We start from the raw sequence: 57,671 nt of genomic DNA on the forward strand, positions 1-57,671 counted from the left end.
CTGCTTTTGGTTCTTCTTCTTTTCTTTCAAGCACTGGTTCTGCTTTTGGTTCTTCTACTTTTCTTTCAAGCACCGGCTCCTCTTTTGGTTCTTCCACTTTCCTTTCAAGCACCGGCTCTGCTTTCTGCTCTTTTTCCACTTTTCTTTCAAGCACTGGCTCAACCTCTTGTTCTTCCTCCCTTTCTTGAAACTTTGGTACGGAAAAGTCGAATACAGGGATATCCGGCTGTTTACTAATAAACAGAGGCGCTACCCGCTCTTCTTCTACATCTGGCGTTCGTTTCGCCTCCACAATAAAAGGTTCGTACAGCTCTCCCTCTTGTTGTTCTTCCTGACGAAATGTCGGTTGGAAATCTGGAAGCGGCGGTGGTGCTGTCGTATATGAAACAGGAGATTCTTCTTCTATTTGTAAAACTGGACTCTCCACAGAATCTTCTCTTTCATCAGCAAACTCTTCAGCCTCAACAGATTCTTCCACTTCGTCTACTTCTTCTTGCCTGATGTCGGCTAACTCCACTTCTACTACTTCATCTTCTATTTCTTCATCCAATTCTTGTCGCTCATCCGTCGCAACTGGACTTTCATCATCATCCCACACTTGATAGTCCTCGAGTTCCGGCTCGACATATGTTTCACGATAAATCCCACTAATGATTAGATCGGCTTGAAGTTTAAGACAATTCCGCTCAGGTAATGTATAATCAAACGTTTGAATCGTCACTTCAATATCATCTAATGAGGTAATACGTGTACTTGGAATTGTAATATCAACAGGAAAACGGTGGATAAACTCACTAATTCCATTTGGATGTCTCTCCACCGTTTGAACAGATCGCGGTAAAAACGTATGAACATCACCGTCTACTGGTTCTCCGCTGTCCTTATATTCACCGCTTAAATCAAGCGTTCCTCTCATATACACATAATGTTCATCTTCTTGAATCGTCACGTTGGGATCCAATGAAATAGAATACAATTCCGCTACTTCCTGTCCCTTCTGAAACCAAACCGATTCTTCTAATGAAAATCGTAAATACGATTGATTCTCTTCGGTCAAATCATTTCCTCCTTTCACTTCTCATACCATTATCAATCTATGAAAGCAGAAGGAAAGTTATGTCAAACGTTATGTAAATCAGTTGCATATGCCAAAAGTCGAGCACAAATCTCAGAAATCGAGCGTATCCGTTCATGACAGAAGAAGAGGCTATCCCAGAAATCATAAAAAATGACGTTTGGGATAGCCTCCTCATTCAGTTGAACAATGATTCTTCTCAGATAATTACTTTTTTGCCGTCCTCAAAATGTGTTAACGGACAACATCTAAAAATTCAGCAAAGAAAATGGCCTTCATCCGAATCATGAAGGACCACTTCCAAAAATTCAGTAAAGGAATAGGGTTGTTCATCGGAATCTCATTGATTCCTTTATTTTAGGAACCGTTTAGACAATCCCCTATACCCGATTATTTCACAATACTCTTATATCCCGTATATGTTGCAAAGAAATAACCACCATATACGATAACAATGATTAATGCTGTAATTAGAGACGGAACAAGTACACTTGTACTTCCTGCTACCATAATGGCTTTGTTCACTACTTGGATACCAAAGATTGAATGTACAATAGCTAAAGCTAATGGCATCATAAAGTAAATAAATACTTGCCCAAAAATTGCTTTATTAATTCCTTTCCTTGTGACACCAATCTTCTTCAAAACCGTATAACGAGCAATATTATCACTCGCCTCTGATAATTGCTGCAACGCAAGCACAGCTGCACTTGAAATCAAGAAGACAATTCCAAGATAAAGTCCGACAAATACAATCATCGTGGAAGAACCGACACTAGAATCAAGAATAATGGTTTTAGTAGTTCCCCATAAAACATCCGATTCATCTAACACTTTATATAAGGTTTCATCATGTTCTTTTTGGTTATCATCGTAATTGATATTAACGACGGAAAGAAATGGCTCCATCCCTTCCACCGCTTCATCAGGCAATACAGCTGTTAGTACCCCTTCTGAATTAAACTCTGTTTTATAAGCAAATGAATGAACCTTTTGATGAGCGATATCATATTCCTTTCCATTCACTTCTAATGTTTTATGATCTTCAGTGAAACGGTCAAAGGCATCCTGAAATACTTCAAAATTAGAGAGTAACACGACTTCTTCATCGTTAAAATCTATGGGTTCAATCCCTTGCATCGCTTCTATTCGTTCAAAATCCGACCTTTTAATAACTGGTAAATTACTATCAGCAAACTTCACGGCATCATCTTCATAAGGGGCTAATAAGTCTTTTACACTTTTATCCGCTTTATAAACCGTAAAGCTATGATGTTCCCCATACTCGTCTAAATCCACCTTTAAATGCTGCATGATATCATGAATATGTTGTACTTTCCCATCTTCATCGGCCTTCGTATATAAGCTAGCATCATACGGTGTCATTTTCTCAATATTCTTCTCCATCGAAGCTTTAAAGCTAAAGCCCGTCGAGAATACCCCGATTGTAAAAAAGAGCATTAAACAAATAATCGTCATTGAAATGAAGGTTGTATTCACTTTACTATTAATTTGACGCAGCACGAACATATTCACATCTTTATAGTACACATTTTTGTTTTTCTGAATCATATTCAGCGCAAATCCAGATAAAGACATAAAAAAGAGAAATGTCCCAAGGGCACCTAAACCAACACACGTCCACACAATATTGCTTTCAAATAGACCATACTTCATAATGACCGCATATGCTACAGCAAGAAGAATGATGGAGAAAACAAATAGGACAATGGAAGTTGATGTTTTCCGAATCTTTAAGCTTTGATTTTTCTTCGCCGCTGTTAATAAGTCAATAAGTTTGTACCTAGAAATAACGACACTATTGAAGATCATCACCATTAAAAAGATAATTCCGAAATACAATATCGTCTTTAACATCGCTTCACTTGAAAAGACAAATGTAAATTGTTCAATATTCGCTTTAAACATCGACACGGTTAAAGCTACTAATCCTTGAGAAACGAGAATACCGAGCAGTAAACCGACAGCAAGCGAGATGATTCCTACAAAAAAGGTTTCTACAACGATAATGCGCGAAATTTTATACTTGCTCATTCCGAGTGTCATATACAAACCAAGCTCTTTTTTTCGTCTCCTAATTAAAAAATTATTCGCATACATAATTAAAAAACCGAGCACAACCGATACGAATACGGAAACACCGGATAATAGCATCGTAAACGCCTTAATCATTTCCGCTTGACTAGCGTTTAATGTCGTCATCACTTCTGAAGCTGATAAAGAGTTAAAACTATAAAAAATACAAACTGCAAATGTTAGCGTTAAAAAGTAAGTAAAGTAATCTTTAAAGCTTCTTTTAACATTGCGAGCTGACAGCTTAAAGTACATTATTCGTATCACCTCCAAGAAGCGTTACAACTTCAATAATCCGATTAAAGAATTCTTTTCTTGTATCCTTTCCGCGAATTAATTCATTAAAAATCTGGCCATCTTTAATAAATAAAATTCGCTTTGCATAGCTTGCTGTAAAAGCATCGTGCGTGACCATCAAAATGGTTGCCTGTAATTCTTCATTCAGCTTCTCAAACGAATCAAGTAATAAGCGCGAAGACTTCGAATCGAGTGCTCCCGTTGGTTCATCAGCTAAAATCAATGTAGGGTCTGTCACAATCGCACGCGCCGCCGCTACCCGCTGCTTTTGTCCGCCCGACATTTGATAGGGAAATTTATTAAGAACTTGGGTAATTTCAAGCTTTTCTGCTACTTCTTTCACTAAAAATGTAATATCAGCTGGTTTTCGACCTTGAATCGTTAGTGCAATTGCAATATTTTCAAACGCTGTTAGCGTATCTAATAAGTTAAAATCCTGAAAAATAAAGCCGAGCTCATCCCGACGAAATTGATCCAGTTTGCCTGTTTTTAACTTCGTAATGTCTTGCTCATTAATTAAGATTTTTCCTGTTGTTACCGAATCTATCGTCGAAATACAGTTTAATAAGGTTGTCTTCCCGCTTCCGGATGGACCCATAATGCCGACAAATTCCCCTCGCTCCACTTCAAAACTAATTTGATCAATGGCCTTTGTCGTATTTCCTTTATTTCCAAAATATTTTTCAATATGATCTACTTTTAATACCGTACTCACCTTTATCCGTCTCCTTTCATGGTTTTAGTGTATCTCACTATGAAGTCACTACATATCGAATTAACTTTCAACAATCTTACTATTTCGTAAGATTCATTTTTTACAGAAAAAAAGAGCCTTTTATCAAGACTCCAGTAAAACAACCTTGCTTTTTGGAAAAATAATTTGGACTTCTGTTCCTTCACCTTTCGTAGATTGAATCGTCAATCCTAAATGCAATTTATCCGCTAACAATTTACAAATATAAAGCCCCATCCCCGTTGAACGGCGATATTGTCGACCATTTTCACCCGTAAAGCCTTTGTCAAATACGCGGCCGATATCTTTCTCATCGATGCCGATTCCATCATCGACAATATGTAAGATCAGACTATGTTCATGTTTTCTTGTGTACAGACTAATTTTATTATCACAATAATTGATACTATTGACGATAATTTGATGAAGGATAAATTCAATCCACTTTTCATCGCTATACACAACATCGTCCATTTCAGTTAATTGCAGTTGAATTTTTTTATGAATAAATGCTTTGGCATTCTTTTTTAACACCTTCGAAATACAAGCTTGCAGCGAAAATTCTTTGACCATATAATCCTTACTTGCACTGCTGCTGCGAGCATAATACAGCGCTTGCTCGACATATCCTTCAATTTTCTCTAATTCTTCCATAATCCCTTTCGTCACTTCATTTTTATGATTCTCAAACATTAACTTACTTGAAGCAATCGGTGTCTTCACTTCATGTACCCACGCCTCGATATAGTCACGATACTCGGCCTGCATATCTTTATATTTCTTGACGTGCTCATGCATTTGTTTATCGGTTGTTTTTATAATGTCATATAAAATTTGCCCTTCAAGAAAGTTTGGTTCTTCAATGATCTCAGGCAGTAAATACTTTTGATCTAACGCTTCAAGGTTTTGAAGCAAGTCATCATAGAAATTTTTTCTTTTTAAAAATTCTAATCCATAAGATAAAAGCAATGGCCCAAACCAGCAAACAAAGACGATTATCATAACGACAGCCTGTACATTAATTAACCAAAGAAAGAACGCAACAAGAACAAATAAAAAGATATTCATCGATAAAAATATCGCTCTTTCCTTTATATATCGTTGTAGTTTCATGCTAGGATATACCCAAGACCGCGTCTCGTTTCAATCGGATTGATCATCCCAATTGATTCAATTTTTTTTCGAAGCCGTGTAACATTAACGGAAAGCGTATTATCATCAATAAATAAATCCGATGACCATAAATACTCCATCATCTCTTCGCGCGATACAATCCTCCCTTTATTCTTCATTAAACAATGCAGGATTTTGATTTCATTTTTCGTCAGCTCTTCTTGTTGATGTTGATATGAAATTGTACCATTCGATAAATCGAGCTTGAGGGATTTATATAGTAGAATAGATGATTGTTGATGTGCATACGTTCTTTTTAGCACATTTTCAATCCGAGCAAGTAAAATTTGCGTATTATACGGCTTTGCAATAAAGTCATCTGCTCCAAGATTTATGCTCATCAGCTCATCCATTTCATTATCTCGACTTGTTACAATAATAATTGGTACTTCTGAATTCTTGCGTATTTCCCGACAAATATAATAGCCATCATAAATTGGCAAATTAATATCTAACAAAATTAAATGTACATCATCCTGCATCGCATATTGCATAATATTTTGAAAGTCATCCGGTGCTTCGACTTCATATCCATAGTTAGAGAGGAACTCTTGTAATTCATTTCGAAGCGTCTCTGCATCTTCCACAATTAATATTTTCATCTTTTGCAAAACCGTCACCCCTAGATTACATAGTTACGGAAATTATAACCTTTTTTGCCGGTGTTAAGTAAAAAAACGCTTGGATGATGCATCCAAACGTTTTTCAAAATTATTTCGCTAATGTTGAAAAAGCATGCTCTGCCGCAGCAATCGTTTTTTCAAGATCTTCATCACTATGTGCTGTTGACAGGAACAATCCTTCAAATTGCGATGGCGGCAAATACACACCTTGATTCGCCATTTCACGGAAATAGCTTGCAAAGAATGTAAGATCTGATGTTTTCGCTGTTTCAAAATTGATGACATCTTCATTCGTAAAGAACACACCAATCATGGAACCTGCACGGTTAAATGTATGCGGAATACCGTATTTCTTCGCCGCTTCCCCAATGCCTTTTTCCAATATATCGCCTTTACGTTTAAATTCTTCATAAACCTCTGGCGTTAACTGGCTTAACGTTTCAAAACCAGCTGTCATGGCAAGCGGATTTCCTGATAATGTACCCGCTTGATAGATGCTGCCGCTCGGAGCGACCTTCTCCATAATTTCACGCTTTCCTCCGAAAGCACCGACAGGAAGACCGCCGCCGATTACTTTACCAAGACATGTTAAGTCTGGTGTAACACCAAAATATCCTTGTGCACAGTTATACCCGACACGGAAGCCTGTCATAACTTCATCAAAAATTAATAGGGCACCATATTGTTCCGTTACTTCACGTAAACCTTCTAGGAAACCAGGCTGTGGTGGAACAACCCCCATATTTCCTGCTACTGGTTCAGCAATAATACAAGCGATATCTTCACCAAATTGCTCAAACGCATATTTGACAGCGGCTAAATCATTGTATGGTACGGTAATCGTATTTTGAGCCGTTCCTACTGGTACACCTGGGCTATCTGGTAAACCAAGCGTCGCAACACCAGATCCTGCTTTGATTAATAGAGAATCACCATGTCCATGGTAACACCCTTCAAATTTTAAGATTTTATTACGCCCTGTATAACCCCGAGCGACACGAAGAGCACTCATCGTTGCTTCCGTACCCGATGACACCATACGAATCATCTCAATGGATGGAACACGTTCAATGACAAGCTTCGCTAATTCGTTTTCAATTAATGTAGCCGTTCCAAAGCTTGTTCCTGACTCCGCCACTTTTTTTAACGCTTCAACAACCCGCTCATTCGAATGGCCAAGAATTAAGGGCCCCCAAGATAGAACATAATCGATATATTCATTGCCATCAATGTCGTACATTTTTGAGCCTTTTCCGCGCTCCATAAAAATTGGATCCATATCAACGGATTTAAAGGCACGTACCGGGCTATTTACGCCCCCTGGCATTAAATGAATAGCTTCAGTAAATGCCTGTTTCGATTTTTCATATGAACGCATAATCAGACCTCTTTTCCTTCTTCATCTAACCAACGAGCCACGTCCTTAGATGCATATGTAATAATTAAATCTGCTCCAGCACGTTTCATGCTTAATAGCGTTTCCATAACAATCGCTTTTTCATCAATCCAGCCATTATTTGCAGCTGCTTTAATCATTGAATATTCTCCGCTTACATTGTACGCTACAACTGGAAGGTTGAAGTTATTCTTCACATCACGCATGATATCTAGATAAGAAAGAGCTGGTTTAACAATTAAAAAGTCAGCGCCTTCTTCGACGTCACTTTCAGCTTCACGGAACGCTTCTAAACGATTCGCTGGATCCATTTGATACGTTTTACGGTCACCAAATTGCGGCGCCCCATTTGCTGCATCACGGAATGGACCGTAAAAAGCAGAAGCATATTTTACCGCATATGACATAATCGGAATATCTTCATAGCCTGCTTCATCTAAACCAGCTCGAATCGCCGCTACAAATCCATCCATCATGTTCGAAGGAGCAATGATATCCGCACCTGCCTCCGCTTGACTAATCGCTGTTTTAGCAAGCAAGTCTAGTGAAGCATCATTTAAAATAGTTCCGCCTTCTACAACTCCACAGTGTCCATGGCTTGTATATTCACAAAGGCATGTATCAGCAATAACAAGGATTTCCGGGAAGTGTTTTTTAATAAGACGCGTTGCTTCTTGCACAAGTCCGTTATGGTGGAACGCTCCTGAGCCATGCTCGTCCTTATCATGCTCGAAAGGAACTCCGAATAGAATAACGGATTTAATACCCAGGCTTGCGACTTCTGTCATCTCTTCCATAAGATTATCGAGGGAAAGTTGATAAATTCCCGGCATAGAACCAATTTCACTTTTCACATTTTCCCCATCAATAATAAAAATCGGGTAAATTAAATCCTCTTTATGTAAATATGTTTCGCGTACTAACGCTCTCATATTAGCACTAGAACGTAATCGGCGATGGCGTCTGAAAAATAAATCTTTCATTTACTCTTTCCTCCTTTAGCTTTTGTATATATAACTAAGTCTTGTATCATTGCTTCTGTTGTATATACATTCGGACAAATATCTACCTCTAACCCATAGTGTAGAGCGGTTTTCTTGGCGATAGGTCCGATACATGCAATGATAAGACTTTCTAAGTATTGGTGCAACTCATATTGTGCCACAATTTGCATAAAATGATGAACGGTTGATGAGCTCGTAAACGTAATGACCTCCACTGCTTCTGTTGTAATCACTTCTACAAGCTTTTGCTTACTCTCTTCAGGCAACACCGTTTCATACACATCGAGTTCATCGCACGCAGCCCCAATCTCTTCAATTGCTCCACTAATAATAGTTCGCGCTAAGTTTCCTTTGGCCACTAAAACACGGGAACGAGGAGAAAGCTGCGGGATAAATTCAGCCACAAACCCTTCAGCCACAAACTCATTCGGGATAAAATCAGCATGATAACCGTAACGCTGCAAGGCTTCTGCTGTTTTTGTACCGATAACCGCAATTTTAGGCAGCGACTGAGACGCGGCATACTTCCCTGCTAATTCAAAAAAGAAACGAACCCCATTTTGACTTGTTAAGACGAGCCAATCATAGTCTGATAAATGGGAAAGAGTCGCTTTAATCGCCTCATGACTGTCAGGCAGACGAAAGTCAAGTAGCGGCACCGTAATCGGAGTGCCGCCATATTGCTCAATCATAGCCTTGAAATGAGCCACCTGTCCTTGTCCTCTAGTGATTAAAATCCGATAATCATGGAGAGGAAGCTTAGTCATTACTGATTAAGCTCCTTTTTGACAGAATCAATCAATTGTTTGCCGCCTTTTTCACTAATAAGCTTGGCTGCATCTTGACCAACTGCTAGCGGGTTCATTCCTGCTACAACTTCCTTATATATTGTTTTTCCATCTGGAGAAGCCACTAATGCGGTTAACTCCACTTCGCCATCCTCTTTTGCTACGGCAAGTCCAGCAATCGGCACTTGACAGCCGCCTTCCATTTCATCTAAAAAGGACCGCTCTGCTTCAACCGCTTTCTTTGTATTCTCACATGTGAATTTCGCTAACTCTGCAAGCAGATCTGTATCATCTGCACGACATTCAATCGATAAAGCACCTTGCCCTACAGCCGGTACACATAACGTATCATCTAAAAACTCTGTCACCACGTCTTGTTTCCAACCCATTCGAGCAAGACCTGCAGCAGCTAAAATAATAGCATCATAATCTTCTGTATTCAATTTCTCTAAGCGTGTATCAATATTGCCGCGAATCCATTTAATTTCAAGATCCGGTCTTTGGGCTAAAATTTGTGCACTTCGACGCAAGCTGCTTGTTCCAACGATAGCACCCGGCTTTAAGTCCGCTAATTTAATATGATTCTTCGAAATGAATGCATCACGATGATCTTCACGCGGAGGAATGCAACCAATTGTTAAGCCCTCTGGAAGAACAGCAGGCATATCCTTCATACTATGTACAGCCATATCAATTTCTTTATCGAGCATCGCTTGTTCAATTTCTTTCACAAACAAGCCTTTACCGCCGACTTTCGAAAGTGTAACATCTAAAATTTTGTCGCCCTTTGTTACAATTTCCTTTACTTCGAATTCATAAGGAACTCCAAGTGCTTTCAATTGATTAATGACCCAATTTGTTTGAGTTAAAGCTAATTTACTACGTCTTGAACCGACAATAATTTTTCTCATTGTTTCCTCCTAGGTATTCCAAAAATGGAATGTTGAAAGACTTCCAAACAGGAAAAAGTTAATTAAAACAATCATAAAAATACCAATATTTAAAAAAGCTAACATTCTTCCATACATCTGTTTTCTAATTTTTATATATAAATATACGCTATAACCAATTAACACAACGAATGAACCAATAATTTTGAAGTCCAACAAAGATAAGTTTGGAACTTTGATATACGCCCATTGAATGCCTAGAATAAGTGAAAACATTAAGAGCGGTACCCCAATAACAGCTAAAATATAGCTCATTTTTTCAAGGTGTGTTAAATCTCCTAGCCGAATTAAACGTTTTCCCCATTTTTTCCGCTTTAATAAATCATATTGAATGAGATAAAGAATCGAAAATACACAAGAAAGCGTAAATGCTCCATACGATAAGAAGGCTAATGTAATATGTATCATCAATAACTCGGATACAAGCTGTTGAGCTAGTACTTCAGACTCGATTTGAACAGGAGCAAATGTATGAATCGCCATGACCATAAACCCAAGTACATTCGTAAAAAACACGATAAAATCCACACGCAGCAATCGATTGATGATAAGCGATAACGTAATCAACACCCAGGCATAGAAATATAGCCCTTCAAAGATGGTCAAGACAGGAAACCTGCCTGTTTTGACTACATATAGACATAAAAAAATTGTTTGAAGTACCCAAACAATTGAAAGCAACCAGAAGGCAACTTTATTTGCCCTCCGGTTATTATGAAGAAAGTCAATAAAATATAAAAGCACGCTGAGCGCATACAATAATACGGTTGCTTCGTGCAATCTTGTCATTAACAATTCCATAGTGCCCTCAATTAACTCTAACAGGAATCGGATTCAAGACCGCTGCTTTTGTTGTTGCTTGTTCTTGCTCGTCAGCAGCCATCAATTGTTCTTCAATCAATTCCTCTAAGCGGAAGATTTTCACAAAATTATTCAATGCTTCTTTCGAATTTGGCTTATCAGCGAGTTCTTTTGCATACAAAATCGGGTCTTTCAACATTTGATTAATAATGCTCTTCGTATGCTTATTCAGCACTTTTCGATCACGTTCACTTAAATGCGGAAGCTTTCTTTCTAAGCTGATCATCGTTTCTGCTTGAATCCCTAATGCTTTTTCTCGTAAAGCAGACATAACTGGGACAACACCAAGCATATTTAACCATTGATTAAATTCAACAATTTCTGCTTCAATCATTAATTCAATTTTTTCAGCCGCTAATTTTCTCTCTGCTAAATTAGCTTGAACAATATCTTCTAAATCATCAATATCATATAAGAACACGTTCTCAAGCTCTGCCAATGCTGGATCTAAATCACGCGGAACCGCAATGTCAACCATGAAAATCGGACGACCTTTACGTACTTTGTTTACAGTTGACATCATTTCTTGTGTCACAACAAAATCCTTCGCTCCTGTTGATGTAATTAAAATGTCCGCTTCTACTAATGCACATTGTAATTCTTCTAGTTTCTTTGGTGTTCCATTAAAACGGTCCGCTAAATTAACGGCTTTTTCAAACGTACGATTAATAACGGTAACACTGTCAGCACCATTGCTGTGCAAGTTTTGAATCGCCAGCTCACCCATTTTTCCTGCACCAAGAATTAATACGTTTTTCCCTTTTAAACTGCCAAAGATTTTCTTAGCTAGTTCCACTGCTGCATAGCTAACAGATACAGCATTTGTATTAATCTCCGTTTCAGCATGTGCTTTTTTCGCTAATGTTAGCGCTTGCTTAAATAAATGGTTGGAAACCGTTCCAATTGTCTGTTGCTCTTGCGCCAGCATATAGCTTGAACGTACTTGTCCTAAAATTTGTGTTTCACCAAGAACCATAGAATTCAAGCCGCATGTTACTTGAAATAAATGTTCAACAGCCCCATCGCCTTCATAAAAAAACAGATATTTAGAGAACTCCTCCTTATCAATTCCGAACCACTCCGAAAGAAATTCCTTCACATAATATCTGCTTGTATGAAGCTGATCACCAATGACATAAATTTCTGTACGATTACAAGTAGAAATAATAACATTCTCTAATATACTTTTTTTATTTTTAAGAGCTTCCATTGCCTGAGCAAGTTCCGCTTCATTAAATGATAACTTTTCGCGAATTTCAACAGGGGCTGTTTTATAGTTAACACCAACCGCTATAATATGCATATGTCGTTTGCACCCCCAAAATTAAATGTATTATGACTTAATCTATTATAACATGTATAAAAAGTCCGAACCTAATGAAATATGAACAGTTCATGAAATAAATAATTATTATAATCTAGAATATCCTGTACAAATGTACCATAACAAAATTAAATCCTAACTTCAAGTAAACAAGTTTGGCAGAGCAACTTTATTATGTATAATGACCCACTTAACCTTATTTTATGACAAGATTGGGTGCCATATCAAATAAACCAAAACTCACCAAAACCTTATAACAAAGCCAAATAAAAAACTCGCCATATAGACGAGTTCCTTTTCTTACATATATTTCTTTAATAGACCCCAAATTTTTTCTTTGCCTTCACCTGTTTCACTGGAAAAGAGCATTAGCTCATCCTCTTTTGCAAGCCCAAGTGTTTCGCGCGTTACTTTCAGATGCTTTTGCCATTTTCCTTTTGGAATCTTATCCGCTTTTGTCGCAATAATGATACATGGTAGTTCATAGTGCTTTAAAAACTCGTACATCGAAACATCATCCTTCGTTGGTGGATGACGTAAATCAACAATCAAAATAGCAGCACGTAATTGTTCACGGGAAGTAAAATATGTTTCAATCATTTTCCCCCATGCTGCTCGCTCCGATTTGGACACTTTAGCATATCCATATCCCGGTACATCAACAAAATGCAGGGCATCGTTAATTAGGTAAAAGTTTAACGTTTGCGTTTTTCCAGGTTTAGAGGATGTACGCGCTAAATTTTTACGATTAATCATTTTATTAATAAAACTAGATTTCCCCACATTTGAACGACCTGCTAATGCAAATTCGGGAATCGGCTCACTTGGATATTGGTCAGGCTTAACCGCACTAATCACAATATCCGCACTTGTTACTTTCATTGAATGTCACCTGCCAACGCATGTTCTAATACCTGATCTACATGCGAAACAAGGACAAACTGCAAATCACTTCGAACACTTTCTGGAATATCATCAATATCTTTTTCATTATCTTGTGGAAGAATAATTTTCGTAATGCCTGCTCGGTGGGCCGCTAATGATTTTTCTTTTAAGCCGCCGATTGGAAGCACTCGTCCACGTAATGTAATTTCCCCTGTCATGCCTACCTCTTTTCTAATCGGGCGATTGGTCAACGCAGAAATAAGCGCTGTCGCCATCGTAATTCCTGCAGATGGTCCATCTTTTGGAACCGCTCCCTCAGGAACATGAATATGAATATCATATTTTTCATTGAAGTCCGGATCAATATGAAGCTCTTCTGATTTGGCACGGACAAAACTGAATGCAGCCTGCGCAGATTCTTTCATCACATCACCTAGTTTTCCAGTTAAGACAAGCTTGCCTTTACCTGGAGATAACGAGACTTCAATTTGCAGCGTATCGCCGCCGACTGCTGTATACGCCAGACCCGTCGCCACACCAATTTGATCTTCCTCTTCCGCTTGCCCATAATGGAAAATGGTTTTCCCTAAAAATTCTTCTACATTTTTCTCGGAAACAATGACCCGCTTCCTCTCACCCGAAACAATAATTTTTGCTGTTTTTCGACAAACGCTTGCCAGTTGACGTTCTAGACTACGCACACCAGCTTCTCTTGTATAATAACGAATAATTTTGATTAAAGCATCTTCTCGAACTTGAAGCTGACTTTTTTGCAAGCCATGGTTTTCTAACTGCCGAATTAACAAATGATCTCTCGCAATATGCAGCTTCTCAATTTCCGTATACCCGGCAATTGTAATAATCTCCATCCGGTCACGAAGCGGACCTGGAATCGTTGACAAATCATTGGCTGTTGCAATAAACATAACATTAGATAGATTATAGGGTTCTTCTATATAATGATCGCTAAAGTTATGATTTTGCTCTGGATCTAACACTTCGAGTAACGCAGCAGATGGATCACCGCGGAAATCATTAGACATCTTATCAATTTCATCTAATAAAAAGACTGGATTAATCGTACCTGCCTTTTTCATTCCTTGAATAATTCGACCCGGCATCGCACCTACATAGGTTCGGCGATGACCGCGAATCTCAGACTCATCGCGAACGCCCCCTAAAGAAATGCGCACAAAATTACGATTTAGCGAAGTCGCAATAGATCTAGCCAAGCTTGTTTTCCCAACCCCAGGAGGGCCTGCTAAACAGAGGATAGGACCTTTTAATGAATTAGTTAACTGTTGAACAGCTAAATATTCTAACACCCGTTCCTTTACTTTTTCCAATCCGTAATGGTCTTTGTTTAAAACCTTTTCGGCCTTCAAAATATTTAAATCGTCTTTTGTACTTTTAGACCAAGGAAGCGCAACTAACCAGTCAATGTAATTACGAATAACCGAGCTTTCCGCAGAACTAGCAGGAACTTTCTCATAACGATCGAGTTCTTTTAAAGCTGTTGTTTTCACCTGCTCAGGCATGCCAGCGGCTTCAATTTTCTCTGTGAGTTTAGCCACTTCACCGCCTTTACCTTCTTTGTCGCCCAGTTCTTTTTGAATAGCTTTCATTTGCTCACGAAGATAATATTCCTTTTGCGTACGTTCCATCGAACGCTTAACTCGTTGGCCGATTTTCTTCTCTAAATGAAGCACTTCTTTTTCGTTGTGAATCATTTCAATTACACGACTTAAACGTTGCTTCACATTGGTCGTTTCAAGAATTTCTTGTTTATCTTTTAATTTTAACGGAAGATGTGATGCAATAATATCAGCAAGCCTTCCTGGTTCTTCGATATCTGCAGTAGAAGAGAATGTTTCACTTGTAATCTTCTTTGACATTTTTATGTATTGTTCAAAGTAATCAAGCAACGTACGCATTAAAGCTTGATGTTCCGCATCCTTCTCTTCATCATCTTCATATATTTTAATCTTGGCACCATAGTGTGTCTCATAATCATAAAATACACTGACTTCTGCTCGATTTAATCCTTCTACCAATACACGGATCGTTCCATTTGGAAGCTTCAGCATTTGCTTTACCTTCGTCAATGTACCTATTGGGTATAAATCCTCTTCACCCGGTTCATCAAGTGTGACGTCTTGCTGCGTTGTTAAAAAAATGAGATGATCTTCCACCATTGCTTTTTCAAGAGCTTGTATTGATTTATCCCGACCGACGTCCAAATGTAGAACCATCGTAGGATAAACAAGCAAGCCTCTAAGCGGCAGGAGGGGGACGATGATTTCTTTATCAGCCATTGCCTGACACCTCCATCAAAATTTCGCATCATCGTTGTATGTTTCTAACCTTTTCACAATTCTATCCTATTTGTGTAAAAGTGTCTATTTCTTGTTTAGTTTACCACTAGATACGCTCTTTTTATTATCCCCAAAATAGGTGAAAAAAGCACGTTTAATTACAAAAATGAAAAACATTATTATACCTATAACAAACCCCGGTACTATAAAACCGGGGCATTCTCTTTATACACTTTCCTTTTTACTTAAGTTCAATGTGGAAAGTAATTGATCAGGTACCACGTCTTTTTTCAGAGATCGTTCGAACACTTCCTGGACTTTAGTAACAGGCACAATCTCAATATCTTTAATTTCTTTTAGAAGCGGCTGCATATTATCAGCTGGAATAATGACCGTTTTCGCTCCGGCTAATTGAGCCGCTTTAATTTTCGGAATCACACCACCAATTGGTCTTACACCACCATGAATGCCTATTTCGCCTGTCATGGCCACCGTATGATCGACAGGAATTTTATAAATGGCTGAATAAATCCCGGTCGCCATAGCAATACCTGCAGATGGTCCATCTACAGGAGTCCCGCCAGGAAAATTCACATGAATATCAAATTGATCAGCCGGAACACCCATTGAGCGTAATACTGTAATGACATTTTCAATCGACCCCTTGGCCATACTCTTACGTCGAATCGATTTTCCATTGCCCCCAATGCTTTCCTCTTCGACAATTCCCGTAATGGTAATGTTTCCTTTTTCACTCATCGCCGGCATTACCGTTACTTCAATTTCAAGCAACGCTCCGCTATTTGCTCCATATACAGCCAGCCCATTGACGAACCCAACTTGCGGCTTCGAATCAATTTTTCGATCCATCCGCTGTGTTAACTGACTGCTATGAGCCATCCAATCAATATCTTCCTCTTTAATATAAGACCGATTTTCATTAATGGAAATACTAGCAAGTGTTTGCACCATATTTACCGCTTCACGACCATTACGAGCATATTCCGCAATCATTTGTAAACCTTTCTCACTGATGGTCACGTTTACTCGGTCGGTTGCTTTTTTAACAACCTCTATAATTTCATCGCGATTGAGTTCGCGAAAAAACACTTCCATGCACCTAGAACGAATAGCGGGAGGAATCTCATTTGGCGTTCGAGTTGTTGCTCCAATCAACCGGAAATCAGCAGGTAAACCATTTTTAAAAATATCATGAATATGAGTAGGAATATTTGTATTATCTTCTTGATAATATGCGCTTTCTAAAAATACTTTCCGATCCTCTAATACTTTTAACAATTTGTTCATTTGAATCGAGTGAAGCTCCCCAATTTCATCAATAAATAACACTCCGCCATGTGCATTTGTCACTGCTCCCTGCTTCGGTTGTGGAATACCAGCCTGGCCCATCGCCCCTGCTCCTTGATAAATCGGGTCATGAACAGAACCAATCAGCGGATCAGCAATACCTCGTTCATCAAAACGAGCTGTTGTTGCATCTAATTCAACAAATACCGCTGACTTTCTAAACGGCGATTTCCCATTTTTTTTCGCTTCTTCTAGTACAAGCCGTGCAGCTGCGGTCTTCCCTACGCCAGGTGGTCCATAAATAATCACATGCTGTGGATTTGGTCCGCATAATGCCGCTCTTAACGATTTAATTCCATCTTCTTGTCCAACAATATCATCAAATGATTGCGGTCTCACCTTTTCTGCTAATGGCTCCGTTAATTGAATCGCTCTCATTGAACGCAATTGATCCATTTCTTTTTTAGAATCACGATCAATCGACACCTTTTGTGTACGCTGTCCTTTTAATAAATTCAAGAAATATAGCCCAATGATTACACCAAAAAACAGTTGAATAAACAATGCCAATCCTGTCCAGCTCATCATTTTCCCTCCTGCGCTCACCATGTTTGTCTTATATGGTAGTATCTCCTATCACAAGTTGAAATCATTCATAGTTTCCTTCATGAAAAATTTGGTTGTCTTACAGGAGGGGGCTATTTTATTAAAAACAAAAGAGACGAGCCTAGACCGAAACACCTGTCTAGCTCATCTCTTTTTAAAGAAACATATTAAGCAGATTGGCCTTGAATTGTTGTACCATCTTTCAGAACCAATTTCGGAGATTCATTTTCCGTAATCGCACCTGCTGTAATAATACATTTAGATACATCATCACGTGAAGGAAGATCGAACATCACATCAAGGATAATCCCTTCGATGATGGAACGTAATCCACGAGCACCTGTTTTACGTTCAATTGCTTTTTTAGCAATTTCATTTAGTGCTTCCGGTTCGAATTCTAATTCAATATCATCAAGTTCTAATAATTTTTGATATTGTTTCACTAATGCATTTTTCGGTTTTGTTAAAATTTCAATAAGTGCCGCCTCATCCAATTGCTCTAACGTCGCAATAACTGGAAGACGACCAATAAACTCTGGAATTAAACCGAAACGAAGTAAGTCTTCAGGAAGAACTTTTGAAAGCAGCTCTTTTTCTGCTACTTCATCTTTTTTCGTCTCTGCACCAAAACCAATTACTTTTTGACCTAGACGACGTTTGATAATCGGTTCGATTCCATCGAAAGCTCCACCACAAATAAACAAAATATTTGTAGTATCAATTTGAATAAATTCTTGATGAGGGTGCTTACGTCCACCTTGTGGAGGAACGCTTGCTACAGTTCCTTCAAGAATTTTTAATAGTGCTTGCTGAACCCCTTCACCTGAAACATCACGTGTAATCGATGGGTTTTCAGATTTACGAGCTACTTTATCGATTTCATCGATGTAGATAATTCCTTTTTCTGCTTTCTCAACATCATAATCTGCTGCTTGGATTAGTTTTAACAAAATATTTTCAACATCTTCCCCAACATAACCAGCCTCTGTTAGAGACGTCGCATCAGCAATAGCAAAAGGAACGTTTAGTAAACGCGCTAAAGTTTGGGCAAGTAATGTTTTCCCACTACCAGTTGGTCCAATAAGCGCGATATTACTTTTTGAAAGCTCTACATCGTCTACTTTACTATTAGAATTAATTCGTTTGTAGTGATTATATACTGCAACTGCTAAAGACTTCTTCGCTTGTTCTTGTCCGATTACATATTCATCAAGAATATTGCAAATCTCTTTTGGTTTTGGAATATCGCGGAATTCTACTTCTTCTTCAGTACCTAGCTCCTCTTCCACGATTTCTGTACAAAGTTCAATACATTCATCACAAATATATACACCTGGACCGGCTACCAGCTTACGAACTTGTTCTTGAGTTTTCCCACAAAAAGAACATTTTAATTGTCCCTTTTCATCATTAAATTTAAACATGAACGTTCACCCCTCTTGAATACTATTCCTACTCTATTCATCTTAAAGGCATGTTTCTTTCTTTATAAGAAACGCCTAAATAAGCACTTTCATTCATTGCAATTAAATAGTATGAATTGCATTGTAACACGTTCTTGAAAGTTTGGTAACAAAAATGCTTACACGATAGTAGGTTGTCCGATACACAAAGCACTGATCTTTTTACTATGTATGTTACTTTCTTTAGTATGCCCTAACTTACCAATTTTAAAAAAAAGGATTTACTGTATAAATATGTATATGTGTTATTAGAATTAATCTACACTGAATTCTAAAAAAAAGCAATCAAGAAGTGTTCTATAAATGATAAAAAAATCAAGATATGTATAAAACAAGGCACGAAATGCTCGCGCCTTGTTTCTTTAAGAAAACTATATTTTTTTAAAGCTGCTATTATTTAGCTTCAACTGTTTTGCTGTTTTCAACTAAGAAATCAATAGCTTTTTTAATTTGTAGATCGCCTTTAATTGCATCTAAGTTTCCAAGAGCTTTTTTGATTGCGTCTACTTCCATATTGTACATTGCAGCCATTTTAGCTAATTCAGCTTCTACGTCTTCTTCTGTAGCTTCAAGTTTCTCAGCTTCAGCAATTGCTTCAAGCACTAAGCTTGTGCGGACTTGACCTTCTGCTTCTTCTTTCATTTGGCCTTTTAACGCCTCTTCGTCTTGACCAGAGAATTGGAAGTACAATTCTAAGTTCAATCCTTGTTGTTGTAAGCGTCCAGCAAAATCTTGCATCATGCGATCTACTTCGTTAGAAACCATTACTTCAGGAAGATCGATTTGAGCACCTTCAACAGCTTGACCAATTACAGCATTTTGGATGAAGTGTTCTTCTTCATGCTTTTTGTCATGCTCTAATTTAGCTTTTGTTTTTTCTCTAAGTTCTGCAATAGTTTCTACTTCATCATCAACATCTTTCGCGAATTCATCGTCTAATTCAGGAAGTTGTTTCGCTTTGATTTCGTGAACTTTTACTTTGAATACAGCTGGTTTACCAGCAAGCTCTGCAGCGTGGTACTCTTCTGGGAACGTTACTTCAACGTCTTTCTCAGCACCTGCTTCAAGACCGATTAGTTGATCTTCGAATCCTGGGATGAAAGAGTTAGAACCAAGCTCTAAAGAATAGTTTTCACCTTTTCCACCTTCAAATGCTTCACCGTCAACGAATCCTTCGAAGTCAATTACAACTGTATCACCTGAAACTGCTGCGCCTTCTTCTTTCACAACTAGCTCAGCTTGACGCTCTTGTTGCTTTTTCAATTCAGCTTCTACATCTTCATCTGTAACTGTTGTATCAAACTTTTCTACTTCAAGTCCTTTATAGTTACCTAATTTTACTTCAGGTTTTACTGTTACAGTCGCTGTGAAAATAAGGTTTTCACCTTTTTCCATTTTTTCGATGTCGATTTCTGGACGATCTACAGGTGAAATTCCTGCTTCTTCGACAGCTTTTGCATAAGCTTCTGGAAGAATCTCGTCAAGAGCATCTTGGTATAAAGATTCTACACCGAATTTCTTTTCAAATAATGGACGAGGCATTTTCCCTTTACGGAAGCCAGGTACGTTTACTTGCTTTACTACTTTTTTGAACGCTTTGTCTAAACCAGCGTTTACTGTTGCTGCGTCTACTTCAACCGTTAAAACTCCAACGTTTCCTTCTTGCTTTTCCCATTTAACAGACATGTGTTTCCCTCCAAAAATCTATATACGTCAAGAATAAGCATGGATGAATCTGCTTTGCAATTCTTAACAAGTCATCCCTCAAATATACCCAAATTATTTGGATATTCTCGTTTTTTTGTACGAGCGTATAGTACAACCACTACATTATACCACAGCTTCCTCTTCTTTCAACAGCAATAGGTTAAATAATGGGATAAGAAATTGCTTCAATTTCTTTTAAGTAGTCTAAACACTCTTTTACAGCTTGTTCTTCTGTTTCATAAATAAGAGCAGATCGCTCACAAAAGTCTTCTCCTGTCATATACTGTTCTGCTAAAGCATGGTAGGCTGCTGCAATGGCCGCACCATCCCATTCAAGTTCAAATGGATATAACAAAAAGCTGTGCCTTTCTAGCAAACTATGTACCATTTCCAGCAAGCTCGGATTTCTTTGTGCCAATTTTTGTTCTGCTAAATCCCATACTTTTTTAAAAAAAGGATACTCTTTCAAATTCGGTAAATGAGCTGGAATCAAAGAAGAGACTTGTGAAAACTTCCTTACTTCCACGGCTTGTATATAGTCTTGCTCTTTTAATATATTCAACAGCATTGTTTTAAAAAAAGGATGATTCTCTTCCTCTTGCAGAAATTGTTGAATATCATCGATAAACGGACGCACATTCATCTGTGAAAGCATATTAATTGTATTAAGCAATTGTTGTTCATTTTTCCCATTAAACAAAGGCTCTTGTTGAAGCTTTTGCTTTAATTGACTTTCATGCTGCTCCGCTTCTATATCTCTTTCTTCTAATGCCCGTTTACTAAAGGAAAGCATCTGCTCAAACTGTTCCATTTTATCAAATGGGATTTGATGTTCTTGAAACAATAGCTCAATCATCTCCACGATTTCCTCATGCTCCCCTAATTGCACAAGCACCATCAAGTACATATTCGTAATTTGAAAATAGTCACCAATCCCTCGGTGCAATAATTCCTTACATAATTGTTTAGCTTCTTTATAATCTTGGAGCTCGATTAACGAAACGAGCAACCCTACATTTCCTTCAGCGTGTTCCTGATCTAATTCCCTCGCTTGACTAAATAATCCGGCTGCCTGCTTATACTGTTTATTTTCTAGCGCCTCCGTCCCCTTCGTAACTAAGCGATGATGTAAATTAGGAAACAGGACCACATTATTTCCATCTTTTCTCTCATTCATTAACCATTCCGCCTCACCGTTCATTTTTGAAAATCAGTGTAGCATGGAATGAAATGATTTTCAAAAAAAAATCCCGTATGGCTCAAAGAAACCGAGACCATACAGGATAAAATTTTCGCTCACTGTCTCTTCTAAATTAAATAGAAGAGATTGGCATTTTTTGTTGCTCATAGCTTTTAATTTGTTCTTCGTATTGCTCAGTAATGGAAATCTCATCCCACCCATTAACAAGCATTTCCTTCCAGTATGGATGGAATTCAAATTCAGCTTCAAATCCTGATTGATCATAAACCTTTTGATTTGGAAGATCGATAGTTAGCTCATAGCCAGATTCTACACCTTTTTTCATTAATTCAGCCACTTGCTCTTCTGTTAAAACAATCGGAACAATCCCATTCTTCATGCAATTGTTTCTAAAAATATCAGCAAAGGAAGGAGCAATTACAATATTAAAACCATAATCAAGTAAAGCCCATGGTGCATGCTCACGAGAAGAGCCGCAACCGAAGTTTTCACCTGCAATTAAAATAGACGCACCTTTATTTTGCTCTTGATTTAGTTCAAAATCTGGACGATCATTTCCTTCTTCATCAAAACGCCAGTTGAAAAATAAAAATTGACCAAATCCGCTACGCTCAATTCGTTTTAAAAATTGTTTTGGAATAATTTGATCCGTATCTACATTTTTACGGTCCATAACCGCTGTTTTTCCTGTAAAAACCTTAATCGGTTCCATCTTCGGCACCTCCATTTATATATTAATGTTTAATGAGCTCCTACAGTTGGAGCTTCCCATGTTCTAATATCAACAAACTTTCCAGTAATAGCCGCTGCTACAGCCATCGCAGGGCTAACTAAGTGCGTACGTGCGCCTGCTCCTTGACGACCTTCAAAATTTCGGTTAGAAGTAGAAGCACAATGCTCTCCAGCTGGTACTCCGTCTGGATTCATACCCAAACACATACTACAGCCAGAATCACGCCATTCAAAGCCAGCTGCTTTGAAAATCTGATCTAATCCTTCTTCCTCAGCCTGTTTTTTCACATTTTGTGAACCAGGTACAACCATAGCCCGAACACCTTGATGAACTTTTTGACCTTCAAGCATGGACGCCGCTTGGCGTAAATCCTCAATACGAGAGTTTGTGCATGAGCCGATAAACACATGCTGTACTTCGATATCTGTAATTGCTTGACCTTCTTTAAGTCCCATATATTGAAGTGCATTTTTCAACTCTACAGGATCAAACGTTCCATCTGATTCACGCGGAATCATTGCATCTACACCGCTTGCCATTCCAGGGTTTGTCCCCCAGCTAACCATCGGTGGAATAGCGCTGCCATCTAACACAATTTCGCGGTCATATACAGCATCTTCATCACTAGCTAATGACTTCCAATCTTCTACCGCACGTTCAAACTCTTCACCTTTTGGTGCGTATTTTCTTCCTTTAATATAAGAGAACGTCGTTTCATCAGGAGCTACTAGCCCAGCTCTTGCTCCACCTTCAATCGACATATTACATACCGTCATTCTTTCTTCCATCGACATATTCTCGAATACTTCGCCACAATACTCAATAATATAGCCTGTTCCAAAATCTACACCAAATTTAGAAATAATGTATAAAATAACATCCTTTGCATTAACACCTTTACCTAACTTACCATTGACTTCAAGCTTTAATGTCTTTGGCTTCGTTTGCCATAATGTTTGTGTCGCTAATACATGCTCCACTTCACTCGTTCCAATTCCAAATGCAATCGAACCGAACGCACCATGAGTAGACGTATGGCTATCACCACATACAATGGTCATACCAGGTTGTGTAAGACCTAATTCTGGTCCAATAACGTGAACAATCCCTTGTTCAGGGCTGTCCAAATCCGCTAGACGAATCCCAAACTCTTTACAATTTTGTTCAAGAGCAGACAATTGCTTTTGAGCAATTTCATCTTGAATGAAATAACGATTAATTGTTGGAACATTGTGATCCATCGTCGCAAATGTACGATCCGGTCTTCTTACTTTACGTCCCTTTAATCTAAGCCCTTCAAAAGCTTGCGGCGATGTTACTTCATGAATAAATTGTAGGTCGATATATAATAAATCTGGTTTATTCTCCTCAGCTGCTACAATGTGACGCTCCCATATTTTTTCAATAATGGACTTTCCCATCTTGTTCCACCTCAATCATTTTAGATTTTTTAAGAAAAGCGCAAGCGTTGGAAAGCTAGAAGATGAAGTCGATTTTTAACTTAATCGACTAAATAAACTGCCACTCGACAGACTATACGCTTACACTGAACATCGAAACATCTCGAAATCTTTATACTTATTAATCTTTTATAAAAAACACGACCTACTGAGAAGGCCGTGTCTAAAAACAGCTGTTATACACGTGCTCCTGTAACGTTAGAAGTCGCCTCTTGAGCTAACAAAACTGTTTTAATTTCAGCAACCATTTCACTCGTCGATAACTTCGTTGATTGCTCATCTGCAATATCACCTGTTCTAAAGCCTTTTTCAAGCACTGCTTCAACCGCTTGTTCTACCGCGTTTGCTTCAGCTTCTAGGCCAAATGATAAGCGTAACAGCGATGCGGCAGATAAGATTGTCGCAATCGGGTTCGCTAAATTCTGCCCTGCAATATCAGGAGCTGAACCGTGAATTGGTTCATATAGATTCGGTCCATTCGTTGAAATAGAAGCTGATGGAAGCATTCCTAGTGATCCAGTAAGAACAGATGCTTCATCACTTAAAATGTCGCCGAATAAGTTTTCTGTTACAACAACATCAAATTGTTTTGGGTTACGAATAAGTTGCATCGCTGCATTGTCCACAAGCATATGCTCTAACGTTACATCTGGATATTCTTTCGCAATCTCCTCAGCTGTTTCACGCCACATTCTGCTTGATTCTAATACATTTGCCTTATCAACCGATGTTACTTTCTTTGTTCTGTTGCTAGCCAATTCAAAAGCAAGTTTAATAATGCGGTGCATTTCTTCTTTTGTATAGAAAAGTGTATCGACTACAGCGTCTTTACCTTCTCTTGTCACTCGTTCACTTGGTTTCCCAAAGTATAGGCCGCCCGTTAATTCACGAACGATAACAAAATCAGCACCCTCAATTAATTCTTTTTTAAGAGGAGAAGCTTCCGATAAACTCGAATAGTAACTGATTGGTCGAAGATTCGCATATAGATTAAGCTCTTTACGAATTTTTAATAGACCGCGTTCTGGGCGGATATCGACAGGATGGTTATCCCATTTCGGTCCACCAACTGCTCCTAATAATACAGCGTCACTTTTTCGACAAATATCCACTGTTTCATCTGGCAGAGGTGATCCCGTATTATCTATCGCTCCGCCACCAATTTCACCGTATTGAAATTCGAATTCGTGTCCAAATTTTTGAGCAACAGCTTCGAGTATTTCTACAGCTCCTTTTGTTACTTCTTTTCCAATGCCATCGCCTGGCAGCACAGCTATATTCCCTTTCATCGAAAACTCCCCTTCCTAAAAACCCATTGAAATATTTCTTCCATTGAATAGGCAAGCACCCGTACATAATGAAGGGCGCTTGCGCTTTGCTCATCTATTAATTCGTTACTTTTTCTTCTAGTTCTTTCATTATAATTACACGATTTACAGCATTTAAATATGCTTTAGCAGACGCTTCTAATACGTCCTGATCTAAACCGCGTCCACTTGTTTCAACACCTTGGTAGTTCATCTTCACATATACTTGTGCTAACGCATCCATACCACCGCCGACGGATTGAATTCGATAATCTTCTAACTCAATTTCGCCGCCTAGGCATCTTTCAAGTGTATTATAAAGCGCTTCAACACTACCTGCTCCCGTTGCAGCTTCTTGGACTGTTTCTCCCTCACCTTTTTTCAAGGTAACTGTAGCTGTTGGAATTTGATTTGTGCCGTGTGAGATTTGCATAGATACTAAATCATAAGCAATACTATCTGTTGCCTTTTCCTCTAAAACAAGAGCAACTAAGTCTTCATCTGTCATCTGTTTCTTCTTATCCGCTAGCTCTTTGAATTGAACGAATAGACGATTCATTTCTTCTTCACTTACTTGGAAGTTCAACTCTTGTAATCGTTCTTTAAAAGCATGTCGACCAGAGTGTTTACCTAAAACAAGCGAGTTCGAGGACACACCAACAAGTTCTGGAGAAATGATTTCATACGTTGTTTTTTCCTTCAAGACGCCATCTTGGTGAATACCAGATTCATGTGCATAAGCGTTTGCACCGATGACTGCCTTATTAGGAGGAACCGTCATCGCTGTTAAACGGCTCACTAAATCACTCGTTCTTTTAATTTCATTAAGCGTTAAACGTGTTTGTGCTTGATAATAGTCTTGGCGAATACGAAGCGCGACAGCTACTTCTTCAAGAGCTGCGTTACCAGCACGTTCACCAATTCCATTAATCGTACCTTCAACTTGCGTTGCACCGCCTTCAATTGCTGCTAGAGAGTTGGCTGTTGCCATTCCTAAATCATCATGGCAGTGAGAAGATAGACTTACTTTATCAATAGAAGGAACGTTTTCACATAAATAACGGAAAATGTTACCATATTCAATTGGTGTTGCATATCCTACTGTATCCGGAATATTGATAACTTTTGCCCCCGCTTGGATTACCGCTTCAACGATTTCAGCTAAATAATCCAACTCTGTGCGGCTCGCATCTTCAGCTGACCATTGTACAATCGGGAAACGTTCTGAAGCGTATTTAACCATTGCTACAGCGCGCTCAACGACTTGTTCTTTTGTCATTTTCAACTTGTACTCACGATGGATTGGTGAAGTCGCGATGAATGTATGCAAACGAGGTTGTGCCCCATCCTTTAAAGCATCCCAAGCAGCATCAATATCACCTTTAACCGCACGCGCCAGCCCTGTAACAGAGCTGTTTTTAATGCGGCGCGCGATTTCTTGAACAGAGTTAAAGTCACCTTTGGAAGCGGCTGGAAAGCCCGCCTCCATAATGTCTACACCTAAACGTTCCAGTTGATAAGCGATCTCGATTTTTTCCGAAAAATTTAAATTGACACCCGCAGATTGTTCACCATCACGTAATGTTGTGTCAAAAATATTAATTTTTCGCAACAGCTACCACTTCTTTCTCCTGTTGTTGTGGTTTAACGAATGGCATCATTTTACGTAGTTCACGACCTACTACTTCGATTGGGTGTTCGTTCTCTTGACGGTTGATTGCATTGAACACTGGACGGTTAGCTTGGTTTTCTAAGATCCAACCTTTTGCAAATTCACCATCTTGGATATCTTTTAATACAGCTTTCATTGCTTGTTTAGAAGCTTCTGTTACAACGCGTGGTCCAGAAACGAAGTCTCCCCATTGTGCTGTATCAGAGATTGAGTAGCGCATGTTTTCCATTCCGCCTTCATACATAAGGTCGATGATTAATTTTAATTCATGTAAACATTCGAAGTAAGCAACTTCTGGTTGGTATCCAGCTTCTGTTAATGTTTCGAAACCAGCTTTTACAAGAGAAGTTAAGCCACCGCAAAGAACTGCTTGCTCTCCGAATAAATCTGTTTCTGTTTCTTCTTTAAATGTTGTTTCAAGACCACCTGCACGTAAAGAACCGATGCCGCGAGCATAAGCAAGTGCTAATTCTTTAGCTGTACCTGTTACGTCTTGGTAGATTGCGAATAGAGCTGGAACACCTGCGCCTTCAGTGTATGTACGGCGTACAAGATGTCCTGGACCTTTTGGTGCTACTAATAATACGTCTACGTCAGCTGGTGGAACGATTTGGCTGAAGTGAACATTGAATCCGTGTGCGAACATTAGAGCTTTACCAGCAGTTAGAGCAGGTTCGATTTCTTCTTTGTATACTTTTGGTTGAGTTTCATCTGGAAGTAAGTTCATGATTACGTCTGCTTGCTCAGCTGCTTCTTTAACTGAAAATACTTGGAAACCATCTTCTTTTGCTTTTTCAGCAGATTTTCCTGGACGGATTCCGATAATTACGTCTACACCGCTCTCGCGAAGGTTTTGTGCATGTGCGTGTCCTTGTGAACCGTAACCAACGATCGCTACTTTTTTACCATTGAAGAAATTTTCGTTTGCCTCTGCGTTATAATATACTTTTGCCATAATTAATACATCTCCCTTTTCTTTTCTAAAGTTAGTTTTTTAGTTTTTAGTTAATTCATTTATTAAATTAAACAATCGTTTGGGCCTTGCTGCTTTTACTATTGGCTAACTGCATTCCGCGTGGGAAAGCAGCCGTTCCTGTTCGAGCTAACTCTTTAATGCCATATGGTTTAATCAGTTCAATAAAAGCTTCAATCTTATCAGATTCACCTGTAATTTGAACTGTTAAGCTATCTTTACTGACATCAATAACAGAAGCACGGAAAGGTTCAATAACAGCATATATTTCAGCTCGCGTTTGACTTGTCACTTGAACTTTAATCAGTGCCAATTCGCGCGCAACGATTGCTTGATTACTAATATCATTTACTTTTAATACATCAATTTGTTTATGAAGCTGTTTAGTTATTTGTTCGATAACTGTTTCATCATCTACTTGAACAACGACGGTGATTCTTGAAATCCCTTCTTGCTCAGAAGAACCAACCGTAATGCTTTCAATGTTGTAATTTCTTTTTGTAAACAGGTTCGTAATCCGATTAAGAACTCCTGGCCTATTGTTTACAGTAAGAGTAAGAATTCCTTTCATGATTACACTCCTTCCATTTCATGGAGAGCTTTTCCTGCTGCTACCATCGGATACACATTTTCTTCTGGTTTGACACGGAAATCGATTAATACAGGACCATCGATTGCCAATGCTTCCTCAATGCGCGCGCTTGCTTCTTCTTCCGTGCTTACTGAAAAGCCAGGAATACCGTAAGCATCCGCTAATTTCACAAAATCAGGCTGTGATTTGAATACACTTTGTGAATAACGCTTCTCGTAGAAAAGTTCTTGCCATTGTCTAACCATTCCTAAAACTCCATTATTAAGAATGATGATTTTGACTGGTAAGTTTCTTTCTGCGATTACGCCTAGTTCTTGGCTGCACATTTGGAAACCACCATCACCTGAAATGGAAAGCACGGTAGCTTCAGGGTTCGCAAGCTGTGCACCAAGTGCTGAAGGTAAACCAAAGCCCATTGTGCCAAGTCCGCCGGAAGTAACCCATGAATTCGGTTTATTAAAGCGATAGTATTGCGCTGCCCACATTTGATGTTGACCGACATCCGTTGTAACGATGGCCTCTCCATTTGTTTTTTCATGAAGAAGTTCAATCACTCGTTGTGGCATTAAATATTCATCAGACGATGTATAGCGCAATGGAAATTCTTTATTCCACTTAGCAAGTTGATTCATCCACTCAGTAATTCCAGGTTTTTTACCATTCTGAGCAATTAACTCTGCCAATGCTTCTTTTGCATCACCAACAACCGGGATTTTCGTTGGAACGTTTTTCCCAATTTCAGCTGGGTCAATATCGATATGAGCAACGGTTGCATTAGGTGCAAAGTCTGAAAGTCTACCTGTTAAGCGGTCGTCAAATCGAGCGCCGATATTGACGAGTAAATCACATTCTGATAAAGCCATGTTGGCTGCATAACAACCATGCATGCCGGCAAGCCCAACGTATTGTGCATGATCCGCCGGGAATCCGCCAAGTCCAAGTAAAGTATGAACAACTGGAAGACCTTGTTGCTCTGCATATTCTAATAGTTGATCAGCTGCCTTCGAATGAAGAACACCCGCACCCGCAAGAATGACCGGCTTTTTAGCACCACTCACAGCCTCAACTAATTTGCGAATTTGCAAATAGTTCGGTTTCGTTGTTGGCTGATAACCTGGAAGATCCATCTCAGGTTCTAAGTGTGAAATCGCTTCTCCAATTGCCATATCTTTCGGAATATCAATTAATACAGGACCCGGACGGCCAGTTGATGCGATATAAAAAGCTTCTTTAATAATCCGTGGAAAATCTTTAGGATCTCTCACTTGATAATTATGTTTGGTAATCGGAGTCGTAATTCCAAGAATATCTGCCTCTTGGAACGCATCGGAACCAATCAATCCAGTAGCCACTTGCCCAGTAAAAACAACTAACGGTAAAGAATCAATCATAGCATCCGCTAAACCTGTTACAATATTCGTTGCACCAGGCCCTGATGTTACGATTACTACTCCCGGTTTGCCTGTAATTCTTGCATACCCTTCCGCTGCATGAATTGCGCCTTGCTCATGCCTTGTTAAAACATGGAACAAACCTGAATTATATAGTTTATCGTAAATTGGTAATGCAGCACCGCCAGGATAGCCGAAAATAACATCTACATTTTCCCTTTTCAATGCTTCTGTTAAAAATTCAGCACCAGTGTACTTTACTTGCTCACTCTTCCTGCCAGCTGCTACAGTCTTCTGCGTCATACGAATAGTCCCCTCCATTTTCCTTTTAAATATTTTAATATTTCAGCCATTTCTGAATATAAAAAAGCCTCTTCCATCCCAATTCGCTTGCATATAGCAAACCAAAGGGGTGAAAGAGGCTATTTGGCCTATCCACGGTACCACCCTTTTTCGTACAAAACTTTCTGTACGCACTTTCTTTTTTTGATAACGGGTGCTGGTTTTGCACCCGTTCAGTTCTACTAGTTGACCGTTCAAACTGAAACTCCAAGGTGAGTTCATCTCTCGGGACAATACCGGCTCTCAGCAAGTACCGGCTCTCTGTGACTGCCTAACGAAGGACTACTTATCCTCTTCAATGTTTTACACATAATTTATGTTTTCAAAGTTTTTTAAAATTTGTTGTGTTGTATTTGTCGTAATAATACGCTGAATTTAAGAAGGAGTCAACAGGTTTTTTAAGAATTGTTTGATAATTCTAATTCATCACTTTTTTGTATACGCTTACATCCGCGTTATTATCTTATTTTCCTACAAAAATTTTATTTTATAAAAAAAAATTAATAAAAAAATGCGATTCTTAGTACATAAACAATTTATTCCATATTATTTTCCAACTAGTTCCTAAATAACTAATTTATCATTTTAATGGAATAAAATTACCAAAACTTCAAAACAACATATGCCTTTGTTCAAAGAGCTCCTCAAAAAAACTGAGAGCGAAACAGATTGAACTGTTTCGCTCTCAGTTTTTTCATTACTTAGCAATTATATCTTGATATTCTTTATTTTTTTCAAACTCTCTTACAACAAAGGAACACTCTGGCACAATCTTAAGATTTTCCTGACGAGCAAATTCAACAACTTTTTCAACGAGTTGGTTACCAATTTTTTGTCCGCGCAGCTTCTCGGAAACGTATGTATGATCAACTGTAATTTGCTTATCTCCGGAATGCACATACGTAATTTCCGCTAATTTCTCACCATCTGTTTCAATAAAAAAGCGATTTTCCCCATGCTCAATATTTGCCATGTTCTTCCCTCCTATTTTTCTAAAACATGGAAATATCATACATTATTTAAACCAATAATTCAAATAACAGAATCCGTTTTCAACGTTCAGCTAGCAGAATTAAATTTTTTTTGCGATAAACACCTAAAATAATCCCCATCATAAACGAGTTGACAATCATATAAGCTGTTCCATAACTAACGAAAGGGTAATATCCTTCTGATAACGAATATTGTTCAGGATGAAGAAATCCTTTCAGCCTTGCTAACTGATACTCTTTCATCCAAAGTATCGACGTGACTATCACTCCTATGACTCCTGTCATATAAGCGGCACTAGCCAGAGCAACCTTTTTCGCTCTAAATGACTGTTCCAAACCATAACTGAATAAATCACACTAATCACAAAACTGGCTGTATTAAGAAACAAAACGGGAGAAACAACGTAAAGAATACTAACATGATAAATATTAACCTTCTTATTAGATAATAATCCCGCCCACCCTAGTAAAAACAAAGGCAATGTAATTATCATATCTGACATTGCAACCCCCGGTATATGTAAATATGTTCTTCCATTTACTACAATACCAAACCATTGTGTGTATAAAATGAATGCACAGCCTAATCCGAAAAATAGCCAGCCGTACTTTTTCCATTTTGTATAATCAAACACCAACGTACTGACAACGATACCTATCCCCGCCACCACGCTTGCTAACTTTTGAAAAAGCGATAAATGTGTTTCCTCCGTCATTAACACGAAAAAAGGGAATCTAAAAAATCATTTTATAAATGATTTTTTAGATTCCCCTTTTATTCAAAATAAAAAAGCTGATATACCGGAGCATATCAGCTTTTTTCATGACTAGCTAGCGTCCCAGGAGAGATTCGAACTCCCGACCGACGGCTTAGAAGGCCGTTGCTCTATCCTGCTGAGCTACTGGGACATAATAAATTTCCTTTAAGACATTTATTATTATATTTCCATCTCTATAAAAAGTCAACCGTTTTTTAAAAAATACTTTTAAGAAGTAATCTATAACTTTTAACTCAAAGTAATAAATGAATTTCAATGTTGGATTAGTGCAAAAATTACAGAGAATGAGTATGTATCAATCTTAGAAATATAAAAGGAGAGGCATTTTTTGTCCCTCCATATTTTACTCACTATTAATGATACTGAAACCAAGGAAACCATTTATTATTTATATCCTTAACTATATACAATTCCCCAAGTGATGCACTTTGAGCTGGGAGTAGCTTCGGAAACCTTAGCCTTACAAACCAAGACTGATCTGCTACTTCTTTTCCACAAAAGTTCATAGCCATTTTGTAATAATTCTTCTCAAATCCTGTAAGACTTGGCATAGGCTTAATAATCTCAATTCTCCACCCTTTATAATCAGGACTGAAGCCATAAACCTTCGGGATAATTTTATTTAAGGCATTTATAAGCTCATCTTTATCCTTTTCACTTGTAGAAATCAGGATTTTAGAATTAGGACATTCTGAACCATCTAGTTTTGCCCCTATGGAGACTGTAGGAAATATAAAAAAGAGTAACATTAAGGGCATTAAGATTTTTCTCATGTTCTCACCTCAAGTATATTCTTACCTAAGTCATACTTACATACGAGAAAACTTTTCTGCCTCTATATGGTCACTCATTCTCCTTCGTTAAAAATAACTTAGAGGTAATAGATAATTGCAGACATATTGTAGGGATAAAAAAGAGATGCTCCCACAGTATTCTAATCTGTGTTAGCATCCTTTGCCTATCAAAACCCCTGTCATACCAAGGTTTAAACTGTTATGTAATGGCGTCCCAGGAGAGATTCGAACTCCCGACCGACGGCTTAGAAGGCCGTTGCTCTATCCTGCTGAGCTACTGGGACATATAGGATAGACAGGAAGAAATACCCGCCTATTCATTATATCTAATTTTAGCTGATTTGATAAGTATTATTTAATTCTTCAACTACTTTTCCTGTAATATCATAAAAAGTCACGTTCACTTGCTGATTTATAATATCGAGGATCGCATACGTCTTCTCCTTGCGGCCGCGCGGTTGACGAATGCTTCCAGGATTAACATACAGCCTGCCATCAATTAATTCAGAGCCAGCTGCATGCGAATGACCAAAGCAAATAATCTTCGCATCAGTTTCCTCGCTTCTATAGGAAATACTAAGAAGCGTCATTTTCACATTATATAAATGTCCATGTGTAATCAAAAACTTTTGATCTGCTATTTCTTCGACAATATCATTGGGATACGTCATATCACGGTCACAATTACCACGCACCGCTGTCCATTCCATCATAAGCGGGTCTTCCTTCATAAGTTCAGAATCGCCACAGTGAATCATCGATACTACTTCATGTTTATGTCGTTCTGCGATTATACTGATTTCATCTGTTAAGCCATGACTGTCACTCATAACGAGCACTTTCATTTTTACTTTCCTTCTTCCTTTAAAAATGCATCTAACTTGTCTTCAAGTGCTTTTAAAGCATTAGCACGATGGCTAATTTTATTTTTTTCTTCTTTTGTCAGTTCAGCTGTTGTTTTTCCTAACTCCTCTACAAGAAAAATTGGATCATAACCAAAACCGTTGTCACCTACAGGTTGTTCTGTAATAATTCCTTCAATTGTTCCTGATACCGTAATCGTTTCTTGATTTGGGGAAGCAACCGCTAGAGCACAATAAAATCTCGCTGTTCTCTTTTCTTTTGGTACACCTGCCAATTCACGCAGCACTTTGTTGGTGTTCGCTTCATCATTTTTTTCTTCTCCTGCATAACGTGCAGAATAAACACCTGGGCGTCCATCTAATGCATCAACGATTAATCCAGAATCATCAGCGACAACGACTTGATTATATTCCTTAGCAATGGCCTCTGCTTTTAAAATAGCATTTTCCTCAAAGGTTGTCCCTGTTTCTTCTACATCAGGTGAATGAGGTACATCAAGAAGCGTTTTTACTTTATATCCTTTTGCTTGAAATAAACTTTCGAACTCTTTCGCTTTTCCTTCATTTTTCGTAGCAATAATAACAGTCTTCACAAGAGGCATCTCCTTTTATTTAAGCTCTCTGTTAAATAGCTTTCATTTTAGGCTCATTTCCCCCTTCAGCAAGGCTGAAAGGCGTGTAAACTCCATTTTCACACGAATAAGGTGAAAATCGTATGACAAAGCCTGATTTAACTATATACTATGTATACTCCTAGTCTAACATAAGTGGCTCGATTCGATAAAAAAATAAAGAGGCAGCGTATCGCTAACCTCCATTTTCAACATTAGAAGCTTCCTGTATTCACTTGATCCGGACGAACGACTGGCTCTGATAACTTTTTCCCTTCTTCATTGACTACATCCGCTTTTCCATTCACTTGTATTTCTACACTTTCGATGCCTTTTTGTTCAGTTAAAGATAAAACAAGTGCATTTAGCAACGATTGTGACACTTTCTTTTCCTTCTCTTTAAAGCTATTTAAAATAGACTCATTAAAATTCAACGTCACTTTGCCATCCTCAAGGACCGGCTTATCAACTAAAGCAATATCTGGAACAAATTCAGTCTGAAGCTTAGACGACATCCCAGGTCCCTTCGCTAATTCAGTAATAGCAGCCGTAATATTATCTTCCGTATTTTCACTTACTCGACGTGTAACCGGGACATAATAATAATTGCCTGGTTCTCCCCCTACATAATAAACGGTTAATGCTTTTGTATTCATAATATCAACAACATCACTTGTATCTAGATTAATCCCTGACGTACGTGATAATTCTTCATGAATCGGTGTGCCTCCTACGGGCATTTCCGTTAATTTCTCACCGTTTAAGCGCAACTGCACTTTCTCAATGGATTCGAATTGAGTCAGTGTCCAAGTAATAGCTTGTAAAATCTTTAATTCATCTTCTTTTTGGTAATTTTTAAACTCCTTTGAGAAATCGGCAATTGCGACACCATCTTTAATATCTACATCTACCTGTGTATCCGCAGGTAGAACGGCTCGGAAACCATTTGGCAGCATATCTGTTACAGGGCCTTTCTCGACTAAATATTCCAAAGCTTGTTTTGCAGCTCCTTCAGACTTTGGAAGTTCAATCGTTTGCGGGACAACATAACCATCTTTATCAATTAAATAAAGCTCCCTCTTAATTGTATTCTCAACTGCTTGCTTTTCTCCTTCTACGTTCTGACCATCACCATTCGTTTCCTCAAGAGCCGGCTGCTCATCTACTAAGGAAACATCTGTAGGAGGATCAATTTGTTTTTTCTCTTCCCCACCAAATAAGCCGCAGCCAGCAAGCCAAACAGAAGAGGCTAAAAGCGTTGTCACTACTGTTATTTTTCTTATTTTGGACATAAAATCACTCCTAGGACAGTTTGTACTACTATTTATACGAGCCCTCTGAGATTTTAGACCTTTTATTAAAAGAAGCGGAGGTAAATTATATAGTCCATAATATAGGAATCTTATAGAAAAACTAAAAAAAAAGACCTCCGAATGGAAGTCTTATAATGAATCAATCTTAATGGTCTCAACCGTTTCAATATCGCGATTAAGCCATTTTGAAGCAATTTCACTAAAGATATCTTTAGATCCTGTCGTAAAAAAGCGATGGACAGGACGCTCTTTACTTCGATTCATTAATCGATAGTAATCCAAGATTACACTTGCTTCACGGGCCGTTTCATCTCCTGAAGAAATTACCTGCACACGACCTCCCATATAGCGGGAAATAACTGGACCAAGCAGTGGATAATGCGTACAACCAAGAATTAATGTATCAATTTTTGTTTTCTTCAAAGGCTTTAATGTTTCTGCGACAACCCTGCCGACAATCTCGCCCTCAAACTCACCGCTTTCAACGATTGGAACAAATTTCGGACAAGCTAAACTTGTCACTTTTACATGATCATTAATAGAAGCAAGCGCTTCATCATACGCATGACTTTTTACCGTTCCAATTGTACCGATTACACCAATATGTAACGTATCGGATACTTTGATTGCTGCTCTTGCTCCAGGATGAATAACCCCTAGCACAGGAATTGCCAGTTCCGCTCGAATATCCTCTAAAGCAGCAGCTGTCGCTGTATTACACGCAATAATTAGCATTTTAATATCATGTTTTAATAGAAAACGGGTCATTTGCCACGTGAATTTTTTTACATCTTCTTTTGATCTTGGTCCATAAGGGCATCTAGCCGTATCTCCTAAATAGATAACCTGTTCGTTGGGAAGCTGTCGCATAATTTCTTTTACAACCGTCAACCCACCGACTCCTGAATCTATAATTCCAATTGATTTCAAAAAACTCGCCTCATTCTTCCTTCATTTCATGGTGCAATTTTGTTAAAGCAGCTTTCAAAGAAGCGATGTCTATATCACTAAAGAAAGTAGCATGTCAGTCAAATAACAAATTACTTCATAACTCTAGCTTCTTATCCGCTCCCTGAATATCATACTCCCATTTTGGAGGAAAGTGAATGAGATTTCAACTGTTAGCTAGAAAAACACGACTTATCTCCCCTCTTTATAAAAATCAATATCTTTTTATACTCCAACTTTTTAACTCTTAAAATATAAGACGTGTGAAACCAAGGTTTCACACGTAACGATCCTAGAATCAGCAGCGTCCTAATATTATATAGTTACAGGACAAAAACAGAGCAGCAACATAGGTGTTGAACAATGAATTGTTAACATTTCCTTTGATGCTGCTCACCATGGGAGAGAGGTTTCTATATGAATATTTACATAGAATGCAGTCAAAACATTAAAGCTTAAGTTCTCCCATACGAAGGAGTTCTATAACCGCTTGTGAACGCCCCTTAACTCCAAGCTTTTGCATCGCATTAGAAATATGATTTCGAACTGTTTTCTCGCTTATAAACAATTCACCTGCGATTTCTTTTGTTGTTTTGTCCTGTACTAGTAACTCAAATACTTCTTTTTCTCTTTTGGTGAGTAGTGGCTTATGAGTGAATTCGTTCTCCTTCAATTAATGTAACCCTCCTTGCCTTCACCAGCATAAAACCCGGAGTGGGTGTCTATTTAGTCACGATATAGTATGTAGATAAAGGCGAGGGAGTGACTCTTTTGCTTATATAATTTAAATTTTCTTTTCTTACTCTACTTCTTGAAATTGTCCTAATACCGCTTTCACTTCTTCACTCCAGGGAAGGGATCTCCCAGTAGCTTTCGAAATTTGAACAAGTGCTCCCCTGCCCGTATAGCAAACTGAGCCGTCTTCCTTTGTAATCATATAATGAAGATCCACAGATGAAGTACCAATTTTTGCTACCTTAACATGCACATATAAGTGCTCATCAAAAAACACCTGTTGAAGATAATCACATTGCAAATCAGCTACAACAATGATAGCATCATTGTTTGCCTCTAGCCATCTTTGCATTAAGCCTAAATGCTTAAAGTATTCCATTCTTGCTTCCTCAAAATACGTGAATGTAACCGTATTATTTAAATGACCGAACATATCTGTTTCCGAAAAACGAACCTTCACCTCTTGCTTAAAGAAAAAACTAGCTTGCCACTGTTCAAAATTTTCAATATATGAAATTCTACTCAAAATGCTGCCTCCTCTTATTCAATGAATGGTTATTCATTCATTCTAAAGTAAAATGTATATGATTGAAAGAATTTTACATAATATACCTAGGTTTTATGAAGTAGTCTCACACACCTTTCCACTATAAAGCTAGAATAAAAATACGCAAAAAAAAGAACCTGCATCATAAGATACAGGTTCTTTTCATACAATTGATTAAACTTGATCGCTTCCGAAGAAGTTACGGAATGATTGGATTGCAGTATCACGGTTAAGAGCTGCAATTGAAGTTGTTAATGGAATACCTTTTGGACAAGACTGTACGCAGTTTTGTGAGTTACCGCAGTTAGCAAGTCCTCCATCTGTCATAATTGCATTCAAACGTTCTGCTCTGTTCATCGCACCAGTTGGATGAGCGTTGAATAAACGAACTTGTGATAATGGTTGTGGTCCAATAAAGTTTGAGCCGTCATTCACATTTGGACATGCTTCTAGACATACACCACAAGTCATACATTTAGCTAATTCGTAAGCCCATTGACGTTTACGCTCTGGCATACGAGGACCTGGTCCAAGATTGTACGTTCCATCGATTGGAATCCAAGCTTTTACCTTTTTCAAGTTATCGAACATACGGCTACGATCAACTTGAAGGTCACGAACAACTGGGAATGTACGCATTGGAGCAAGACGAACAGGTTGCTCTAATTGATCAACAAGTGCTGTACATGATTGTCTTGGTTTTCCATTGATAACCATTGAACATGCCCCACACACTTCTTCCAAACAGTTCATATCCCAAGCAATTGGAGTTGTTTTCTTACCACTTTTTGTTACAGGATTACGACGAATTTCCATTAATGCTGAAATTACGTTCATATTAGGACGATATGGTAATTCAAATTCCTCATCATAAGGAGCTGAATCTGGTGTATCTTGACGAGTAATGATAAAACGTACTGTTTTAGTTTCAGACATTTGGTGTTCTCTCCCTTCTTAATGTTTAGTTGTATAATCGCGTTTACGAGGTGGAACTAGCGACACATCGATATCTTCATAATGGAATGCTGGTGCTTGATCTAAGCCTTTAAACGTAGCCATTGTTGTTTTCATGAAGTTCTCATCATCACGATCTGGGAACTCTGGCTTGTAGTGCGCTCCACGGCTTTCGTTACGGTTTAAGGCACCGATTGTCATAACACGAGCTAGTTGCAGCATGTTTTGTAATTGTCTAGTAAATGCTGCACCTTGGTTGCTCCATTTAGCAGTATCGTTGATGTTAATCTTTTTATAACGTTCCATCAACTCAAGAATTTTGTTATCTGTTTCTTTCAATTTAGCATTGTAACGAACAACCGTCATATTATTAGTCATCCATTCTCCAAGCTCTTTATGAAGAATGTAAGAGTTTTCTGTACCATCTAATGACATAATGTTGTTCCATTTTTCTTGCTCTTGTTTTACATAACCGTCAAATAATGAAGAAGGAAGTGCATCCGTTGTTTTCTCTAATCCTTCAATATATTTAACTGCATTTGGTCCTGCTACAGATCCACCGTAGATAGCAGATAGAAGAGAGTTAGCTCCTAGACGGTTCGCACCATGTTGAGAGTAATCACACTCACCTGCAGCAAATAGACCTTTGATATTTGTCATTTGGTCATAATCTACCCATAGTCCACCCATTGAATAGTGAACCGCAGGGAAAATTTTCATTGGAAGTTTACGTGGATCTTCACCCATGAATTTCTCGTAAATTTCAATGATACCACCAAGTTTAATATCAAGTTCTTTTGGATCCTTATGTGAAAGATCAAGGTAAACCATGTTTTCCCCATTGATACCTAGCTTATCGTTTACACATACGTCGAAGATTTCACGAGTCGCGATATCACGAGGTACTAAGTTTCCGTATGCTGGGTATCTTTCTTCTAAGAAATACCAAGGTTTTCCGTCTTTATATGTCCATACTCGTCCACCTTCACCACGAGCAGACTCACTCATTAGGCGAAGTTTGTCATCACCAGGAATCGCTGTTGGGTGAATTTGAATGAACTCACCGTTCGCATAGTTAACACCTTGTTGGTATACGATAGATGCTGCTGAACCTGTGTTGATCATTGAGTTTGTAGATTTACCAAAGATAATTCCTGGTCCACCGCTCGCCATAATCACAGCGTCAGCAGGGAATGCTTTGATTTCCATAGAAGCTAAGTTTTGAGCAACAACTCCACGTGCTGTTTGTTGTTCATCAATTACAGCTCCAAGGAATTCCCAGCCTTCATACTTCGTTACAAGGCCTTCTACTTCATAACGACGTACTTGCTCGTCCATCGCATAAAGTAATTGTTGACCAGTTGTTGCACCAGCAAATGCTGTACGGCTATGTTGTGTTCCACCAAAACGACGGAAGTCAAGTAAACCTTCTGGTGTACGGTTAAACATAACGCCCATACGGTCAAACATATTGATAATTCCTGGTGCTGCTTCACACATCGCTTTTACTGGTGGTTGGTTCGCTAAGAAGTCCCCACCGTATACTGTATCATCAAAGTGGATCCACGGAGAATCCCCTTCACCTTTTGTATTAACTGCTCCATTAATACCGCCTTGGGCACATACAGAGTGAGAGCGTTTTACAGGAACTAGTGAGAATAACTCAACCTGTTTCCCCATCTCTGCCGCTTTAATCGTAGCCATTAAACCTGCTAGTCCGCCACCGACGATAGCTATTTTACCTTTACCCAAACTTGTCACTCCCTTATTTCCATTATCAAAAATCTTATAATGTTCTTTGCTTAATTCATTCGCTTATCATACAAAAGCGAAAATCGCGCTAACACCAATGTAAGAAAGCACAACGAATACTACTAATGTAACATAAGTCATGATTTTTTGTGATTTAGGTGTAATTGTTAATCCCCAGCTAACTGCAAATGACCATAATCCATTAGCAAAGTGGAAAATCGCTGAAATAATACCCACAATGTAAAATGCAATCATAATTGGATTTGAGAAGATTTCAGCCATCATGTCAAAGTTAACTTCTGACCCTAAAGCCTTTTGAACTCTAGTTTCCCAAATGTGCCAAACAAGGAAAATTAAAGTGATAATTCCAGTTAAACGTTGTAACATGAACATCCAGTTACGGAAGAATCCAAATCTTCCTAAATTGTTTTTAGCTGTAAACGCAATATAGATCCCATAAACAGCATGGAAAATCAATGGTAGATAAATAACAACCCACTCTACCGCTATCAAGATTGGAACGTATTCAATTGCATGAACTGCATTATTGAAAGTTTCCTCTCCTTTTGTTGCCATAAAGTTCACTGATAGATGGAAGATGAGGAATAACCCGATTGGAATTACCCCAAGAAGTGAATGAAGCCTACGATTTCCAAACTCACGATTTTTTGCCACTAAGTGCCCCCCCTTAATTTGTGAAAAATCATGCTCAGATAAATTGGTGGCTACCTTTTATCCTCGCACCAATGCAAGCATAGAATGATTTCTATACTTTTTTACAATTATGTGACACCACTATTTTACTCCTCACTTTTATAGGCGTCAAGAAAACGGATACAAGATTTCTTTTTTTCACGATAGAAATTCGTGATAATCCAGCAAGATGAATTCTAAATTATCTAAATTTTTACAAAAAATATTATTATAGGCATCTATATCACAGAATAATATGTTAATATTTTCCAATTGTTCCCGAAAATATTTTAAAAAATAGTACAGCATCAAAATGAAAATTGTTTATAATAGATTTACAGAAAGAGGCGATTCACAATGAAAAAAAATCTCGCAGAAACTTTAGAAGACTCTGCAATAAACGAACTTCAAATTCCTACTTTTGGCTATGAACTCATTCGAGAAATTGTCTTAGATAATATCCTCGGACAAGACTCCTACCAAATCCTTTATTGGACTGGAAAACAGTTAGCTAGAAAGTTCCCTTTGAGTAGTATGGGTGAAGTGGTTGCATTTTTTCAAAGTGCTGGCTGGGGTGATTTAATCATCGAAAAAGAAACAAAAAATGAAATGGAACTCACCTTAACCGGAGAAATTATCAATCGCCGCCTAGAGCTCTATTCGAACTGCCATTTCCAACTAGAAACTGGATTCCTCGCTGAGCAGAGCGCCCTTCAAAAAAAATGCAGCAGTGAAGCAGTTGCTGAAATTAAAAAACGCGCAAAAAGAGTGATTTTCACGGTTCAATGGGATCCAAAAGACCCACTTTAATCGTACTGTAAAACAGACTTACAATAAAGTAAGTCTGTTTTACACCTCTTAATTAAGCTAACGCTTTGGAATGAGCACCTAGGTTGAAGGCAACATGCAGAGCTTCTACCGCTTTAACCATTTCCTGTTCATTAATAACAGTCGACACTTTAATTTCTGATGTGCTAACCATTTTCACCTGGATTCCCGTGTTCGCCATCACTTCAAACATTTCAGCTGCAACTCCCGGGTTTGAGACCATACCTGAACCAACGATTGATACTTTCGCTAAGCCATCTTCTGTTTCGATTCTTTCAAACTCAAGGTTCGGCTTATTACTTTCCAATACTTGAAGAGCTTCTTGAAGAACTTCACTTTTAATTGAAAACGAAAGATTTGTTGTTTCTTCAGATGTCATTGTTTGAATAATGATATCTACGTTAATATGATGCTTTGCGAGCGTTGTAAAAATGGTTGATAAAGTGCTAAGTGTACGCGGTAAACCGAATACCGTCACACGTGTAATTTTATCTTCAAAGGCAATACCTCTTACAATTAAATTTTCTTCCATTGTTGCGTCCTCCTCAATAATCGTCCCTGATTCTTTCTCCATACTAGAACGTACTTCTAGTGGAATGTGATAATTTTTAGCAAACTCAACTGCACGTGGGTGAAGTACGCCAGCTCCTAAATTTGCAAGCTCTAACATTTCATCATATGAAATCGATAAGAGCTTTCTTGCCTCTTTAATATAGCGTGGGTCCGTCGTAAATACGCCCGTTACGTCTGTATAAATGTCACAGCGTTGTGCTTTCAGTGCTGCAGCTAATGCAACAGCTGTTGTATCTGAACCTCCGCGCCCTAGTGTCGTAATGTTCCCTTCCTCATCTATCCCTTGGAATCCAGCAACGACAACCACTTTCCCTGCTTGTAATTCCGCTTCCATACGCTTCGTATCAATTTGTAAAATGCGTGCATTGCCATGGACTGCTTCCGTTTGGATTCCTGCTTGCCATCCTGTAAATGAAATCGTTTGCTGACCTTGCTCAAGTAAGGCCATTGTTAATAAAGAAATCGTAACCTGCTCACCTGTTGACAGCAGCATATCCATTTCACGCTTACTTGGATTATCTGTAATTTCCTTTGCCATTGTTACCAATTCATCCGTTGTTTTGCCCATCGCTGACACAACGACAACAACATCGTTCCCTCGCTCTACTTCTTCCATGACCCGTCTTGCCACATTTTTAATTTTCGTGACACTTCCAACGGATGTACCACCAAACTTCTGTACAATAATTGGCATATTCATTCATCCCTCTCTGCTGTTTATACTAAACTAAACTGAATTTGATATGTACAAGCACAAAAAAAGCAACGAGATATATCTCATTGCTTTGTCCGCGAAAAACACTATAAATACGGCAAATACAGTGAGATAGCTCTCCAGGAAATTCTTCCTGACAGTCTGCCATTTATTCAATGTCAAACCAGAAAAACAAAGTATGAGTTTTGTTTTCCTTCGGCGATTTCCCCTTTCAAAACCTTTCATAGAAGCTCATACTTCTCCAGGTTTCTACTCTTGAATCTCGCACCTCTATCAGCACTTTTTAATTGTCATGTTCAAAATCCTTCTTGAGTATAGCATAGAGGAGAAAGTGAATCAAGTTCATTTCTGAAATTTTTGGAAGATGGCCTCTGCTACTTTTTCGGGCATACCTGCTTGAACGAGCTCTTCAATAGAGGCTTCTTTTATTTTTTTTAGCGAACCGAATAATTTAAGCAATTGCTTACGCCTCTTCTCACCAACTCCTGGGATATCGTCAAGCTGTGAATGAATCGCATTTTTCCCGCGAAGTTGCCGATGGAAGGTGATCGCAAATCGATGCACTTCATCTTGAATTCGTTGTAATAAATAAAACTCCTGACTCTGTCGATCAAGTGGAATAATTTCAAGCGGATTCCCTATCATCAATTCAGATGTACGATGCTTCTCATCCTTTACTAGACCAGCTAACGGTATATCTAGGCCTAATTCATTCTCCAAAATATCCCTAACCGCTTCAACATGCCCTTTTCCTCCGTCAATAATGATTAAATCCGGTAATGGCAAGCCTTCTTTTAACACACGTGAATATCTTCTGCGTACAACTTCCCGCATCGATTCATAATCATCCGGCCCTTGCACCGTTTTAATTTTATATTTGCGGTATTCTTTTTTTACTGGTTTCCCATCTATAAATACAACTAGTGCGGATACAGGATTTGTTCCTTGAATATTGGAGTTATCAAACGCTTCAATACGATGAGGTGTATAAATTCCTAACTGCTTCCCTAAATTCTCGACAGCCTTTATAGATCGTTCCTCATCTCGTTCAAGAAGAGAGAATTTTTCATGTAGTGCTAATTTAGCATTTTTATTCGCTAAATCAAGCATGTCCTTTTTCTGACCACGTTTTGGTTGAATAATTTTCACATCGAGAAGACGTTCGGCTAGATCTGCCTCAACCGTCTCTGGAATCAAAATTTCCTTCGGCTTTAAGTGATGATCCATTTCATAAAAACGGCCTAAAAAGGTAAGCAGTTCTTCCTCTGGTTCATTATAGGCTGGAAAAAGCGAAACATCGCGTTCAATTAATTTCCCCTGACGTACGAAAAACACCTGCACACACATCCAACCCTTATCATAGGCAAATCCAAAAATATCGCGATCTGTAAAATCATTCGTCATCATCTTTTGCTTTTCCATCGTAACATCAATATGAGCAATTTGGTCACGTAACTCCTTTGCTCGCTCAAAATCTAATTCTTCAGCAGCGGCATGCATGCTCTCTGTTAACGCCTTCTTTATTTCAACATGTCCGCCATTTAAGAAACGATTGATTTCATCTACAATTTCCGTATATTGCGCTTGCTCTACCTCCTTCACACAAGGAGCAAGACACTGACCTAAATGATAATAAAGACACACTCGATTCGGCAACGTATCACATTTACGAAGCGGATAGATTCGATCAAGCAGCTTCTTTGTTTCAGTAGCAGCAGTCACATTGGGATACGGACCAAAGTATTTCCCTTTGTCTTTTTTCACTTTCCTTGTAATAAGAAGGCGAGGATGCTTTTCTGCTGTAAGCTTAATAAATGGATACGTTTTATCATCCTTCAACATAATATTATATTTTGGATCGTATTGTTTGATTAAGTTCAACTCTAAAATAAGAGCTTCAATGTTAGAGGATGTGACAATGTATTCAAAGTCTTCAATTTCATTTACAAGTCGTAACGTTTTCCCATCATGTGAGCCTGTAAAATAAGAACGCACACGATTTTTAAGCACTTTTGCTTTCCCGACATAAATAACTGTCCCTTGACGGTCCTTCATTAAATAACAGCCAGGTTGATCTGGAAGAAGGGCTAATTTATTCTTGATTTGCTGATTCATGAACTCCCCCGCCTTATCATTTCTTCTTATTATTACTATACAGGAAATACTCCTATCTAAAAAATAAACATCTACATTATAAGAGACTTAAAACAAAACTTATTACCTGTAATAGCGAAAGTTAGTGTCTTTTCCTAATAGTTTAGTCCTTGAAAACGATTAAACTTTCTTAAAGCAAAAAAAAATCTCCAAGTCTCAGACTCGAAGATTTTTTTGCAATCATTAAGCGTGTTTAGCAAGAAGTTCAGCTAAAGCTTCTTTTGGTTGGAAACCAACTACTTTATCGACAGCCTCACCGTCTTTAAGAACGATCAATGTTGGAATACTCATAACACCAAATTTACCAGCTGTTTCTTGGTTTTCATCAACATCCACTTTAACGATTTTCGCTTTACCAGCGATTTCACTATCAAGCTCTTCAAGAACAGGAGCAATCATTTTACAAGGTCCGCACCACGGAGCCCAAAAATCAACTAGAACAACACCTTCGTTTGTTTCAGCTGCAAAAGTTTGATCAGTTGCATTTACAATAGCCATTTATAAAATCCTCCTCATATTTACTCAAATAATCAAAAATAGTATACCATTGATGATTACGTTCGTGCTATTAATTTGCTTCATCGCTAATTTTCCCAAAACTATCTATATATATGTACACAAAAAGGTATTCATCAGACGAGCCGATGAATACCTTATGTATTTCTATAACTTAAGCGTTTACTTTTAACTTCTTAAATTCTTCTGTTAAAAGTGGAACAACTTCAAATAGGTCACCAACAATACCATAGTCAGCAACATTAAAGATGTTTGCTTCTGGGTCTTTGTTAATAGCCACAATTACTTTTGAGTTAGACATTCCCGCTAAATGTTGGATAGCTCCGGAAATACCACATGCGATATATAAATCCGGTGTAACAACCTTCCCAGTTTGTCCAATTTGTAAAGAATAGTCACAGTAATCCGCGTCACAAGCACCACGAGAAGCCCCAACTGCTGCACCAAGAACTTCCGCAAGTTCTTTTAATGGTTCAAAGCCTTCAGCACTCTTCACACCACGACCACCAGAAATGATAACTTTTGCTTCTGAAAGATCTACACCTTCACTTGCTTTGCGAACAACATCTTTAATAATTGTACGTAAATCTGTAATATTCGCAGACAGTGTAACAACATCTCCTGAACGAGACTCATCTTTTTGTAATGGTTCAATGTTATTTGGACGAATCGTTGCAAAAACTAGACCGCCTGTAACAATTTTCTTCTCAAATGCTTTACCTGAATAAATCGGGCGAGTAAACACAGTGTTTCCGCCTGCTACTTCAAGAGACGTAACATCTGAGATTAAGCCTGCTTCTAATTTCCCAGCTACTTTTGGTGCTAAATCTTTTCCTAATGAAGTATGTCCGATAATTAAACCGTCTGGATTTTCTGATTCAATCACAGCAAGCAAAGCCTGTGAGAAGCCATCAGAAGTATATTGAGCCAGTTTAGCATCTTCTACAACGACCACTCGGTCTGCACCATACTGAATTAACTCCACTCCTAAAGCTTGAACGCTATCTCCAATTAACACACCAACTACTTCTCCGCCATCTGCAGCAACTTTTGCAGCACCGATTGCTTCAAATGATACATTTCTTAGTGAACCATCTCGAACTTCTCCTAATACAAGAAACTTGCTAGCCATTATAAAAACCTCCTGCGCTCTTTTTTATCTATTTACTCGTCTATTTACTTCGAAATTTCTAATAATTAGATGACTTTCGCTTCACTGCGTAATAATTGAACAAGTTCACCAACTTGTGCAGAAATGTCACCACTTAGTACTTTTCCTGCTTCTTTTGTAGGTGGTAAAAAGATTTCAATTGTTTTTGTTTTCGCTTCCACATCATCTTCTTCTAAATCTAAATCATCCAATTCTAATTCTTCAAGCGGCTTTTTCTTCGCTTTCATGATCCCTGGTAAAGAAGGATAACGTGGCTCATTTAGGCCTTGTTGTGCTGTTACTAACAATGGAAGAGTCGTTTCAATTGTTTCTGAATCCCCTTCTACATCACGTGTAACACTTACTGTTGTACCTGCAATATTTAAGTCTGTAATCGTTGTTACATAAGGAATATTAAGAAGTTCTGCAACACGTGGTCCCACTTGACCAGAACCGCCATCGATTGCTACATTTCCTGCTATAATAAGATCTACTTCTTTATCTTTTAAGTATTCAGCCAATACTTTTGATGTTGTAAATTGATCTCCATTTTCTACGTCATCTTCAATATTAATTAATACCGCTTTATCAGCACCCATTGCTAAAGCCGTACGCAGTTGTTTTTCAGCTTCTTCGTTTCCAACAGAAACAACTGTTACTTCGCCGCCTTGAGCGTCTCGTATTTGAATCGCTTCTTCCACAGCATACTCATCATAAGGGTTAATAATAAATTCAGCGCCCTCTTCATTGATTTTGCCGTTAGAAAGCGTAATTTTTTCTTCTGTATCAAATGTTCTTTTCAGTAATACATAAATGTTCACGATAATCCCTCCTGAGTGTTTTAAATTCCTAAGATTCTGAAAAGTCAAAATCCATATATATTAAGTATTCTTCAAAATCCAACAAATTCCTTTAAATTTTTTGAAAAAAATGTATTTTTACGTTTTTTTACTTATTTACCTATAAAAATAGGTTCTCTTTTTTCAATGAATGCACTAATTCCTTCTTTTGCATCGTCTGACTCAAAAATTTTCCCGAATTGTGCTGCTTCATTTGCCACACCTTTGTAATAAGAGTCATCCTTTAAATAGTTTAATTGTTCAATAATAGCTTTTAGAGCAAGAGGGCTTTTCTTTGCTATTTTAAAAGCTAGTTCTTTCGCTTTTGAAAGTAATTCTTCATCGGAGTAAGCTCGGTTCGCTAGACCATATTGGACAGCTTCCACTCCTGTAATCGGTTCACTTGTAAATAGCATTTCCGCAGCTTTGGCTGTACCTACATAACGTGGAAGTCGTTGTGTACCTGCAAAACCTGGGATTAAACCTAATTGCAGCTCTGGTAAACCAAGCTTTGCTCCTTCTGTTACTAAGCGAATATGACAAGACATTGCTAATTCAAGACCACCGCCTAATGCAGCTCCGTGAACAGCAGCGATGACCGGTATTGGAAATTTTTCGATTTTTTCCAATACCGCTTGTCCATTCGCAGCTAAGGCAGAGAAAGCAGAACCATCTTCAATTTGAGTAAATTCCTTAATATCCGCTCCTGCTGAAAAGAATCTTCCTTCACCGTGAAGCAAGATAACTCTCACTTCTTCATTCTGACTAAGTTCATCTAAGACTTCGGATATCTCCTTAATCATTCCCGAAGAAAGTGCATTTGCAGGTGCTCTATTAATCGTAATAAAAGCAACATGGTCCTCAACTGCAAGCTTTAAGTACTCCATTTCTTCTCCCCCATCTTGGTTGCTGAATTCTCAAGTCATCAATAAGCACTTGATATGTATTCACTCTTCTTTTCCATTCGGAAAACAAGCTTCATTATCGAGTTTAGTTGAGAGCGACGATATCGCCACTCTTATCTAAACATCGTTAATTACTAGAACTACAACCATTTGTTAATAATCGATGAACTTCTGGGACAAGGTCTGTAAGTGAATATTTTTGATCATTTATCACCCAAGTTGTTGCCACTTCATCCATTGTGCCAAAAATCATATTTTTCATGAGCTTGACATTAAGCGTAGACCTGAATTCACCGGTTTCTTTTCCTTCAATAACAATTCGATCGACAAGGTCTAAGTAGCCTTTTAACACATCATTAATCCGATGACGCAATTCTTTATTAGATTGTCTTAATTCTAATTGAGTCACAATCGCTAAGTTCGGGTCTTCTGAAAGGATTTGAAAATGTTTTTGAATCAAGACAAACAATTTATCTACTGCGCTGGATTTTCCTTTAATACCTTCTTGAATCTGTTCAACGAAGTAACCCATTTTTTCCCGGAATAATGAAATCAAAATATCTTCTTTATTCTTAAAATAAAGATAGATTGTCCCATCTGCTACTCCCGCCTGCTTAGCAATCTTTGATACTTGAGCTTGATGGTAACCATTTTGAGCAATAACAATAACGGCTGCATCAATAATTTGCATATACTTTGGCCTACTACTTTTCACTAGTTGTCTCCTTTCAGAAACATGAATGAATAATCATTCATGTTTCTATAATAAAGTGGTATTTTATTACTGTCAATAACATTTTTACAAGATAAAACCATTTATAGGATAACTTGTACAATCCAATCGTAGTTACGGAGCCAGAAATTATCGCTCCGCATAATACGATTATGCTTTCTTTTCATCTTCAGCCCATTTCTTTTTCTCTTCTTCTATGAGCACTCGACGTAAAATCTTCCCAATCGTTGTTTTGGGCAGCTCTTCTCTAAACTCATATAAGCGTGGAACTTTATAGGCGGCTAAATGCTTTCTAGCAAACTCATTAAGCTCCTGTTCTGTGACTGTACGACCAGATTTCAAAACGACATAAGCTTTGACCGTTTCACCACGATATGGATCAGGAATTCCAACGACGATTACTTCCTGCACCGCTTCGTGTTCATATAGAACCTCTTCGATCTCTCTCGGATAAATATTAAAACCACCTGCGATAATGGTATCTTTTTTACGTTCCACAACGTAGAAAAAGCCTTGTTCGTCCATATAGCCTAAATCTCCTGTTAAAAGCCAGCCGTTTTTAAATGTATTTTCCGTATCCTCCGGGCGATTCCAATACCCTTTCATCACTTGGGGACCTTTAATACCAATCTCCCCTATTTCATTCGGCTCTAATGGTTCACCTGTTTCTAACGATAAAATCGCGGCTTCCGTATCCGGCCACGGGACTCCAACACTTCCCTTTACACGCGGTTCATCCCAAATAAAGTTAGCATGCGTGACGGGAGACGTTTCAGAAAGCCCATACCCTTCTACTAATTTTCCGCCTGTGACCCGTTCAAATTGTTCCTGTACTTCTACAGGTAAAGGAGCGGAACCACTTAGGCAGGCTTTAATAGAAGAAAGGTCATACTTCTTCAAATCGGGGTAATTCAAAATCCCAATATAAATAGTCGGTGCTCCGGGAAATATTGTCGGTTTGTGCTTATGAATCGTTTTTAACACCGTTTCTACATCGAACTTCGGTAAAAGAATCATCATATTGCCCTCCAAAACGGACAGCAGCAATACAGTTGTCATGCCATATACATGAAAAAACGGCAAAATACCAAGCACCTTTTCTTTGCCTGGTCTGCTTTTATATAACCACGCCTGACACATTCTCGTATTTGCGATTAAGTTTTTATGAGTCAGCATAACTCCCTTTGGAAATCCTGTTGTACCCCCTGTATATTGTAATAGGGCTACATCACAATCGACATCGCATGAGCTGGACATTTCTTCCGGCACATCTCGCTTCATCACTTCTTTAAATAAATGATGATTGCCAGCATGCTCTACTTTTACGACCGTACCGTATTGTTTCTTTTGAATAGAAGGATATATAAGATTTTTTGGGAAAGGTAGGTAGTCTTTGATAGCGGTTACAATAATATGTTGGATATTCGTTTTCGGAACAGTTTTCGCAACACGAGGAAATAAAATATCCAACGTGACAATTATTTTCGCTCCTGCATCTTTCATTTGATACTCTAACTCTCGTTCCGTATATGTGGGATTAGTCTGTACAACAACGCCTTCAGCCATCAAAATACCGAAATACGAAATAACAGACTGTGGACAGTTGGGCAATAAAATAGCAACACGATCACCTTTTTCAAGGCCTAATTCTTTCAAATAAGCAGCAAACTTTAAAGAAGATTCATACACTTCCTTAAATGTAAGCTCTCTACCCATAAAATGAATAGATGCTTTATAAGGATGTTTTACAGCAGATTCTTTTAAATACGCCTGCACGGGCTTATCATCATAAATCAACGTCGTCGGTATCCCCTCTGGATACATCTGTTGCCAAGGCTTATTGCTCATTCAACCCCTCCCTTAATCTATATTTACTAATCATTACCATTATAATATGATTAACATTTTCTTACAATTAACATTCAAAACAATTTTTAAATCATGCTATTCATCTTTGACCCATTGCAGGAAAAGCCATAAGAAAAGAGAGGGCACTATCATATGCACCTCTCTTTTCTTTATCCGTATTCCTTTACACTTTCATAAATAAATAAACAACACCTAATAAAATAAAAAGTCCACAGCAAACTAATAATATTTTCGCTAGTTTCTCCACAGCTTTCTTCCTTTCCCAAGAGGCATCAGGAAATTCCAGAGCCGATGACAAAAGATAAACCAATTGAAATCATCATCGATAGAAAGCCAACCGCCCGATTATCTTTTTGGATTTCTTCATCTATTTTAAACGCTGGTGTCATAAACTCAAAAATAAAATAACCAATTATAAGAAAAACAAAACCATAGACTCCCCAACCAATCATCGTCAATAAAGAATCATTTTGTAAAATGGATTGGCGAAACACGTTGGAAATTCCCAAAATTTTCCCTCCTGTAGCCATAGCAACAGATAGGTTTCCACGCTTAATTTCTTCCCAATTTTTATACTTTGTTACAAGCTCAAAAACGGTTAAAAAGACAATGATGCATAAAATTACGACACTATAGCGAGCAGCAATGTACACATATTCATTTCCCCAAATCTCATCCATATCCCACTACTCCTACATGGTAACTGACCAAGTTTTTAAGTCTGTTTCCGTTTATTTAAATTCTACAATCGTAACACCATTGCCGCCTTCGCCTGCTTCTCCAAAGCGAATCCGTTTAACCGAGCGATGATTTTTCAAATATTCTTGAACGCCTTGTCTTAGAGCTCCTGTACCTTTTCCATGGATGATGGACACTCTTGGATAGCTCGCTAAAAGTGCATCATCAATATATTTTTCAACCCTTGAAAGTGCGTTTTCATAGCGCTCTCCACGAAGATCCAGCTCAAGACTAACATGATAGTCTTTCCCCTTAATTGTCGTAAGCGGCTTCGTTTGTTTTTCTTTTTGAGCTGACTTAATAAATTCAAGATCTGCTTCTTTTACTTTCATCTTCATAATACCCATTTGTACATGCCATTCATCAGACGATGCTTTTTCAATTAAATAGCCTTTTTGCCCGAAGCTTGTCACTTTCACTTCATCACCAGGCTGCCATACCCGTTTTTGCGATGATACTGCCATTTTCGGTGATTTTTTCAGCTCAGGTGCAGCCTCTTCTAATCGTTTCTTTGCATCGATTAATTCATGCTCCTTGACATCTGCTTGCTTCTCTAAACGAAGCTTGCGTAAATCTCTAATAATCTTTTCTGCTTCTTTTTTTGCATTTTCAACAATAGCAGCCGCTTCCGTTGATGCTTTCTCCATCAGCTTATCACGTTCATTGTAATATTCCGCAATTTGTTGTTGCAAGTCTCGATGCAGTTTTTCCGATTGCTTTAAATAATCCGCCGCTTCTTTCTCTTCTTCCTCTGCCTGACGGCGACTTGCTTCTAGTGAGGCAATCATCGTTTCAACTTGATTCGTCTCCTCACCAATATGGTTTCGTGCCTGATTAATGACTTTCTCGTTTAAGCCAAGACGTTTTGAAATTTCAAATGCATTACTTCGACCAGGTACACCAATCAGTAGCTTATACGTTGGTCTTAATGACTCCACATCAAATTCAACGCTCGCATTAATGACACCCTCACGGTCATAACCGTAGGCCTTTAATTCTGGATAATGAGTCGTCGCAATAACTCGGGCCCCCCGCTTATACACTTCATCTAAAATAGAAATCGCTAGAGCCGCTCCTTCTTGCGGGTCAGTTCCTGCTCCAAGCTCATCAAATAAAACCAAACTTTCATGATCCACATGCTCCAAAATTTCAACAATATTGACCATATGAGAAGAAAATGTACTTAAGCTTTGCTCAATGGACTGTTCATCGCCAATATCAGCATATACTGCTGAAAAAACAGCTACTTCTGAACCATCAAGAGCTGGAATCTGTAATCCAGCTTGTGCCATCAACGTACAAAGTCCAATTGTTTTTAGCGTAACGGTCTTCCCGCCTGTATTCGGACCAGTAATCACGATTGTTGTAAACTCTTCTCCTAAGAAAATATCGTTTGCCACCACAACATCAGCCGGAATAAGCGGGTGCTTCGCTTTAAATAGTTTCACTCGGCCTTCTTGATTCAGCTGTGGTTTAGAACCATTAATCTTTTTCGCGTAACGAGCTTTTGCAAAGACAAAATCGAGCTGAGCCAGTACCGCTACATTATGTAATAATTCAGACGTATACTCACCGACCTTCACAGACAGCTCCGTTAAAATACGTTCAATTTCTAACTGCTCTTTCACCCTTGTTTCTTGCAAAGCATTATTCAGCTGTACAATTGCCTGTGGTTCAATAAATAATGTTTGACCTGAAGAAGATTGATCATGAATAATGCCACCGTAATGACTGCGATATTCTTGTTTAACTGGAATAACGAAACGATCATTTCGAATCGTCACAATGGCATCCGATAACATCTTAGAAGCATTGGAAGAACGAATCATACTTTCTAACTTTTCCCGTACGCGACTTTCATTTGTTCGCAGCTGATTCCGAAGCGTACGCAATTGCTCACTAGCTGAATCAAGCACCTCGCCATGCTCACTAATGGCATACGTAATCGCCTGTTGTAAATCAATCAACGGGTGAAGCGATTCAATATATTCCGTTAACAGCACCGTCTCAATTTCTTGTTCGGCCATCTCTTCAAAAAAGCGGTTTAATACGCGCCCTGCTCGAATCGTACTTGCAATCTCCATCAGTTCAATCGGCGATAACATTCCGCCAATTTGTGCCCGTTTTGCATGAGGACGAATATCGAAAATTCCTCCTAAAGGAACATTTCCTTTCAACCGGAGCACTTTCGCACTTTCATCCGTTTCTTCTTGCCATCTAACAACTTCATCAAAATCAGTAGATGGAGCTAATTGTACTGCCTTGTCTTTCCCAATTGACGATGTACAGTGAGAAACTAATTGTTCTTTAATTTTTGTAAATTCTAATGTGTTCAATGCTTTTTGATGCATGGAGATAAAAAAGCCTCCTTGTCAGGTTAGTTATTTCTATTTAAAAATGTAAGTAATTCATCCACACTCTTAGCATTTAAGACAGATGATTTTTTCAGCCAGCCTTTTTTCGCCGCAGAGACACCAATTTCCATATGTTCAAGCATGTCGATATTATGCGCATCCGTATTAATGATAATCGGTACACCCGCTTCTTGGGCTTTTCGTAAATAGGGTGCTGCTAAATCAAGGCGATGCGGGTTTGCATTTAACTCTAATGCAGTATTCGTTTCACGTGCCAATTCAATAAGCATTTCAATATCTACATCATAGCCTGCTCGTTTGCCAATAATTCTTCCTGTCGGGTGAGCAATAATATCCACATGCGGATTATGAAGTGCTGTTTTCAAACGCTCCATAATGACTTCACGCGGTTGTGAGAAGCTTGAGTGAATCGAAGCAATAACAAAGTCCATCTCCGCTAAAAGTTCATCATCGAAATCGAGCGTTCCATCTGGTAAAATATCCATTTCAATGCCTGATAAAATGGTCATATCGTCATACTGTTCATTTAATTCATGAATAATTTTCTTTTGCTCACGCAAACGCTCAGCCGTTAAACCATTAGCTACCTTTAAATACTGCGAATGGTCAGTAATCGCCATATATCGATAGCCTTTAGCACGGCAAGCTTCAATCATTTCTTCAATTGAATACGCACCATCACTCCATGTCGTATGCATATGAAGATCACCTTGAATATCAGCAAGTGAAATCAACGGCTCATGTCCGTCATATTGATCTACTTCCGTTCCATCCTCTCGTAATTCTGGAGGAATAAACGGCAGACCGAAATGCTGATAAAATTGTTCCTCTGTTTCAAATGTAAGTACGTCACCTGTTTCTATATTCTCTACACCATATTCACTAATTTTCTCTCCACGATCTTTCGCAAGCTGACGCATACGTACATTATGATCCTTTGAACCAGTAAAATGATGCAGCGTTGTAATAAATTCAACATCTTTTACAATACGAAAATCAACAGATACATCGTATTCACCATCCAATACAACCGACACTTTCGTATCGCCCGCGGCAATAACCTGCTTAATACGCGGCAATACTAAAAGCTGTTCTTTCACAATTTCCGGCTCATCACTAGATACAATAAAATCTAAATCCTTAATCGTTTCACGCATACGGCGAATACTTCCTGCCCGTGATGAACGAATAACCGCTTTCATATTTGCTAACGCTCGTTCAATTTCCTCGGCAATAGGCAGCATAAATGATAATGGCAATCGTTCCGGTCGTGCCCCCGCTTCATCAATCGCCGCAAGAATTTTTTCTTCTGTTTTTTTGCCAAAACCCGTTAGTGCACTTACTTTCCCTTCTTCACAGGCCAACTTCAAATCGTTAATATCACGGATATGAAGCTCTTTATGTAGCTTAGCAATTTTTTTCCCGCCAAGACCTTGAAGCTTTAAGAGAGGAATTAACCCTTTTGGCACCTCCTCTTGTAACTCTTCTAAAACTGTCGATTTGCCTTCTTGGATAAATTCATCAATAACAGCCGCTGTTCCCTTACCAATCCCGCTAAGCGCTGTAAAATCATCAATCGCTGACAAGCTGCGATCATCTGCTTCAAGTGCTGCTGCTGCTTTACGGAACGCTGACACCTTGAATGGGTTATCCCCTTTTAACTCCATATATATCGCAATTGTTTCCAATAATTTAATAAGATCTTTTTTATTAATAGACATTTTTTCACCTGCCAAAAATTAATGAAGTTTTCTTTAAAGATACCGTTTCTTTCTATAAAGCACAAGCATTCTTAATACGCTAAAAAGGGCCTCTTCCCCCACAAAAGATAGCAATCTATCATTTCGTTAAGGAAAGGCAGACCCTTAAGAAGGTACATTATAAAACCAGAGCTTCTCTACTTGATTAGATAAAAACGGTGTATCTCTCACAATGGCTTCTGCTAGGAATGAGCCATTTAACGGTTCTTGAACCGCATCCATTGGCACAAGAGCTACAATATATAATATAATAAACAAGATTAAATACACTTCCATAAATCCTAATATACCGCCACCCCAGCGATTCAGTTGTTTTAAAATAGGCAAGTGTGCAATAAAATCAAGCATCGCCCCAATCATATGCCATACAATTTTCGTAATAAAGAAAATAATAGCAAAAGCAATTGCATTATAATAAGCAGTATCTAAACCGACTGTATCAAAAAACATCTGTAATGTGCTTGAATCGCCCATCGTCGGGAATGGAACCCATAAATTCAGTTTTGGAGCCAGTTCATCATAATATACATAGGCCACAATAAACGCGACAATAAAGCCGGTCAAGTGGATGATTTGTAATATAAAGCCACGCCTTAAACCAATTAACAATCCGATGAGAAGGATAGCTAAGATTGCCAAATCAAACATAAACTCAGTCCTTTTCTTTCTGTAATTCCAGTTGAAGCTGGTGCAATTGTTCTTGGATTTTGAGGTAATCATGTATCGTATTGACCGCCGTCAGCACTGCTAGTTTACTCGTATCCAGGCTCGGATTTTTCACACTAATTTCTCTCATTTTCTCGTCAACCATCGAAGCTACTTGGCGAATATGACTTGCGCTTTCGGCACCGACGATTGTATATGGTTGACCATATATATCTACTGTAACTCTATTTCGTGTATCGTCTGACAAAATGATGCCTCCAATCTAAACAATCCTGTACTCCCTATCATATCATGATATTTTTCGTCATGAAAGAGAGAGCCTTGTCAATTTATGGCTAATTTTGTAAAAATAAAATAAAAGGAGACGATTTTGATGTCCCAGGTTGTCCTACTCGTTCATGCATCACAAATATCCAAAATGAAAGAGCATTATAAAGATTCTCTTGTCCATACATTACCGCCAGGCAGCTTATTTAGCGCACGTCCGGCCCATTGTGCCATCACCGCCTATAAATCAGGAAAAGTGTTATTCCAAGGAGCAAATGCCGAAAAAGAAGCGGTGAAATGGAAAGAAAACGCTCAAACAGCCCCAGCAG

General features: G+C 38.4%; 52 protein-coding genes, 2 tRNA genes, 1 riboswitch and 1 other annotated feature (1 of these 56 running past the window's edge). Of the genes, 2 read left to right on the forward strand and 52 right to left on the reverse strand.

The window, feature by feature from the left end; all coding sequences use genetic code 11:
- From D1953_RS08480 to D1953_RS08675, 39 genes are all read right to left on the reverse strand, one after another.
- A partial coding sequence (locus D1953_RS08480; protein WP_119116749.1) for a hypothetical protein occupies window positions 1–1,057 on the reverse strand: 1,057 nt, incomplete at its 3' end.
- Between the two features lie 408 nt (window positions 1,058–1,465).
- Complete coding sequence (locus D1953_RS08485) at window positions 1,466–3,424, reverse strand: FtsX-like permease family protein (RefSeq protein WP_119116750.1); 1,959 nt, start codon at window positions 3,422–3,424, stop codon at window positions 1,466–1,468.
- Window positions 3,414–4,181: an ABC transporter ATP-binding protein gene (locus tag D1953_RS08490; protein WP_119116751.1), complete on the reverse strand. Its 768-nt coding sequence runs from the start codon at window positions 4,179–4,181 to the stop codon at window positions 3,414–3,416. The genes D1953_RS08485 and D1953_RS08490 overlap by 11 nt, the downstream gene beginning before the upstream one ends.
- A gap of 123 nt (window positions 4,182–4,304) precedes the next feature.
- Window positions 4,305–5,312, reverse strand: coding sequence for a sensor histidine kinase (locus tag D1953_RS08495; protein WP_119116752.1), 1,008 nt, complete (start codon window positions 5,310–5,312; stop codon window positions 4,305–4,307).
- On the reverse strand, window positions 5,309–5,974 hold the full coding sequence (locus D1953_RS08500) for a response regulator transcription factor (RefSeq protein WP_119116964.1): 666 nt from the start codon (window positions 5,972–5,974) through the stop codon (window positions 5,309–5,311). Before D1953_RS08500 ends, D1953_RS08495 begins: the two co-directional genes overlap by 4 nt.
- A 109-nt stretch (window positions 5,975–6,083) precedes the next feature.
- On the reverse strand, window positions 6,084–7,373 hold the full coding sequence (gene hemL / locus D1953_RS08505; RefSeq protein ID WP_119116753.1) for a glutamate-1-semialdehyde 2,1-aminomutase: 1,290 nt from the start codon (window positions 7,371–7,373) through the stop codon (window positions 6,084–6,086).
- A 2-nt stretch (window positions 7,374–7,375) separates the two neighbouring features.
- Complete coding sequence (hemB, locus tag D1953_RS08510; protein ID WP_119116754.1) at window positions 7,376–8,374, reverse strand: porphobilinogen synthase; 999 nt, start codon at window positions 8,372–8,374, stop codon at window positions 7,376–7,378.
- The gene (locus tag D1953_RS08515; RefSeq protein ID WP_119116755.1) at window positions 8,371–9,162 is read right to left on the reverse strand and encodes a uroporphyrinogen-III synthase; all 792 of its coding nucleotides are present in this window, start codon (window positions 9,160–9,162) and stop codon (window positions 8,371–8,373) included. Before D1953_RS08515 ends, hemB begins: the two co-directional genes overlap by 4 nt.
- Window positions 9,162–10,094 (reverse strand): hydroxymethylbilane synthase, encoded by a 933-nt coding sequence (hemC, locus tag D1953_RS08520; protein ID WP_119116756.1) that lies wholly within the window; start codon window positions 10,092–10,094, stop codon window positions 9,162–9,164. Before hemC ends, D1953_RS08515 begins: the two co-directional genes overlap by 1 nt.
- Before the next feature lie 9 nt (window positions 10,095–10,103).
- Window positions 10,104–10,934, reverse strand: coding sequence for a cytochrome C assembly family protein (locus D1953_RS08525; protein ID WP_119116757.1), 831 nt, complete (start codon window positions 10,932–10,934; stop codon window positions 10,104–10,106).
- 7 nt (window positions 10,935–10,941) lie between these two features.
- Complete coding sequence (gene hemA, locus D1953_RS08530) at window positions 10,942–12,297, reverse strand: glutamyl-tRNA reductase (RefSeq protein ID WP_119116758.1); 1,356 nt, start codon at window positions 12,295–12,297, stop codon at window positions 10,942–10,944.
- Window positions 12,298–12,618: 321 nt separating this feature from the next.
- Entirely contained in the window at window positions 12,619–13,200 is a 582-nt protein-coding gene (yihA, locus tag D1953_RS08535) for a ribosome biogenesis GTP-binding protein YihA/YsxC (protein WP_119116759.1), read from the reverse strand.
- Window positions 13,197–15,518 carry an endopeptidase La gene (lon, locus tag D1953_RS08540; protein ID WP_119116760.1) on the reverse strand — a complete coding sequence of 774 codons (2,322 nt, stop codon included), beginning with the start codon at window positions 15,516–15,518 and terminating at the stop codon, window positions 13,197–13,199. Before lon ends, yihA begins: the two co-directional genes overlap by 4 nt.
- 225 nt (window positions 15,519–15,743) lie before the next feature.
- The gene (gene lonB / locus D1953_RS08545) at window positions 15,744–17,411 is read right to left on the reverse strand and encodes an ATP-dependent protease LonB (RefSeq protein WP_119116761.1); all 1,668 of its coding nucleotides are present in this window, start codon (window positions 17,409–17,411) and stop codon (window positions 15,744–15,746) included.
- 188 nt (window positions 17,412–17,599) lie between these two features.
- A complete protein-coding gene (gene clpX, locus D1953_RS08550) occupies window positions 17,600–18,856 on the reverse strand; it encodes an ATP-dependent protease ATP-binding subunit ClpX (protein ID WP_119116762.1) in 1,257 nt (418 codons plus the stop codon).
- Between the two features lie 432 nt (window positions 18,857–19,288).
- A complete protein-coding gene (tig, locus tag D1953_RS08555; RefSeq protein WP_119116763.1) occupies window positions 19,289–20,581 on the reverse strand; it encodes a trigger factor in 1,293 nt (430 codons plus the stop codon).
- A gap of 181 nt (window positions 20,582–20,762) precedes the next feature.
- Window positions 20,763–21,779: a tetratricopeptide repeat protein gene (locus D1953_RS08560; RefSeq protein ID WP_182480551.1), complete on the reverse strand. Its 1,017-nt coding sequence runs from the start codon at window positions 21,777–21,779 to the stop codon at window positions 20,763–20,765.
- 136 nt (window positions 21,780–21,915) lie between these two features.
- On the reverse strand, window positions 21,916–22,515 hold the full coding sequence (gene leuD, locus D1953_RS08565) for a 3-isopropylmalate dehydratase small subunit (RefSeq protein ID WP_119116765.1): 600 nt from the start codon (window positions 22,513–22,515) through the stop codon (window positions 21,916–21,918).
- 29 nt (window positions 22,516–22,544) lie between these two features.
- On the reverse strand, window positions 22,545–23,957 hold the full coding sequence (gene leuC / locus D1953_RS08570) for a 3-isopropylmalate dehydratase large subunit (protein ID WP_119116766.1): 1,413 nt from the start codon (window positions 23,955–23,957) through the stop codon (window positions 22,545–22,547).
- Window positions 23,958–24,172: 215 nt separating this feature from the next.
- Window positions 24,173–25,285 carry a 3-isopropylmalate dehydrogenase gene (gene leuB, locus D1953_RS08575; RefSeq protein ID WP_119116767.1) on the reverse strand — a complete coding sequence of 371 codons (1,113 nt, stop codon included), beginning with the start codon at window positions 25,283–25,285 and terminating at the stop codon, window positions 24,173–24,175.
- A 97-nt stretch (window positions 25,286–25,382) separates the two neighbouring features.
- Complete coding sequence (locus tag D1953_RS08580) at window positions 25,383–26,915, reverse strand: 2-isopropylmalate synthase (RefSeq protein WP_119116768.1); 1,533 nt, start codon at window positions 26,913–26,915, stop codon at window positions 25,383–25,385.
- Window positions 26,902–27,930, reverse strand: coding sequence for a ketol-acid reductoisomerase (ilvC, locus tag D1953_RS08585; protein WP_119116769.1), 1,029 nt, complete (start codon window positions 27,928–27,930; stop codon window positions 26,902–26,904). The genes D1953_RS08580 and ilvC overlap by 14 nt, the downstream gene beginning before the upstream one ends.
- 67 nt (window positions 27,931–27,997) lie before the next feature.
- Window positions 27,998–28,519, reverse strand: a complete 522-nt coding sequence (gene ilvN, locus D1953_RS08590; protein WP_119116770.1) for an acetolactate synthase small subunit — start codon at window positions 28,517–28,519, stop codon at window positions 27,998–28,000.
- Between the two features lie 2 nt (window positions 28,520–28,521).
- Window positions 28,522–30,234, reverse strand: a complete 1,713-nt coding sequence (ilvB, locus tag D1953_RS08595) for an acetolactate synthase large subunit (protein WP_119116771.1) — start codon at window positions 30,232–30,234, stop codon at window positions 28,522–28,524.
- Window positions 30,235–30,336: 102 nt separating this feature from the next.
- Window positions 30,337–30,581: a binding site (T-box leader), on the reverse strand.
- Between the two features lie 389 nt (window positions 30,582–30,970).
- Window positions 30,971–31,246, reverse strand: coding sequence for a GNAT family N-acetyltransferase (locus D1953_RS08605; protein ID WP_119116773.1), 276 nt, complete (start codon window positions 31,244–31,246; stop codon window positions 30,971–30,973).
- Window positions 31,247–31,325: 79 nt separating this feature from the next.
- Window positions 31,326–31,532, reverse strand: a complete 207-nt coding sequence (locus D1953_RS08610; protein ID WP_142920443.1) for a hypothetical protein — start codon at window positions 31,530–31,532, stop codon at window positions 31,326–31,328.
- 14 nt (window positions 31,533–31,546) lie between these two features.
- Window positions 31,547–31,981: a hypothetical protein gene (locus tag D1953_RS08615; protein ID WP_142920444.1), complete on the reverse strand. Its 435-nt coding sequence runs from the start codon at window positions 31,979–31,981 to the stop codon at window positions 31,547–31,549.
- A 119-nt stretch (window positions 31,982–32,100) separates the two neighbouring features.
- Window positions 32,101–32,174 (reverse strand) — tRNA-Arg (locus D1953_RS08620).
- 223 nt (window positions 32,175–32,397) lie between these two features.
- The gene (locus tag D1953_RS08625) at window positions 32,398–32,817 is read right to left on the reverse strand and encodes a hypothetical protein (protein ID WP_119116776.1); all 420 of its coding nucleotides are present in this window, start codon (window positions 32,815–32,817) and stop codon (window positions 32,398–32,400) included.
- A 228-nt stretch (window positions 32,818–33,045) separates the two neighbouring features.
- Window positions 33,046–33,122: transfer RNA gene (locus D1953_RS08630), tRNA-Arg, on the reverse strand.
- Between the two features lie 48 nt (window positions 33,123–33,170).
- The gene (locus D1953_RS08635) at window positions 33,171–33,683 is read right to left on the reverse strand and encodes a metallophosphoesterase family protein (protein ID WP_119116777.1); all 513 of its coding nucleotides are present in this window, start codon (window positions 33,681–33,683) and stop codon (window positions 33,171–33,173) included.
- 2 nt (window positions 33,684–33,685) lie between these two features.
- A complete protein-coding gene (locus tag D1953_RS08640) occupies window positions 33,686–34,294 on the reverse strand; it encodes an XTP/dITP diphosphatase (protein ID WP_119116778.1) in 609 nt (202 codons plus the stop codon).
- A gap of 233 nt (window positions 34,295–34,527) precedes the next feature.
- Complete coding sequence (locus D1953_RS08645; RefSeq protein WP_119116779.1) at window positions 34,528–35,604, reverse strand: GerMN domain-containing protein; 1,077 nt, start codon at window positions 35,602–35,604, stop codon at window positions 34,528–34,530.
- Window positions 35,605–35,754: 150 nt separating this feature from the next.
- Window positions 35,755–36,555 (reverse strand): glutamate racemase, encoded by an 801-nt coding sequence (gene racE / locus D1953_RS08650; protein ID WP_119116780.1) that lies wholly within the window; start codon window positions 36,553–36,555, stop codon window positions 35,755–35,757.
- Between the two features lie 466 nt (window positions 36,556–37,021).
- Window positions 37,022–37,246: a helix-turn-helix domain-containing protein gene (locus tag D1953_RS08655; protein ID WP_028392149.1), complete on the reverse strand. Its 225-nt coding sequence runs from the start codon at window positions 37,244–37,246 to the stop codon at window positions 37,022–37,024.
- Window positions 37,247–37,372: 126 nt separating this feature from the next.
- A complete protein-coding gene (locus D1953_RS08660; RefSeq protein ID WP_119116781.1) occupies window positions 37,373–37,834 on the reverse strand; it encodes an acyl-CoA thioesterase in 462 nt (153 codons plus the stop codon).
- A 195-nt stretch (window positions 37,835–38,029) separates the two neighbouring features.
- Window positions 38,030–38,791 (reverse strand): succinate dehydrogenase iron-sulfur subunit, encoded by a 762-nt coding sequence (gene sdhB / locus D1953_RS08665; protein WP_119116782.1) that lies wholly within the window; start codon window positions 38,789–38,791, stop codon window positions 38,030–38,032.
- Between the two features lie 18 nt (window positions 38,792–38,809).
- Window positions 38,810–40,561 (reverse strand): succinate dehydrogenase flavoprotein subunit, encoded by a 1,752-nt coding sequence (gene sdhA, locus D1953_RS08670; RefSeq protein ID WP_119116783.1) that lies wholly within the window; start codon window positions 40,559–40,561, stop codon window positions 38,810–38,812.
- A 66-nt stretch (window positions 40,562–40,627) separates the two neighbouring features.
- Window positions 40,628–41,236: a succinate dehydrogenase cytochrome b558 subunit gene (locus tag D1953_RS08675; RefSeq protein WP_119116784.1), complete on the reverse strand. Its 609-nt coding sequence runs from the start codon at window positions 41,234–41,236 to the stop codon at window positions 40,628–40,630.
- A 375-nt stretch (window positions 41,237–41,611) separates the two neighbouring features.
- On the opposite strand from D1953_RS08675, the gene D1953_RS08680 reads away from it, so the two are divergent.
- Window positions 41,612–42,064 (forward strand): YslB family protein, encoded by a 453-nt coding sequence (locus tag D1953_RS08680; RefSeq protein WP_119116785.1) that lies wholly within the window; start codon window positions 41,612–41,614, stop codon window positions 42,062–42,064.
- Between the two features lie 52 nt (window positions 42,065–42,116).
- Here the strand turns inward: D1953_RS08680 and D1953_RS08685 are convergent, their stop codons facing one another.
- The 13 genes from D1953_RS08685 to zapA form a co-directional block, all read right to left on the reverse strand.
- A complete protein-coding gene (locus tag D1953_RS08685; RefSeq protein WP_119116965.1) occupies window positions 42,117–43,349 on the reverse strand; it encodes an aspartate kinase in 1,233 nt (410 codons plus the stop codon).
- A gap of 125 nt (window positions 43,350–43,474) precedes the next feature.
- A riboswitch (Lysine riboswitch) is annotated at window positions 43,475–43,651 on the reverse strand.
- Between the two features lie 61 nt (window positions 43,652–43,712).
- On the reverse strand, window positions 43,713–45,485 hold the full coding sequence (gene uvrC, locus D1953_RS08690; protein WP_119116786.1) for an excinuclease ABC subunit UvrC: 1,773 nt from the start codon (window positions 45,483–45,485) through the stop codon (window positions 43,713–43,715).
- A 222-nt stretch (window positions 45,486–45,707) separates the two neighbouring features.
- On the reverse strand, window positions 45,708–46,022 hold the full coding sequence (gene trxA / locus D1953_RS08695) for a thioredoxin (RefSeq protein ID WP_119116787.1): 315 nt from the start codon (window positions 46,020–46,022) through the stop codon (window positions 45,708–45,710).
- Between the two features lie 172 nt (window positions 46,023–46,194).
- Window positions 46,195–47,172, reverse strand: coding sequence for an electron transfer flavoprotein subunit alpha/FixB family protein (locus D1953_RS08700; RefSeq protein ID WP_119116788.1), 978 nt, complete (start codon window positions 47,170–47,172; stop codon window positions 46,195–46,197).
- Between the two features lie 65 nt (window positions 47,173–47,237).
- Window positions 47,238–48,011: an electron transfer flavoprotein subunit beta/FixA family protein gene (locus tag D1953_RS08705; protein ID WP_119116789.1), complete on the reverse strand. Its 774-nt coding sequence runs from the start codon at window positions 48,009–48,011 to the stop codon at window positions 47,238–47,240.
- 131 nt (window positions 48,012–48,142) lie between these two features.
- Window positions 48,143–48,916: an enoyl-CoA hydratase gene (locus D1953_RS08710; RefSeq protein ID WP_119116790.1), complete on the reverse strand. Its 774-nt coding sequence runs from the start codon at window positions 48,914–48,916 to the stop codon at window positions 48,143–48,145.
- Window positions 48,917–49,061: 145 nt separating this feature from the next.
- Complete coding sequence (locus tag D1953_RS08715) at window positions 49,062–49,649, reverse strand: fatty acid metabolism transcriptional regulator FadR (protein WP_119116791.1); 588 nt, start codon at window positions 49,647–49,649, stop codon at window positions 49,062–49,064.
- Window positions 49,650–49,817: 168 nt separating this feature from the next.
- On the reverse strand, window positions 49,818–51,515 hold the full coding sequence (locus D1953_RS08720; protein WP_119116792.1) for an AMP-binding protein: 1,698 nt from the start codon (window positions 51,513–51,515) through the stop codon (window positions 49,818–49,820).
- Between the two features lie 293 nt (window positions 51,516–51,808).
- A complete protein-coding gene (locus tag D1953_RS08725; protein WP_119116793.1) occupies window positions 51,809–52,216 on the reverse strand; it encodes a DUF350 domain-containing protein in 408 nt (135 codons plus the stop codon).
- Between the two features lie 51 nt (window positions 52,217–52,267).
- On the reverse strand, window positions 52,268–54,625 hold the full coding sequence (locus D1953_RS08730; protein ID WP_119116794.1) for an endonuclease MutS2: 2,358 nt from the start codon (window positions 54,623–54,625) through the stop codon (window positions 52,268–52,270).
- A gap of 26 nt (window positions 54,626–54,651) precedes the next feature.
- Window positions 54,652–56,370, reverse strand: coding sequence for a DNA polymerase/3'-5' exonuclease PolX (polX, locus tag D1953_RS08735; protein ID WP_119116795.1), 1,719 nt, complete (start codon window positions 56,368–56,370; stop codon window positions 54,652–54,654).
- Window positions 56,371–56,514: 144 nt separating this feature from the next.
- Window positions 56,515–57,057, reverse strand: a complete 543-nt coding sequence (locus tag D1953_RS08740) for a CvpA family protein (protein WP_119116796.1) — start codon at window positions 57,055–57,057, stop codon at window positions 56,515–56,517.
- A 4-nt stretch (window positions 57,058–57,061) separates the two neighbouring features.
- Window positions 57,062–57,322, reverse strand: coding sequence for a cell division protein ZapA (gene zapA, locus D1953_RS08745; RefSeq protein WP_119116797.1), 261 nt, complete (start codon window positions 57,320–57,322; stop codon window positions 57,062–57,064).
- A gap of 126 nt (window positions 57,323–57,448) precedes the next feature.
- On the opposite strand from zapA, the gene rnhC reads away from it, so the two are divergent.
- Window positions 57,449–57,671, forward strand: partial view of a ribonuclease HIII gene (gene rnhC, locus D1953_RS08750; RefSeq protein ID WP_119116798.1) — the 5' end (the start) only. It continues 722 nt past the right edge of the window; only the first 223 of its 945 coding nucleotides appear in the window; its start codon is at window positions 57,449–57,451; the stop codon falls past the right edge of the window.

The organism is Peribacillus asahii (assembly GCF_003570725.1).
Taxonomy (GTDB): domain Bacteria; phylum Bacillota; class Bacilli; order Bacillales; family DSM-1321; genus Peribacillus; species Peribacillus asahii.

What these genes read in the sequence shown, in the direction of transcription:
- D1953_RS08685 (WP_119116965.1), bottom strand. Translation starts at nt 43,349, where the DNA reads ATGCCAATTATTGTACAGAAGTTTGGTGGTACATCCGTTGGAAGTGTC.
- hemL (WP_119116753.1), bottom strand. Translation starts at nt 7,373, where the DNA reads ATGCGTTCATATGAAAAATCGAAACAGGCATTTACTGAAGCTATTCAT.
- hemC (WP_119116756.1), bottom strand. Translation starts at nt 10,094, where the DNA reads ATGAGAAAAATTATTGTCGGTTCAAGACGTAGTAAATTAGCTTTAACT.
- D1953_RS08740 (WP_119116796.1), bottom strand. Translation starts at nt 57,057, where the DNA reads ATGTTTGATTTGGCAATCTTAGCTATCCTTCTCATCGGATTGTTAATT.
- clpX (WP_119116762.1), bottom strand. Translation starts at nt 18,856, where the DNA reads ATGTTTAAATTTAATGATGAAAAGGGACAATTAAAATGTTCTTTTTGT.
- D1953_RS08730 (WP_119116794.1), bottom strand. Translation starts at nt 54,625, where the DNA reads ATGCATCAAAAAGCATTGAACACATTAGAATTTACAAAAATTAAAGAA.
- ilvB (WP_119116771.1), bottom strand. Translation starts at nt 30,234, where the DNA reads ATGACGCAGAAGACTGTAGCAGCTGGCAGGAAGAGTGAGCAAGTAAAG.
- uvrC (WP_119116786.1), bottom strand. Translation starts at nt 45,485, where the DNA reads ATGAATCAGCAAATCAAGAATAAATTAGCCCTTCTTCCAGATCAACCT.
- polX (WP_119116795.1), bottom strand. Translation starts at nt 56,370, where the DNA reads ATGTCTATTAATAAAAAAGATCTTATTAAATTATTGGAAACAATTGCG.
- hemA (WP_119116758.1), bottom strand. Translation starts at nt 12,297, where the DNA reads ATGCATATTATAGCGGTTGGTGTTAACTATAAAACAGCCCCTGTTGAA.
- leuD (WP_119116765.1), bottom strand. Translation starts at nt 22,515, where the DNA reads ATGGAACCGATTAAGGTTTTTACAGGAAAAACAGCGGTTATGGACCGT.
- yihA (WP_119116759.1), bottom strand. Translation starts at nt 13,200, where the DNA reads ATGAAAGTAACAAGTGCGGATATTGTGATTAGTGCGGTTAAGCCTGAC.
- D1953_RS08635 (WP_119116777.1), bottom strand. Translation starts at nt 33,683, where the DNA reads ATGAAAGTGCTCGTTATGAGTGACAGTCATGGCTTAACAGATGAAATC.
- D1953_RS08645 (WP_119116779.1), bottom strand. Translation starts at nt 35,604, where the DNA reads ATGTCCAAAATAAGAAAAATAACAGTAGTGACAACGCTTTTAGCCTCT.
- D1953_RS08515 (WP_119116755.1), bottom strand. Translation starts at nt 9,162, where the DNA reads ATGACTAAGCTTCCTCTCCATGATTATCGGATTTTAATCACTAGAGGA.
- hemB (WP_119116754.1), bottom strand. Translation starts at nt 8,374, where the DNA reads ATGAAAGATTTATTTTTCAGACGCCATCGCCGATTACGTTCTAGTGCT.
- leuB (WP_119116767.1), bottom strand. Translation starts at nt 25,285, where the DNA reads ATGAAAGGGAATATAGCTGTGCTGCCAGGCGATGGCATTGGAAAAGAA.
- D1953_RS08625 (WP_119116776.1), bottom strand. Translation starts at nt 32,817, where the DNA reads ATGAGAAAAATCTTAATGCCCTTAATGTTACTCTTTTTTATATTTCCT.
- D1953_RS08710 (WP_119116790.1), bottom strand. Translation starts at nt 48,916, where the DNA reads ATGGAGTACTTAAAGCTTGCAGTTGAGGACCATGTTGCTTTTATTACG.
- D1953_RS08500 (WP_119116964.1), bottom strand. Translation starts at nt 5,974, where the DNA reads ATGAAAATATTAATTGTGGAAGATGCAGAGACGCTTCGAAATGAATTA.
- D1953_RS08560 (WP_182480551.1), bottom strand. Translation starts at nt 21,779, where the DNA reads ATGAATGAGAGAAAAGATGGAAATAATGTGGTCCTGTTTCCTAATTTA.
- leuC (WP_119116766.1), bottom strand. Translation starts at nt 23,957, where the DNA reads ATGGGAAAGTCCATTATTGAAAAAATATGGGAGCGTCACATTGTAGCA.
- tig (WP_119116763.1), bottom strand. Translation starts at nt 20,581, where the DNA reads ATGTCTGTTAAATGGGAAAAGCAAGAAGGAAACGTTGGAGTTTTAACG.
- D1953_RS08615 (WP_142920444.1), bottom strand. Translation starts at nt 31,981, where the DNA reads ATGACGGAGGAAACACATTTATCGCTTTTTCAAAAGTTAGCAAGCGTG.
- sdhB (WP_119116782.1), bottom strand. Translation starts at nt 38,791, where the DNA reads ATGTCTGAAACTAAAACAGTACGTTTTATCATTACTCGTCAAGATACA.
- D1953_RS08495 (WP_119116752.1), bottom strand. Translation starts at nt 5,312, where the DNA reads ATGAAACTACAACGATATATAAAGGAAAGAGCGATATTTTTATCGATG.
- D1953_RS08720 (WP_119116792.1), bottom strand. Translation starts at nt 51,515, where the DNA reads ATGAGCAATAAGCCTTGGCAACAGATGTATCCAGAGGGGATACCGACG.
- lonB (WP_119116761.1), bottom strand. Translation starts at nt 17,411, where the DNA reads ATGAGCTGGACAGGATTGGCATTGTTTATTCAACTGTTTTTTGGTGTA.
- D1953_RS08680 (WP_119116785.1), top strand. Translation starts at nt 41,612, where the DNA reads ATGAAAAAAAATCTCGCAGAAACTTTAGAAGACTCTGCAATAAACGAA.
- D1953_RS08725 (WP_119116793.1), bottom strand. Translation starts at nt 52,216, where the DNA reads ATGGATGAGATTTGGGGAAATGAATATGTGTACATTGCTGCTCGCTAT.
- D1953_RS08700 (WP_119116788.1), bottom strand. Translation starts at nt 47,172, where the DNA reads ATGGCTAGCAAGTTTCTTGTATTAGGAGAAGTTCGAGATGGTTCACTA.
- D1953_RS08605 (WP_119116773.1), bottom strand. Translation starts at nt 31,246, where the DNA reads ATGGCAAATATTGAGCATGGGGAAAATCGCTTTTTTATTGAAACAGAT.
- lon (WP_119116760.1), bottom strand. Translation starts at nt 15,518, where the DNA reads ATGGCTGATAAAGAAATCATCGTCCCCCTCCTGCCGCTTAGAGGCTTG.
- D1953_RS08525 (WP_119116757.1), bottom strand. Translation starts at nt 10,934, where the DNA reads ATGGAATTGTTAATGACAAGATTGCACGAAGCAACCGTATTATTGTAT.
- ilvN (WP_119116770.1), bottom strand. Translation starts at nt 28,519, where the DNA reads ATGAAAGGAATTCTTACTCTTACTGTAAACAATAGGCCAGGAGTTCTT.
- ilvC (WP_119116769.1), bottom strand. Translation starts at nt 27,930, where the DNA reads ATGGCAAAAGTATATTATAACGCAGAGGCAAACGAAAATTTCTTCAAT.
- trxA (WP_119116787.1), bottom strand. Translation starts at nt 46,022, where the DNA reads ATGGCTATTGTAAATGCAACTGATCAAACTTTTGCAGCTGAAACAAAC.
- D1953_RS08485 (WP_119116750.1), bottom strand. Translation starts at nt 3,424, where the DNA reads ATGTACTTTAAGCTGTCAGCTCGCAATGTTAAAAGAAGCTTTAAAGAT.